The sequence below is a fragment of the Algoriphagus sp. A40 genome (genome assembly GCF_002002735.1).
In the GTDB taxonomy this organism is placed as follows: Bacteria; Bacteroidota; Bacteroidia; order Cytophagales; family Cyclobacteriaceae; genus Algoriphagus.
The window spans coordinates 115343-156493 of the sequence record NZ_MUNY01000034.1; the positions used below are offsets into that span (position 1 = coordinate 115343).

38 protein-coding genes and 1 riboswitch (1 of these 39 running past the window's edge) are annotated in these 41151 nt (G+C 43.8%); of the genes, 15 read left to right on the forward strand and 23 right to left on the reverse strand.

The genetic code is table 11. From position 1 onward, the window contains the following. The 3 genes in view from menD to B0E43_RS24700 are tightly spaced (each overlapping or abutting the next) and all read right to left on the reverse strand, a layout consistent with a single transcriptional unit that may run on beyond the window. Positions 1-560 carry the start of a 2-succinyl-5-enolpyruvyl-6-hydroxy-3-cyclohexene-1-carboxylic-acid synthase gene (gene menD / locus B0E43_RS24690; protein ID WP_077346471.1) on the reverse strand. It extends 1129 nt beyond the left edge of the window, so the window shows 560 of its 1689 coding nt (coding positions 1-560); it begins with the start codon at positions 558-560; its stop codon lies beyond the left edge, outside the window. Then, positions 557-1774: a chorismate-binding protein gene (locus B0E43_RS24695; protein ID WP_077346473.1), complete on the reverse strand. Its 1218-nt coding sequence runs from the start codon at positions 1772-1774 to the stop codon at positions 557-559. The genes menD and B0E43_RS24695 overlap by 4 nt, the downstream gene beginning before the upstream one ends. Further along, a complete protein-coding gene (locus B0E43_RS24700) occupies positions 1771-2193 on the reverse strand; it encodes a hotdog fold thioesterase (protein ID WP_077346475.1) in 423 nt (140 codons plus the stop codon). Before B0E43_RS24700 ends, B0E43_RS24695 begins: the two co-directional genes overlap by 4 nt. A gap of 53 nt (positions 2194-2246) precedes the next feature. On the opposite strand from B0E43_RS24700, the gene B0E43_RS24705 reads away from it, so the two are divergent. Beyond that, a complete protein-coding gene (locus B0E43_RS24705; protein WP_077346477.1) occupies positions 2247-2876 on the forward strand; it encodes a histidine phosphatase family protein in 630 nt (209 codons plus the stop codon). Here B0E43_RS24705 and B0E43_RS24710 read toward each other — a convergent pair. The 3 genes from B0E43_RS24710 to B0E43_RS24720 form a co-directional block, all read right to left on the reverse strand. Continuing rightward, positions 2836-3276, reverse strand: coding sequence for a hypothetical protein (locus tag B0E43_RS24710; RefSeq protein WP_077346479.1), 441 nt, complete (start codon positions 3274-3276; stop codon positions 2836-2838). The two genes, B0E43_RS24705 and B0E43_RS24710, sit on opposite strands and share 41 nt — an antisense overlap. A 104-nt stretch (positions 3277-3380) precedes the next feature. Then, positions 3381-4151: a zinc ribbon domain-containing protein gene (locus B0E43_RS24715; RefSeq protein WP_077346481.1), complete on the reverse strand. Its 771-nt coding sequence runs from the start codon at positions 4149-4151 to the stop codon at positions 3381-3383. A 3-nt stretch (positions 4152-4154) separates the two neighbouring features. Next, positions 4155-5255 (reverse strand): Nif3-like dinuclear metal center hexameric protein, encoded by a 1101-nt coding sequence (locus tag B0E43_RS24720; protein ID WP_077346483.1) that lies wholly within the window; start codon positions 5253-5255, stop codon positions 4155-4157. A 41-nt stretch (positions 5256-5296) separates the two neighbouring features. Here B0E43_RS24720 and lpxK point away from each other — a divergent pair, with 41 nt between their 5' ends. From lpxK to katG, 11 genes are all read left to right on the forward strand, one after another. Then, entirely contained in the window at positions 5297-6343 is a 1047-nt protein-coding gene (lpxK, locus tag B0E43_RS24725; protein WP_077346485.1) for a tetraacyldisaccharide 4'-kinase, read from the forward strand. Beyond that, positions 6340-8298: a putative porin gene (locus B0E43_RS24730; protein ID WP_168171879.1), complete on the forward strand. Its 1959-nt coding sequence runs from the start codon at positions 6340-6342 to the stop codon at positions 8296-8298. Before lpxK ends, B0E43_RS24730 begins: the two co-directional genes overlap by 4 nt. Before the next feature lie 133 nt (positions 8299-8431). Continuing rightward, positions 8432-9043 (forward strand): tRNA-(ms[2]io[6]A)-hydroxylase, encoded by a 612-nt coding sequence (locus tag B0E43_RS24735; RefSeq protein WP_174567122.1) that lies wholly within the window; start codon positions 8432-8434, stop codon positions 9041-9043. A gap of 145 nt (positions 9044-9188) precedes the next feature. Further along, on the forward strand, positions 9189-10433 hold the full coding sequence (locus B0E43_RS24740; protein WP_077346489.1) for an ABC transporter permease: 1245 nt from the start codon (positions 9189-9191) through the stop codon (positions 10431-10433). Between the two features lie 292 nt (positions 10434-10725). Beyond that, the gene (locus B0E43_RS24745; RefSeq protein WP_077346491.1) at positions 10726-12417 is read left to right on the forward strand and encodes a GMC oxidoreductase; all 1692 of its coding nucleotides are present in this window, start codon (positions 10726-10728) and stop codon (positions 12415-12417) included. 138 nt (positions 12418-12555) lie between these two features. Next, positions 12556-12665: riboswitch (TPP riboswitch) on the forward strand. Between the two features lie 31 nt (positions 12666-12696). Next, positions 12697-13323, forward strand: a complete 627-nt coding sequence (gene pnuC / locus B0E43_RS24750) for a nicotinamide riboside transporter PnuC (protein WP_077346493.1) — start codon at positions 12697-12699, stop codon at positions 13321-13323. Beyond that, entirely contained in the window at positions 13301-14374 is a 1074-nt protein-coding gene (locus B0E43_RS24755) for an acyl-CoA dehydrogenase (protein WP_077346495.1), read from the forward strand. The genes pnuC and B0E43_RS24755 overlap by 23 nt, the downstream gene beginning before the upstream one ends. Positions 14375-14450: 76 nt before the next feature. Then, a complete protein-coding gene (locus B0E43_RS24760) occupies positions 14451-15515 on the forward strand; it encodes a PA0069 family radical SAM protein (RefSeq protein WP_077346497.1) in 1065 nt (354 codons plus the stop codon). A gap of 145 nt (positions 15516-15660) precedes the next feature. After that, on the forward strand, positions 15661-16971 hold the full coding sequence (locus B0E43_RS24765; protein WP_077346558.1) for a prolyl oligopeptidase family serine peptidase: 1311 nt from the start codon (positions 15661-15663) through the stop codon (positions 16969-16971). Between the two features lie 177 nt (positions 16972-17148). Beyond that, positions 17149-18162: an acyl-CoA thioester hydrolase/BAAT C-terminal domain-containing protein gene (locus B0E43_RS24770; RefSeq protein ID WP_077346498.1), complete on the forward strand. Its 1014-nt coding sequence runs from the start codon at positions 17149-17151 to the stop codon at positions 18160-18162. 194 nt (positions 18163-18356) lie between these two features. After that, positions 18357-20624 (forward strand): catalase/peroxidase HPI, encoded by a 2268-nt coding sequence (katG, locus tag B0E43_RS24775; RefSeq protein WP_077346500.1) that lies wholly within the window; start codon positions 18357-18359, stop codon positions 20622-20624. Positions 20625-21412: 788 nt separating this feature from the next. Here katG and B0E43_RS24780 read toward each other — a convergent pair. From B0E43_RS24780 to B0E43_RS24800, 5 genes are all read right to left on the reverse strand, one after another. After that, positions 21413-21826 carry an OsmC family protein gene (locus B0E43_RS24780; protein WP_077346504.1) on the reverse strand — a complete coding sequence of 138 codons (414 nt, stop codon included), beginning with the start codon at positions 21824-21826 and terminating at the stop codon, positions 21413-21415. A 4-nt stretch (positions 21827-21830) separates the two neighbouring features. Beyond that, entirely contained in the window at positions 21831-22712 is an 882-nt protein-coding gene (locus tag B0E43_RS24785) for a pirin family protein (RefSeq protein WP_077346505.1), read from the reverse strand. A 188-nt stretch (positions 22713-22900) separates the two neighbouring features. After that, positions 22901-23851, reverse strand: coding sequence for an NmrA/HSCARG family protein (locus B0E43_RS24790; protein WP_077346507.1), 951 nt, complete (start codon positions 23849-23851; stop codon positions 22901-22903). Positions 23852-24071: 220 nt separating this feature from the next. Further along, positions 24072-24506, reverse strand: a complete 435-nt coding sequence (locus B0E43_RS24795; protein ID WP_077346508.1) for a hypothetical protein — start codon at positions 24504-24506, stop codon at positions 24072-24074. A 175-nt stretch (positions 24507-24681) separates the two neighbouring features. Continuing rightward, positions 24682-25059, reverse strand: coding sequence for a nuclear transport factor 2 family protein (locus B0E43_RS24800; protein ID WP_077346509.1), 378 nt, complete (start codon positions 25057-25059; stop codon positions 24682-24684). Between B0E43_RS24800 and B0E43_RS24805 the strand changes: the two genes are divergently transcribed. Then, a complete protein-coding gene (locus B0E43_RS24805; RefSeq protein WP_139352638.1) occupies positions 25046-25333 on the forward strand; it encodes a hypothetical protein in 288 nt (95 codons plus the stop codon). The two genes, B0E43_RS24800 and B0E43_RS24805, sit on opposite strands and share 14 nt — an antisense overlap. A gap of 12 nt (positions 25334-25345) precedes the next feature. Here the strand turns inward: B0E43_RS24805 and B0E43_RS24810 are convergent, their stop codons facing one another. The 4 genes from B0E43_RS24810 to B0E43_RS24825 all read right to left on the reverse strand — a co-directional run bounded on the left by B0E43_RS24810 (position 25346) and on the right by B0E43_RS24825 (position 28173). Further along, the gene (locus tag B0E43_RS24810; protein WP_077346512.1) at positions 25346-25894 is read right to left on the reverse strand and encodes a VanZ family protein; all 549 of its coding nucleotides are present in this window, start codon (positions 25892-25894) and stop codon (positions 25346-25348) included. A gap of 119 nt (positions 25895-26013) precedes the next feature. Further along, positions 26014-27438, reverse strand: coding sequence for a DUF3748 domain-containing protein (locus B0E43_RS24815; RefSeq protein WP_139352639.1), 1425 nt, complete (start codon positions 27436-27438; stop codon positions 26014-26016). A gap of 196 nt (positions 27439-27634) precedes the next feature. Then, positions 27635-27949, reverse strand: a complete 315-nt coding sequence (locus B0E43_RS24820; protein WP_077346516.1) for a type II toxin-antitoxin system RelE/ParE family toxin — start codon at positions 27947-27949, stop codon at positions 27635-27637. Next, on the reverse strand, positions 27931-28173 hold the full coding sequence (locus tag B0E43_RS24825) for a hypothetical protein (RefSeq protein ID WP_077346518.1): 243 nt from the start codon (positions 28171-28173) through the stop codon (positions 27931-27933). The genes B0E43_RS24820 and B0E43_RS24825 overlap by 19 nt, the downstream gene beginning before the upstream one ends. A gap of 326 nt (positions 28174-28499) precedes the next feature. Between B0E43_RS24825 and B0E43_RS24830 the strand changes: the two genes are divergently transcribed. Continuing rightward, positions 28500-29174, forward strand: a complete 675-nt coding sequence (locus B0E43_RS24830) for a DUF4468 domain-containing protein (RefSeq protein ID WP_077346522.1) — start codon at positions 28500-28502, stop codon at positions 29172-29174. Positions 29175-29317: 143 nt separating this feature from the next. Here the strand turns inward: B0E43_RS24830 and B0E43_RS24835 are convergent, their stop codons facing one another. The 8 genes from B0E43_RS24835 to mtaB all read right to left on the reverse strand — a co-directional run bounded on the left by B0E43_RS24835 (position 29318) and on the right by mtaB (position 38481). Then, positions 29318-29749: a DUF1801 domain-containing protein gene (locus B0E43_RS24835; RefSeq protein ID WP_077346524.1), complete on the reverse strand. Its 432-nt coding sequence runs from the start codon at positions 29747-29749 to the stop codon at positions 29318-29320. A gap of 125 nt (positions 29750-29874) precedes the next feature. Next, positions 29875-30591 (reverse strand): DUF899 domain-containing protein, encoded by a 717-nt coding sequence (locus B0E43_RS24840; protein ID WP_077346525.1) that lies wholly within the window; start codon positions 30589-30591, stop codon positions 29875-29877. Positions 30592-31006: 415 nt separating this feature from the next. Continuing rightward, positions 31007-31402: a DUF1801 domain-containing protein gene (locus B0E43_RS24845; RefSeq protein WP_077346529.1), complete on the reverse strand. Its 396-nt coding sequence runs from the start codon at positions 31400-31402 to the stop codon at positions 31007-31009. Positions 31403-31708: 306 nt separating this feature from the next. Then, positions 31709-32464, reverse strand: coding sequence for a hypothetical protein (locus tag B0E43_RS24850; RefSeq protein ID WP_077346530.1), 756 nt, complete (start codon positions 32462-32464; stop codon positions 31709-31711). Between the two features lie 108 nt (positions 32465-32572). Then, positions 32573-33793: an STAS-like domain-containing protein gene (locus tag B0E43_RS24855; protein ID WP_077346531.1), complete on the reverse strand. Its 1221-nt coding sequence runs from the start codon at positions 33791-33793 to the stop codon at positions 32573-32575. Positions 33794-33832: 39 nt separating this feature from the next. Continuing rightward, positions 33833-35845, reverse strand: coding sequence for an alpha-amylase family glycosyl hydrolase (locus tag B0E43_RS24860; protein ID WP_077346532.1), 2013 nt, complete (start codon positions 35843-35845; stop codon positions 33833-33835). Between the two features lie 561 nt (positions 35846-36406). Continuing rightward, positions 36407-36856 (reverse strand): IS200/IS605 family transposase, encoded by a 450-nt coding sequence (tnpA, locus tag B0E43_RS24865; RefSeq protein WP_077346533.1) that lies wholly within the window; start codon positions 36854-36856, stop codon positions 36407-36409. Positions 36857-37161: 305 nt separating this feature from the next. Then, positions 37162-38481 (reverse strand): tRNA (N(6)-L-threonylcarbamoyladenosine(37)-C(2))-methylthiotransferase MtaB, encoded by a 1320-nt coding sequence (gene mtaB / locus B0E43_RS24870; RefSeq protein ID WP_077346535.1) that lies wholly within the window; start codon positions 38479-38481, stop codon positions 37162-37164. Between the two features lie 233 nt (positions 38482-38714). Here mtaB and B0E43_RS24875 point away from each other — a divergent pair, with 233 nt between their 5' ends. Further along, complete coding sequence (locus B0E43_RS24875) at positions 38715-40877, forward strand: glutamine synthetase III (RefSeq protein WP_077346537.1); 2163 nt, start codon at positions 38715-38717, stop codon at positions 40875-40877. The last annotated feature ends 274 nt before the right edge of the window (positions 40878-41151 follow it).

Sequence of the window (41151 nt, forward strand, 5' to 3'; positions counted from 1 at the left end):
GGGTGTTCAGGAAACTCAAATTTTTCTCCCTCTGAAGGATAAAAAGGCTCCCGAAGGGGAATATTGATATGCACAGGCCCGGCTGGAAACTGCCGGGAAAGATTGATGGCTTCATTGACAATCCGGCTTGCATGCCAGATCTGATCTTCATTTGAAAATGAATCGGGGAATCGGAAGCTTTTTTTGACATGCTTTCCAAAAACTTCCTCCTGAAAAATAGTTTGTCCATCCCATTGGTCAATCCACTCAGGTGGTCGGTCGGCGGTCAAGATCAAAAGCGGGATTTGCTGAAAATAGGCCTCAGCAACGGCTGGATAATAATTCAGAGCTGCCGACCCCGAGGTACAAACCAATACGACCGGCTGTCCCAGTTGCTGGGCCATGCCCAAGGCGATGAAAGCCGCAGAGCGCTCGTCAGAGATCGTCCGGGAGTGAATATCCGGATGTCGGGCAAAAGCCAAAGTAAGCGGAGCACATCGCGAACCGGGTGAAAGAATCGCGTTATCAATTCCCTTTTTGGCACAAATGGCTACTAAATCGAGGATGGGCTGGATAATCAAGCGCTTGGTGTTTGAATGAATTTACCGATGATCTGACATTTGAGTTCGGTTTCTTCCCATTCTTTTTCAGGATCGGAATCTTCTGTCACCCCGGCACCGGCGTAGAGAATCGCCTTTTCCCCCCGGATGGATGCAGTTCGGAGATTGACAAAAATCGAGGTTTCTCCCTGAATATTCACTGGTCCGATAAAGCCTGCAAAAAACGAACGGTCAAAGCCTTCATTTTCCTGCAAAAACTCATGCGCTTCTTTTCTGGGCATCCCACAAACTGCAGAAGTCGGATGAAGCAAATCCAGCATCACCGAACCGAGTTGGGGAAAACCAGTTGCTTTCATATCCACCCGGAAATCAGAGCGGAGGTGAAGAAGATTTCCCGCCATCACTGTTTTGGGACCATGTTCCTCGTACTCTCTGAGTCGGATTTTCTTGAAGCAATCCACGATATAGCGACAGACCAAGGCTTGCTCTTCGATTTCCTTTTGTGTCCAGGCGGCGGATTTGAGTGGGTTTTCACCGGAAGCCGGTTGTGTGCCGGCCAAAGCCATGGTGTAGAAATGATCCCCTTTGGTTTCGATCAAAACCTCCGGACTTGCTCCGATCCAACTACCAACCTGGGGAATATGGAAAAAATTAACAAATGAATTTGGGTAAGCTTCCAGCATTTTCAGGAAGGATTTTCCCAGGTCAAATTCTTTTGAAATGGCAATGACTTTGGTTCTTGCCGGTACTACCTTTTCTACAACCCCGGCTTCAATAGCCTCAATTCCCAGTTGAACCAATCGGGTGAAATGGTCTTTTTGGTCTGCTCCTTTTTGATCCTGAAAATCAGATTTGGATTTTTCTCTAATCAGGCTTTTTACTTTAGCATTGATAACTTCTTTGGAAGGATCCACGGTGGATTTGATCCATTCCGGGAAGTCTTCAGCTTCAAGTTCCTGATCCAACTGAAAACTGAAATACTGACTTGATATGATGAAAAAGGCCTTTTTGTCTTCCTGATCTGCAAAAGGATGTACAATAAAGCCAGCAGGAAGTTCTTCAAAGCTTAAATTGACCCTTTCAGGATTTTCCCGGTCATCAAGCAAAAATTCAAGTTTCTGGGATTTGGGTTTTCTCCATACAGCAAATGAACCACCGGATTCCAATCCTTTCAGAAAAAGAAAATCCAAAATTTCAGACTGAGCCGTAAGTGCTAAAGTATCCGTATTGTTCATTTTTTATCCAAAATAGCCATGGTTATCCGGCTAATGCAACACAACTGACCTGCTTCGTTGTAGATTTTAATTTCCCAAATTTGGGTTGTTTTTCCGACATGAATCGGCTTTGCAACTCCTTTTACTTTGCCCTCTCTTACCGCTTTGATGTGGTTGGCGTTGATTTCCAAGCCTACGCAAGCCTGCTTTGTTTGATCGATAGTCAGGGACGAGGCCAAACTTCCCAGGGTTTCCGCCAGGGTGACATTCGCTCCTCCGTGTAACAAGCCCATGGGTTGCTTGGTTCGATGATCTACTGGCATGGTGGCTTCCAAATAATCCTCCCCAATACCTGTAAACTCAATTCCCAGATGTTTGATCATGGTTTCCGAACTGGTAGAATTCAGGTGTTCCAGAGAGGGAAGAGAAAGAAAAACCATTAAAATGTGGGTTAAATGAAGTTTATTTGGGCTCCGGACAAAAATAAAGAAACTTGAACCGAAAAAAAATTTACCTGGTCAGACACGGGCAGACTGACTTTAATCTACAGGGAGTAGTACAGGGTAGTGGAATCGATGCGCCGATCAATGCAACAGGAAGAGCTCAGGCCAATGGATTTTTTGAAGCTTACAAGGATATCACCTTTGATCAGGCCTATCATACCGCTTTGATCCGGACTAAGCAGTCCATCCAACAGTTTATTGATTTGGGGATTCCGACTCAAGCCTTGCCTGAGCTAAATGAGATTTCCTGGGGGGATTATGAAGGAACTCCTATGACTCCCGAGGAGGGTCAATATTATCAACACATGCTTCATCAGTGGCAGCAGGGAAATTTGGACTATGCAATCGCTGGAGGCGAAAGTCCGAATATAGTCGCAGAAAGGATGAGAAAGGGAATCCACAAAATCCTTAGCGGTCCGGGTGAAACAATTTTGGTTTGCATGCATGGAAGGGCAATGCGGATTTTCCTTAGCTTGATTTTGAATTATGACATGCGGTATATGGACCAGTTTGAGCACAATAACCTGTGCCTTTACCTGCTCGAGCAATTACCGGATGATACTTTTGTGGTGAGGAAATTTAATGACCGGGAGCACTTAAAGACCTTAAGTCTGATTTAGCAGCTTTGGCAGCCTTTTTCTTGGCAAGAAGGCTTTCCTCATACATGGCAAGGTATTTCTCGTGGAGGTTTTTGTTTTCGGTCAGATCAAAAAGACGGAAGGCAATTTGTTGAAGCTGGACTTTTTGTCCGTTCTCCAGGTCAACCAAAAACTCACCCAAAAAACACTCATCGAAATCACAGGAAGGGATCTCTATGATTAGGGCCAATTCCGAGTTTCCGGAATAATGCAAAGTGGAAAATGCAGAAGAAAATTGTGATTCAATATCCCGAATATTGGTTTTGAGATCCTTTAATTCTTTGCTTTTGAAAAGCACCAAAAAAGTTTTGGATTCGGGATTTTTTGCAAAAACCGAAGTGCAGCAAATCAGGGCTAAAAGGAGAGTTGCGAACTTTTTCATTGCGAGCAATATACCATATAAAAACCCGACAAAGCAATACATTTTGACATAAAAAAAATCCCCGAAGTATCAACTCCGGGGATTTCTCTTGTGTAAATATTGGATTAAGCTTTCGCTGTTCTTCTTTTAGCTTTTGCGCCTTCTTCCTCTATTTCATCTTCAACACCGGCAAGGATTCTTCCGCAGTGTTCACAGACGATCAATTTTTTCTTTTCCCGGATATCAGCCTGTCTTTGAGGTGGTACAGTGTTGAAACAACCTCCGCAAGCGCCTCTTTTAACCATTACCACAGCAAGGCCATTTTTGGCATTTGCTCTGATTTTAGTGTATGACTTCACCAATCTGTCCTCCACTTTTTTCATTGCTTTATCTCGCTCAGCGCGAAGCTTGGATTCATCTGATTCACTTTCAGAAACGATGGTATCCAGTTCTTCCTTTTTCAGGTCGAGATCCTTCTGACGATCTTTCATCAAATTGTTCAGCTCATCCAAATCGGTCTTCTTCTGCTCGATTTTTACTCCTGATTCAGCAATTTTCTTCTTAGAGACCTGGATTTCGAGATCCTGAAGTTCCAGTTCCTTGGTGATGGCATCGTACTCACGGTTGTTCCGTACGTTCATCTGTTGTTCCTGGTACTTTTTGATCAGCTTCTCAGACTCCTTGATGTTTTCCTTAAACCGCTTGATATCGTCTTCGAAAGAGTCGATATCATTCTGGAATTTTTCGAGTCGTGTTTCGTAGCCTGCTATCTCATCTTCAAGGTCCTGAACTTCCTCAGGAAGTGCGCCTCTTACTTTTACGATGGCATCTAGTCTTGAATCTATAAGTTGAAGGTTGTAGATAGCTTCTAGCTTTTGTGCTACTGTACTTTCCATGTACTATCGGTAGGATGTGGGATTAGTAACTACTTTTGTCAAATAGAGTGCAATATTAGGGAAATTTTGTGACAAAAGCTCCCCCAATAATTCTTTTGTGAAAATTTCACTCTCATAATGCCCGATGTCGCACAGGATTAACTGGCCCTCAGCATCAAAAAACTCATGATACTTGACGTCAGCCGTCACAAACACATCCGCTCCCGATCGCTTGGCTTCTGAAAGAAGAAAAATTCCTGCACCACCGCAGACCGCTACTTTGCTGATTTTTTTTCCGGTTAAAGTTGTGTGCTTAAGTACTTTAAGATTCATTTTTTCCTTTAAATAATCCAAAAAATCCAAGCCTTCCATCAGCTGTTCTAACACACCTATCATCCCGGCTCCGACTTCCTGATTTTCATTTTCCAAAACAGAAAGGTAATAGGCGACTTCCTCATAGGGGTGTGCTTTTTTCATGGCAGAAATGATCCGGTTGCTCTGAAAGGCAGGAAGAATCACCTCCACCCGTACTTCCTTTTCATATTGTGGAATTCCTCTTTGTCCGATATGAGGATTGGCCTTTTCACTTGGGGTATAGGTGCCCATGCCTTCCACCTGAAAAGAACAATCCCTGTATTCCCCGATTTGACCTGCTCCAGCTGCAAATACCGCATCCAGCACACTGTTTTTGTTCTCATCCGGCACAAAGAATACCAGTTTGTTCAGAATTTGTTTTTTGGGTTGGAGGATTTTAGTGTTGGTCAGCCCCAGGCGGTCACAGATTCTCTTGTTAACTCCTGTTGCCACATGATCCAGGTTGGTGTGAATGGCATAGATCGCTATGTCGTTTTTAATGGCTTTGATGACTGTGCGCTCCACATAGTTTTTTCCGGTAAGACTTTTCAGTCCCTTGAAAACAATCGGATGATGGGCCACGATCAGGTTGGCGCCAAGGCTGATGGCTTCTTCTACCACATCCTCCGTGCAGTCCAGTGTACAGAGGATTCCTTTTGTGGCAGCATTTCGGTCACCACAGATTAGCGTTGCATTGTCATAGCTTTCCTGGTAAGCCGGCGGAGCCAATGCTTCTAGGTAAGAAATCACATCCTGAATCCTGTATCCCATAATTTTTCTTTTTCTTTGGTCAAAAATAGCAATTCCTGCCAATGCCGTGGTATGCCTTTCTGCTTGCTCCCTTTGCACTGATTTTTCGGATAATCACCGGCATTCGTAATTTCCTTTACGATCAACAAATCCTGAAAAGCTTCAAATCCCCAATCCCAACATTGGTGGTGGGGAACCTGAGTGTTGGTGGAACCGGAAAGACGCCAATGGTGGAATTTCTCATCCGGAATCTCAATGGAGATTTTGAGCTGGTTTCTTTGAGCAGGGGCTATGGGAGAAAAACCAAAGGCTTTCTTCAGGCAAAAAGCAGTAGCAAAGCAGAGGAAATCGGAGACGAACCGCTCCAGATTTTTCGAAAATTTGAAGAGAAAGTGCCTGTTTTTGTTAGCGAAGACAGGGTGAATGCTTTGGAGAAAATCTCCAAGATTTCTACCAAAACTGAGTTGGTAATTTTGGATGATGCCTTTCAGCACAGGAAATTGAAAGGAGATTTTTATTGCTTGTTGACGCCTTTCGATTCTCCATTTTCAGGAGATTTTCTTTTGCCGATGGGAAGACTGAGGGAAAGCCGACATGGTGCCAATCGTGCCGACTTGGTAGTGGTGACAAAATGCCCTGAAGCTATTTCGCGAACACAAAAGGAGAAAATGGAAGGTAGTTTACGTTGCTATTTAAAAAATGGAATTCCGGTGCTTTTCTCCAAAATAGGATATGGCGACCCGTATCCTGTTGAACCTACCAAAGCTTTTTCAGGTTCGGTTATTCTGGTTTCGGGATTGGCTGACGACCGTCAATTTGTTACTTACTGCAAAAGTAACTTCAGGGTACTGGACGTGTTGTCATTTCCGGATCATTACAGTTATCAAAAATCAGATCTGGAGAAGATAGCCAGGCTTTCAGAAAAACACCTTGGCCAAAAGCCCGTTTTACTTTCTACAGAAAAAGACGCCGTCAAACTTAAATCTCTGGCTAATCAGGGATTTTTGGGGGAAATTCCGATTTTTGTGCTGCCCATCGAGGCCAAATTCGAATCAGAAGACAAGCAAATGCTGCTCAGCTACATCAGGGAAAAATTCAGAAAGAAGTGAACAGAAGAGGTTTAGTCTTTGGAATTTTATTCGTCTTGCTGGCATTTCAGCCACTTTTTGGTCAGCGCCCACTTCCCCAGAGGCAAACTAATGTGGGAGCAGGACAAACAGCAAGGCCAGGTAGAGAATTGGTTGACCCTGAAGAGGAGGAGGAAGCCGATGGACGAAGACCACTCTTGGATGATAGTACCCGGCAGGTGTATGGCCCAAAGACCTCACTTTTTTACTTCGAAAAAGATCTAAAGCGAAACCGGCTCCTGTTGTACGAGCAGGATACAGCCCTGACCAATTTCCACAACTACGATCCTGTGGCAAAAGGCGGCTGGAAATATCAGGACCTGGGAAATATAGGAAGTGCGGCAAAGCCAGTTTTCTTCGAAATTCCGGAAATGATCGGCCTTCGATCCGGATTCCATGCCTATGATCTGTATTACCAAGATCCGGCAAAGCGGAGGTATTTTGATACCAAATCCCCTTTTACGGAGATGTCGGCGTTTTTTGGGGGCGGCAACCGCAATATGCTGGACATCGCTTTTGCCCGAAATGTCACGCCCAAATGGAACCTGGGTTTCGAGTTGCATACCGAGCGAATCCGGAAGACCCTCAATCCTGTGGATCGGGACGATCACATGGTCGAACAAAATGCCTATACGGTTCACACCAATTACCGCTCAGAAAATGGGAAGTATTGGGTGTTGGGAGCTTTCTCCAGAATGCGCCATGTGGTTTATGAGATTGGCGGAATTATCCCTCCTGACGTAGATCCCACCTCACTTTATTTCACCTATGAAGATGCCAAAGTTTGGCTTCATAATTCAAGAGCCAGGGATTTGCGGCAAGACTATCACATCTACCACGAGTACAAGCTGGGAAATGGGTTGCAGATCTACCACACCTTTGACAACAAAAATCAGAACGTAGTTTTCGAATCAGACTTGACGACTTCCGATGCGCTGTTTTTCAATGAGGATAGACTCAATGAGCAACAGGATACCACCCGTAACGAAAGTGATTTTGAAGAGTGGAAAAACGAGTTGGGAATCAAAGGATCTTACAAGGGCTTTTACTACAATGCCTTTACCAGAATCCGAAACGGAAGAATGGAAAGTCCTTTTTTCCCGGATAAAAAGGAAGCTTTCAATGAGGTATTCATCGGCGGGGAACTCATCGGCAAAATCTCCGAAAAGTGGGCACTAAGCGCAGATGGAGAATACCTGATTCCGGGTGCATTCCGAATTCACGGGCTTTTCGTTTCTCCCTGGCTGGAGCTGGAATACACCAAAGCCGTCTATAAACCCACTTCCCAACAGCAGATTTACTTTGGAAATCATTATCAGTGGAGCAACGACTTTGACAACATCGGTGTCGATCAGATCAAAGGACGGATCAAACTGGACTTCAACAAGATCAGCCTGAGACCCAACCTGACGATCAACAGAGTGAATAATTATGTGTTCTTCAACGAAGACAGGATGGCGACTCAAGCGTCAGGTGAGGCTTATATGCTGATGCCGGGACTGATTGCCAACATTCAGATTGGGAAGAAATTCCGATGGGATTCCGAAGTAATATTTACCGAGATCTCCGGCGAAGGGGCGGATAACTTCAGAGTTCCACAATTCTATGCGAACACCCGGTTCTACTTTGACAGCCCGATGTTCAATGACAATGTCGTTGTGCAGTTAGGAATCGACGTGAGGTACAAGTCCGTCTACTATGCGGAGGCGTATAATCCTTCATTTCAGCAGTTTTACCTACAAAATTCCTTTGAGGTCTATGCCTATCCGGTTGCAGATCTGTTTCTTGATTTTAGGATCAACCGCACCCGAGTGCTGTTCAAATACAATCACCTCAATTCAGGTTTGATGCAACAGGAAGGCTACTTCGTAACACCTGATTATACCGGTTACCGCTCTTTTCTTGATTTGGGGATTACCTGGTATTTGTTTGATTGATAGGAAATAGATTTAAGACGCAAGAAGTAAGACGCAAGAAGCAAGAATGCATTAGCGAAAAGGCCAAATCACAGTAAAGACGCCAAAAGTTATTGGGATGTCGTAAATCAAAATTCGTAAATCGTAATTCCAAATGACTTGGGAAGAAAGCACCAGACAGAAAATGCTTCATCTGAAGCTTCCGACCGATCCGAGGTGGGTTGGGATTGCAGAAATGCAGATCGAGGATATCCTCGTGGATCATGCGTATTGTGAGCAAAAAGCTGCCTCTTCCTGCATCAGTTTGATCCTTCGTTTTAATGATCTGGAAGAACTGGTGGATACATTGACTCCGATCGTGGCTGAGGAATGGGGGCATTTTGAGCGGGTTTTGGCCCAACTTCGCAAGCGGGGGATGAAGTTTGGCTTTCCCCGAAAAGACGAATACGTAATCAGGCTTACAGAATTTGTCAAAAAAGGCGGAAACCGAATGCAGCAACTCACTGAACAATTGCTCTTGAATGCGCTGATAGAAGCCCGGAGTTGCGAGCGTTTTAAGCTTTTGTCAAAAAACATTGCGGATGAAGAACTTCAGAAGTTCTATTACGAACTGATGATCTCTGAGGCGGGGCATTATGTGACATTCATCGAACTTGCCCGCAAATACCAGGATATCGAAAAGGTAAATTCCCGCTGGCAGGAGTGGCTGGATTTTGAGGCGGAGTTGATGAAGAGCCTCGGAGTCAGAGGAGATCGGATGCATTAGGAGTATTCAGCCTTGGGGCCTGAATTTCTTCTAATTTCCTTCCAGTTAAATTTTCCCAATCAAATGGGCTTTTCTTACGTATTTGCTTATAATTAACAGTATTTCTAAGTTATTTTTCAAATAGCTGTTCCAAAACGAACAATCCATGAATTTGATCGAAAATGTCCGCGAGGCGCTCAACTCTGTAAAGGTCCATTTACTTCGCACCGTACTTACCGGAGCTATCATCGCGATCGGGATTTCCTCCTTGGTTGGGATGTTGACTGCGATTGACGGGATCAAAGCCCAGATTGCAGAGAGTTTTGCCGGACTTGGAGCCAATTCCTTTGAAATCCGCAATATAGGATTCAATGGAGGCAGGGTTGTCCAAGAGGGAAAAAAAGAAAAAACGTATCCGAATATCACTTTTAGGGAAGCCAGAAAATTCAAAGAAGATTATGCAGCCATCGGAATTTCCACTGTATTCACTTCTGTTACCGGAATTGCTGAGGTAAAGCGGGGTTCCAAAAAGACGAATCCAAATACCAGAGTCCGAGGAGCGGATGAGAATTACCTTACAATCAAGGCTGTCAAATTAGCCAAGGGCCGAAACTTCAGTAACATGGAAGTGAGGTATGGCAACTCGGTGGCAATCATTGGAAAGGAAATCGAGGAAATACTTTTCAATCCGGGTGAAGATCCAATCAATCAAAAAATCTCTTTTTTGGGAAAACCCTATACAATAGTGGGGGTGCTGGATAAGCAAGGCGGTGTAGGTCAGGATCAGGGTGCTGATCGGCAGATCATGATACCGATTGAAAATGCCGCCCGACTTGATAAAAACGGAAATTTCTATTACCGTATCACAGGTGTTGCTTCTGACCCTGGAAAAATTGACTATGAAATGGGTCAGGCGATTGGAATGATGAGAAAGATCCGTCAAGACAGGGTGGCCCAGGAAGACTCCTTTGAACTGACAAAAAGTGAGTCAGTAGCAGAAAGTTTGGAAGAAGTAGCAGGATACCTTAGAATCGGAGGGTTTGGAATCGGATTTATTACCCTTTTGGGCGCATCCATTGGTTTGATGAACATCATGTTGGTTTCAGTAACTGAAAGAACCCGGGAAATCGGAATTAGAAAAGCTCTCGGTGCGACGCCACTTCGAATCCGTCAACAGTTTTTGATCGAAGCGATCGTGATCTGTATGATCGGAGGGATTTTCGGAATGCTCTTGGGTATAGGAATTGGAAATGTTATTGCCAACTTTATCGGACCGGGAGGGTTTCTGGTGCCTTGGCTTTGGATGATCATTTCCTTCGTTATCTGTATAATAGTTGGTTTGATTGCCGGATATATTCCCGCATACAAGGCCAGCAGGCTTGATCCGATTGAGTCGCTGAGATACGAGTAAGTCCTTTTCGACTTACCCAAACGAAGGGCAATAAATTCTGAACTTCAATTCTTTCACCAATTGTATTCAAATTGGGAAAAGGGTTGAAGTTCTTTTTTTTCATAGTGTAAAAGAAAATGGATATCTGCTTTCTTGGCACTAACCAAAGGAAATTAGGATTGGAGTTCGAAATCACCAGCTGTGGACTGTTGACCGTGGTCTGTTGACGAGATTATCTGCTTCACAATCATCAATTCTTGACCTTCTGGCAATATTTTTCCAAAATCCCGCCTCAAACTTTTATTTTGCCCCTATGAATTCTCATCAATACGATGCTATAGTTGTTGGTTCTGGAATATCCGGAGGTTGGGCCGCAAAGGAACTTTGCGAAAAAGGACTGAAAACCCTGGTTTTGGAGCGAGGTCGGCAAGTGGAGCACCTCAAGGACTATCCGACCATGACCGCAAATGTCTGGGATATGCCCCATCGCAATAAGATTCCTTTGTCGGACGAAAAAGAAAATCCTGTGGTCAATCGCTGTTATGCCTATGCGGAGGACACCCAACACTTTTTCGTAAAAGACAAGGAACATCCTTATATCCAGGAAAAGCCATTTGACTGGGTCCGTGGCTATCAAGTGGGGGGGAAATCCCTGATCTGGGCACGCCAAACCCAGCGATGGAGTAAATATGATTTTGAAGGGCCGGGACGTGATGGCTTTGCAGTAGACTGGCCGATCCGGTATGAGGATATCGCGCCGTGGTACAGCCATGTAGAGCGTTTTGTGGGGATCAGCGGGAATTACGATGGACTGGAAACCTTGCCTGATGGGGAGTTTTTGCCAGCCTGGGAGATGAATTGTGTTGAAAAGGAAATTCAAAAAAGAATTCTGGAAGCCTACGGAGACAGAAAGTTTGTCATAGGCCGTTGTGCCCACTTGACTGAACCTAGCGAAGTTCATCTTGCGCAGGGGAGAGGGAAGTGTATGGCTAGAAACCAATGCTATCGAGGCTGTCCGTTTGGTGGTTATTTCAGTTCCAATTCCTCGACATTGCCCCATGCTGCCAGGACAGGAAATCTCACGATTAGGCCGGATTCCGTGGTTCATTCACTGATTTGGGACGAGGCAAAGGGAAAAGTCACAGGGGTTAGAGTGATTGACCGGGTGACCAAAGAGGCTACCGAATACTTTGCTCCAGTTATTTTTCTGAATGCCGCAGCACTCAACACCAACCTGATTTTGCTTAATTCAACTTCAACCCGGTTTCCGGAGGGTTTGGGAAATGATTCCGGGATTTTGGGCAAATACATCGCTTTTCACAATTACAGGGGCTCGATGAGTGGAAGTTTTGAAGGATTTGAGGACATCTATTATTATGGCCGCCGCCCGACTGCAGTCATGCTTCCCAATTTCAGGAATGTCAAAAAGCAGGAAATGGACTTCCAGCGGGGATACATGAGTTTCTATTCAGCCGCTAGGTCAGGTTGGGGAGGGGCCAGAGATCTGCCTTTTGGAGCCGATTTCAAGGAAGCCAATTCTATTCCTGGACCCTGGTCGGTATATATGATGATGCAGGGCGAGACCATCCCAAAAGAAACCAATCACGTTTCCCTGAGTTCTGACCAAAAAGATGAATGGGGGATTCCTTTGCTTCAAATCGATGTCGATTATGATGAAAACGATGAGAAAATCCTTCAGGACTTTCTGCAACAAGGCGAGGAAATGCTGACCAAGGCAGGTTGCACTAATATCCGGAAATCTGACAGCAAGCAGGCTCCGGGTTTGGATATTCACGAAATGGGCGGAGTACGGATGGGGAGGGATCCGAAAACGTCCCTGCTCAACGGATTCAACCAGATGCATTTGGCTCCGAATGTTTTTGTCACTGACGGAGCTTGCATGACCTCGACCGGCACCCAGAATCCTTCGATAACTTACATGGCATTGACAGCCCGGGCGGTGGATAATGCAGTGAAAGAATTGAAAAAGGGGAACATTAAATAAGGGTTGGGCTTTCCCCAAAAGAGACGGCTGAAAAAACATGCATTTCAAATTCCTGTAGGATAGTAATGTTGGAGTTTCTTCAGTTGAATTGGGTCGTAAAGAAAGTCTGATTACAGATTTTGTTTTATCTTCAATCCATCAATCAAGGGGTGCCCTAATATCACGGGCTGAGATCATACCCATCGGCAAGCAATTGTCGAGCACCTGATCCGGGTAATGCCGGCGTAGGGAATTTCTGCTTGTTCTCCCTTCATTGAATAATGTCTAACAGTTATTCAAATGGAATTTAATTTCGATGCTGGATTGCTACTTGAGCAAATCCAAAACACTTCCTTACTGGAATGGACGGCTGTGGCTTTCGGAGCTACTGAAGTTCTCCTGGCCAAGAAAAACAACATTTGGCTTTATCCCACAGGGATAATCGGGATTCTTTGCGGATCGATTTTGCTCCTGAACTCCAAGCTGTATGCCGAGACTTTGCTCCATGCATACTACCTCGTGATGAGTATCTATGGCTGGGCAAACTGGAAAAACCGATCTCAGTCCGGAGCTTCCCGGATCACCAAAAGTGATAGTAAGGATCAGGCTATCACTTTTGGGATAGCGATTTTGGGTTGGGGATTTCTCTATTTTATGCTGACCCGTTTTACCGATTCCGATGTGCCGGTTATCGATGCATTTGTGTCCTCCACAGCTTGGGCGGGGATGTGGCTTTTGGCCAAAAGAAAGGTGGAAAACTGGATTTGGCTCAATATTTCCAACATGGTGGCGATTCCCCTGCTGTATTCCAAGCAACTCTATATGTTTTCATTTTTAACCCTTTTCCTGTTTGTGGTTGCGATTTTTGGCTACTTGGACTGGAAAAAAGAACTCAAAAACCAAGATGAAGCACTCCAAACTGTTTGATTCTTTTCATGCCGCGGAGTCGGAGCAATTGGGCCGGCTTTCTGAAGAATGGATTCAAGTGATTCAGGATGAAAAGTGGTTCAAGTTGTTCGTTTCCCAGGATTTGGGTGGTTTGGGTTTGACTTTGCCTGAGGCACTTCGGTTGGAGGAAAAACTTGCTCGACTCGACGGAAGTTTGGGTTGGACTGTTACCCTTTGTGCCGGAGCAGGCTGGTTTGTAGGATTTTTGGATGAAGAGCTTCGCAAAGAGGTGTTTTCCAACCCGAAAGTCTGCCTGGCAGGGAGTGGTTTTGTAGGCGGAAAAGCCGATTTAAAAGATGGCCATTATGTGATCTCCGGGAGTTGGACCTATGCCTCAGGTGCTTTGCATGCCACTCATTTCACAGCAAATTGTGAAATTCTGGAAAATGGGGAGCCACTTTTGGATAAAAAAGGAAATCCTGTTGTCCGGGCTTTTATCCTGAAAAAGGAAGAGGTTGAGATCCTCGATGGTTGGAACTACATGGGAATGATCGCGACTGGAAGTCATGCTTTTAAGACAGATAATCTGGCAGTTCCAACCAGCCGCTCTTTCGAGATTTTGCCGGAAAAGGCAAGGCTAAACGAACCTGTTTATCAGTATCCATTTTTACAGTTTGCCGAGGCGACATTAGCAGTGAATATTCTGGGAATTTCCAGGCATTTGATTCACTTAATTGAGGAATCGTTTTGGAAAAGACATGACTATCGGAAGTACGACAAAAGGCATTTGAGGTATTTTGAGAAGGTTTTTGAAAAACAAAACAGGAAACTGGAAAAGCTGAGAAAAGAGTTATATAGCCAGGTTCAAGAATCCTGGAATGAACTGGATGGAAATGGGAAAATTTCAAAATCAACCTTAAAACAAGTCAGTCGGATCAGCCGAAAACTCACCCAAAACTGTCGTGAAATCAACGGGCGGTTGTATCCTTTTGCCGGACTGGAAGCAGCAAAAACGCATACCGAACTCAATCGGGTCTGGCGAGATTTCAATACCGTCAGCCAGCATGCTTTGTTGATTTTTCCTTTTTAAGAAAAAAGACATTTTCCGTCATTTTGAATTGTTTGTCATAAAACTTCCCTAAAATAAGGATGAAGGTTTTGACAAAATGATTGACAGAGAAGAGGATTATTTCAAGGGACGAGGAGCACAGATCCAGTCGGGTAACCGGTTTTTGGAGACGAGAGTTGTGACAGATTTCATTGAAGGTCTGGACGAACCTTTGTTGCTATCGCCAAAAACTGAAGTTCGGATCGAGCATTCCAAAACCATTGTCAATCCGATCAAAAGTCCTGACTTGGGGTTGAGCTTTTCCCTCAATCCCTACCAGGGCTGTGAGCATGGATGCATCTATTGCTATGCCCGTAACTCCCACGAATACTATGGGTATACCGCAGGATTGGACTTTGAAACCAAACTCATGGTCAAGCCGGATGCTCCCAAACTGCTTGAAAAGCACCTGCTTAATCCACACTGGAAAGTGGCACCGATCTCGCTTTCCGGAAATACGGATTGCTATCAGCCTCTGGAAAAGGAGATGGGAATAACCCGGGATTTGCTGAAAGTTTTTGCAAAATACCGCCATCCGGTAGGTTTGATTACAAAAAACAGTCTAATCCTTCGAGATCTGGATTTGCTTCAGGATTTGGCTCAGGATCAACTGGTGCAGGTTTTTGTTTCCATTACCACCCTGAATGAAAACCTGAGAAGGAAAATGGAACCCCGAACTGCCAGTGCTGAAAAGCGGCTGAAAACTATTGAGACTTTGGCGAAAGCCGGGATCCCGGTTGGGGTCATGAATGCTCCGATTATTCCAGGGTTGAATGATCAGGAAATTCCGGCAATTCTCAAAGCCGCTGCTGCTCATGGAGCTTTGACAGCAGGAATGACGGTGGTCCGCTTGAATGGAAAACTGGAAGAAATATTCACAGATTGGCTGGAGAAAAACTTCCCGGATCGTTTTCAGAAAGTCATGAATCAGATCGCCGAACTCCATGGAGGAAAGGTTAATGACAACCAGTTTGGTAGAAGAATGAAAGGGGAGGGAGTCCTGGCCGACAGTATTCAACAACTTTTCCGGCATTCGAGAAAAATCCATTTTGCAGGAAGGACATTGCCTGCTTTCAATCTGGACAAATTCCGCCGCGGGGGCAACCTGAACCTGGAGTTTTAGGATTTTGATATCCTTGAAAACCCCGGAATACAGAGGAATTTCCGAAAAGGGTTTCAGGCCATTCAAATAAAAACCATCAGCTTATTTTGGGGATTGACTATCTTTTAACTTGTTGAAATTGAAAAGCTACCCAAAATCCAAACCTATGAAAGTGTTTAAAGTATTCCTGTTTTTACCTCTGCTTTTTGCTTCTGTTTTTCTGAGTGCAAGGGAGGTTCCTGATAGTCTCAAAAGTGATAATTCAACTCTTTTTGCCGGGGAGTACAAGCTGGTGATCGAGGGATTTGACTGGGGACCCGCCGTCAACAAAGTGATTTTGAATTTTGGAGAAACTGTGACCACAGCCAATTTTTCGGAATTTGAAGTGACTGCTTCCCGAAAATCTGACAAAGGTGAAATACCTGTAGCAAACACCAACGGTGGGAGAGATGTAGTCTTTGCTTATGTTTCGGATGCCAAAGGTGCTCGGGTCGAAAGCGGTGATCATGTAACGCTGGTATTGGAGGTCAGTCCGATCCAAGCTATCGGTTCCCCCATTCAGTATTTTCCAAGAATGGGAAATGTGTGGATTGACTACAAACTACAAATCACGAACTCCAAAACCGGGAAGGTTTGGGACTCGGAATCCGGCCGCCTGATGCCTTTGGTCGACAAGTTCGACCTGACTGGAAAATTCAAATTCAGCGAAAGCCTGACTATGTCTTATGCGTCCTATGCTCCAAAGACAATTACCTCCAAAGCTCCGCTGATCATTTGGTTGCATGGCGGAGGAGAGGGTGGCACTGATCCGACCATTCCCTTGCTCGGCAACAGAGCTGCGAATTACGCTTCAGACGAAATCCAGGCTTTATTTGGTGAGGGAGCTTATGTTTTGGTTCCTCAGGCTCCAACCTTTTGGATGCAAGGTCCAGATGGCATGACTCGGGGTCAGACCAATGATATTTACAATGAAGGATTAATGGCTTTGATCAGGAAATATGTAGAGTCCAATCCTAAAATCGATGCTTCCCGCATTTATGTGGGTGGTTGTTCGAATGGTGGATATATGTCTTTGAAGTTGATTTTGGAGCATCCCGATTATTTTGCCGCAGGATATATTAGTGCCTTGGCCTATAGCAATGAGTTTGTCAGTGATGCCCAGATCCAAAAGATTAAGCATGTCCCGATGTGGTTTGTACACTCCAAGGATGATACTACCACAAAACCTGATGAGACAGTGGTTCCACTTTACCAAAGGTTAAAGCAGGCTGGAGCCAAAAATGTTGTGTTTTCCTACTATGACCATGTCACAGACATCACCGGATTTTATGGAGGTGAGGATTACCGTTATCCCGGTCACTGGTCTTGGATTTATTCTCATGCCAATAAAAGTCGAACTGACTTTGACGGATCACAGGTTCTGGTTGGTGGTAGGCCAGTAAGTATTATGGAGTGGCTTGCTTTACAGAAAAAGTGAGTTAACTCCTCTTTTTACCTCAGTTCTCAACAAATGTCCTGTTCCCAAATTATGGGCAGGACATTTTTTTAAAAGGTAAAGTTTCTCAACATTCTCCAATATGTTTTCTTCCATTCCGTTTTCAAAAACAAGAATTTACTTTGAAAAAAGCTAGTGTTTAACGATAACTTGACTGGAATGAATAACCTTATTTTTAAGCGGATATTGGTCGCTTTTTTAGTTTTTGTTGTTTTTGGATTTCTTGTCATATATCAGGAATTCAGACCTGTCGATTCAAGCGAACTATCCATCGAACAAATCAGAAACGGCCCTTTTGTGGCTGATTTTATTTATCCATCAGACCAAGGAGACTTGCCCGTTATCCTATTTTTAGGCGGATCAGGGGGAGGATTAAGGCAGGATTCTGAATTGAAATTGTTGGCTTTAGAGGGATTTGCCGTAATGTCTTTAGCTTATTTCAAAGAGCCTGGACTTCCGGATAAACTGGAGAACATTCCTCTTGAATATTTCAAAACTGCCATGGATTGGCTTACTGACAAGCCTCAAATAGATCCAGAGAAAATTGTGTTGATGGGGGTTTCAAGAGGGGCAGAATTAGCGTTGCTTCTTGGAAGTATTTATCCCCAAGTCAAAGGCGTAATTGCTTATACTCCAAGTTGTTTTGTTCTTCCAAATGCAACAGAAATCACTAATGACACTTTGGTTCCATCCTGGACTTTGAATGGAAAACCAGTAGCATTTGCTACAATTAAAAGGTTTGAGGATAATTCCAATCAGCCAATAAATTACAAAACATATGTTGATCCTCTCCTTGTAGAAGGTTATCTTCAAGAGGAAAGTGTGATCAAAGTCGAGAAGATTAACGGCCCCATTTTGCTTATTTCTGGAGCCAAAGATTTGGTATGGCCAGCAAGTGAAATGGCAACGAAAATTGAATCAAGGCTTTTAGAAAAAGGCTTTAAGCACGAATTCAAAAATTCAATTTTTGGGAATGGTGGGCACGATGTTTTTATGATCAAAAATTGCATTCCGTTGATTTCAAGTGTAGCCTTCAAGAAAATTCATTTAAAAATCAGGGAGGAAGCCTATGAATTCAATTTGGGAGGAACCACTTTCGGAATCATTTGGTCTAAAATCCAGTCAAGGAAACAGACCCTGGAATTTCTTGAAATGATAAAAAATCAAGAGTAACCAACATTCTGGGTAAAATAGGTTTTTGCTTTGTCCGTTAAAGGTGGCTCTAACCTGATTTCCTGAATTCCACCAAAAAAATCGGCTTTTTAATGACAAGAGTCATAGTTTTTATCAATCGAAAAATAATTTAAATAAACAGAGTAATCGTTAAATTTGATATTCTACTACTAAAAATCAAACTAATTCATACTATGAGCAGTAACAACGGAAATGACTCGATCCTTGATGAGGTCAATGACGACAGCAACAATCCACATGGCAAAGGTGGGGATATCAGCAAATGTCCTTTCCACAATGGCCAGCTTTCTCAAGCCGCTGGAGCAGGACCAAGGAATCGTGACTGGTGGCCAAACCAGTTGAAATTGAATATTTTGCGTCAGCACTCTTCGCTCTCCAATCCGATGGGAGAGGAGTTCAATTATGCTGAAGAGTTTAAAACGCTCAACCTGGCTGAAGTAAAAAATGACATTGCAGACACCCTTCAGACTTCTCAGGAATGGTGGCCGGCGGATTACGGTCATTATGGCCCATTTATGATCAGGATGGCCTGGCATAGTGCAGGTACTTACCGAGTCCATGACGGACGAGGTGGTGCAGGTTTTGGCACGCAGCGTTTCGCACCTCTCAACAGCTGGCCTGACAATGCCAACTTGGATAAAGCACGCCTGCTCCTTTGGCCAATCAAACAGAAATATGGCAGGAAGCTTTCATGGGCGGATTTGATGATCCTGACTGGGAACGTCGCCCTTGAAACGATGGGTTTTGAAACCTTCGGTTTTGCGGGTGGACGTGCTGATGTCTGGGAGCCGGCTGAGGATGTTTATTGGGGATCTGAAGCCGAATGGATGGGTGATGATAAAAGATTCAGCGGCAATCGTGAATTGGAGCAGCCGCTTGGAGCGTCTCACATGGGCTTGATCTATGTGAATCCTGAGGGACCGAAAGGCCAGCCTGATCCAAAAGCTGCGGCACATGATATCCGTGAGACTTTTGGCCGAATGGCTATGAACGACTACGAAACAGTAGCCTTGATTGCAGGTGGACACACCTTCGGCAAAACGCACGGAGCAGCAGATCCTAAGGCATTTGTAGGGCCTGAGCCTGAAGGCGCAACAATCGAGGAGATGGGATTGGGCTGGAAAAACACCTATGGTTCCGGCAAAGGCGCAGATACGATCACTTCTGGACTTGAAGGTGCCTGGACTTCAACTCCAGCCAAATGGGGCCATGATTTCTTTAAGTTTTTGTTTGCCCATGATTGGGAATTGACTAAAAGCCCGGCTGGTGCTCACCAATGGGAAGCCAAAAATGCCGAGGCCATCGTCCCTGATGCGCACATTCCTGGCAAATTCCACAAGCCTTTCATGTTGACAACTGATTTGGCACTTCGAATTGATCCTGCTTATGAGAAGGTTTCCAGACATTTCTTGGAAAACCCTGATGAATTTGCTGATGCTTTTGCAAAAGCTTGGTTCAAACTGACGCACCGTGACATGGGACCAAAGTCCCGTTACCTGGGTCCAGAGGTTCCGGCTGAAGATCTAATCTGGCAGGATCCTATTCCTGCGGTAAATCACGAATTGGCAGACGCCAATGACATTGCAGGTTTGAAAGCCAATATTTTGGCTTCCGGACTTACTATTTCTGAATTGGTTTCTACAGCATGGGCTTCTGCATCTACTTTCCGAGGGTCTGACAAGCGCGGCGGAGCAAACGGTTCACGCATTCGTCTGGAGCCTATGAAAAACTGGGCAGCAAACAATCCAGCTCAGCTTTCCAAAGTTTTGGGAACGCTGGAGAGCATCCAAGGTGAATTCAATTCTACCGCCGGCGGAGGCAAGAAAGTCTCTTTGGCTGATCTGATCGTCTTGGGTGGTGTAGCAGCTATCGAAAAAGCCGCTCAAGCCGCTGGATTCCATGTTTCTGTGCCATTTACTCCAGGAAGAATGGATGCATCTCAGGAAGATACAGAAGTTGATTCTTTTGCCTTCTTGGAGCCAAAAGCAGACGGTTTCCGCAATTATTTCAATGCTAAAAACATGGCTACCGCTGAAGAAATGCTGGTAGATAAAGCACAGCTTTTGAATCTGACAGCACCTGAAATGACTGTCTTGGTAGGTGGTATGCGAGTCTTGAATGCCAACTTTGATAAGTCCAGACATGGGGTGTTTACCTCCAATCCTGAGACTTTGACCAACGATTACTTCAAAAATCTGTTGGATATGCGCACCACTTGGAAAGCGACTACCGATACTCAAAATCTCTTCGTAGGAAGTGATAGAGTTTCCGGCGAACCAAAGTGGACTGCTTCCCGCGTTGACCTGATCTTCGGATCAAATTCAGAACTGAGAGCAATCGCTGAAGTGTATGGTTGCGAAGATGGCAAGGCGAAGTTTGTCACAGATTTCGTAGCTGCTTGGAATAAGGTGATGAATCTGGATCGTTTCGATCTGGCTTAATATCCTAGGTTTTGATAGTTTGATAGAGCGGTTCCAAAAGGGACCGCTTTTTTTTAGCCACCAAGGCACTAAGACAGAATTTTTTTACCCCAGAGTTTCACAGAGGGGAAAAGCTGACGCTTTTCTTGGGCTAACCTTTGAGGTTTTGGAAACCTCGAAGGTTTTTTATTTTTGCCGAAAAGCATTTTTTACCACAGAGTTTCACAGAGAACTATCTAAAAAGAATTCTCAGCCGAAGTTTGAACTTCAGTTGTTGAAGCCCTAACAATCCTTTTTTGAGTTCACAGAGGGGAAAAGCTGAAGCTTTTCTTGGGGTAACCTTTGAGGTTTTTAGAACCTCGAAGGTTTTTTTACAGCGAAGGACCCAAAGGAATCTGTGACTTTTTCTGTGAATATCAGTGGGAAAAATCAACCGCAAAGCACCCGAAGGGACGCAAAGGTTTTTTACCACAACAAGCATTTTTTGAGTTCACATAGGGGAAAAGCTGACGCTTTTCTTGGGGTAACCTTTGAGGTTTTGGGGACCTCGAAGGTTTTTACTTTTTACCGCAAAGTACTCGAAGGGTCGCAAAGGATTTTTACCGCAGAGTTTCGCAGAGAAATGTCTAAAAACGGGTATTGGGCTTGTTAGAACTTTGGAAGATCTTCCACTTTCAAGCCTCTTTTGAGATCACAGAGAGGAATAGCTGAAGCTTTTCTTAGGGCAATGGTTGAGGTTTTTGGGATCTCGAAGGTTGTTGCTTTCTGGTTTGGTGTTTAAAATTGGAATGTTTAAAATCAAAAACTTCCTAACCTTCGGACTTTTGGAGCGACAGCTTTGTGTCGATCGCGATCGGATTACTGAGCATTTTATGTACCGGGCAGGCATTAGCGATTGCCAAAAGCCGATCGGTTTGCTTTTCGTCCAGATTGCCTAGAAGCGTAATTTTCCGTTCGATTTCGGTTCGGTTTTCCTCCCGTATAAACCGCAACTCCAGGTCTATTTTCACCTCATCGAGCGGCCAGCCTTTTCGGTCGGCATACATTCGGAGTGTCGCGCTGGTGCAGGCAGCCAGTGCTGAGGCCAGCAATTCTGAGGGTGAAAAGCCCAGGTTTTTTCCGCCCACGGCAATCGGTTCGTCAGCGATCAGCACATTTCCGGAAGGCGAATGGAGCTCGGTTTTGAACTGTTCTTTTTTAATACTTGAGGTTATTTTGGCCATGGGTCTATTTTTTGAGTGTTGGGTAAGGTACAAATTCAACCTCGTCTCCCGGGATTTTGTCAAATAGCTGGGCATCCCATTTTTCCTTTGCTTCTTGTATCAATTCCTTGCTGGAGGAGACAAAATTCCAGTCGATAAACCGTTCTTCCGGAAATGGGTCGCCGCCGAAAATGTAAATCGTACTTCCCTCCTCAATAGTAAATTCGCAAAGGGTACTGTCTTTGGCGACTAAAATCTGTTTGGGTCCGAAGCTATTTCCATCACTTTCGATTCTACCCTCCAAAATGTACAAACCACTTTCTCCAAAGAGATGCTCGCCAATGTTTACCACTTTTCTTTCACTGCTTTTGATCTCCAGCATATATAAGTTGCTGTAAACCGGCACAGGGGAGCGATGTCCAAAAGCTTTACCTGCCACCAGTTTGAATTCTATACCGTCCTCAGTCCAAGCAGGGAGATTTTCTGCCTCGACATGAAAAAACTCAGGATCCATTTGTTCCAGATGCTTGGGAAGCGCCACCCAAATCTGAAGTCCATGCATGGTTTTATCTTCGTGACGCAAACGGTCGGGTGTCCTCTCGGAATGAACGATTCCCTTTCCTGCAGTCATCCAATTGACTGCTCCGGGATGGATTTCCACGGCATTTCCCAATGTGTCCCGATGCATGATGCTTCCTTCAAACAAGAATGTAAGCGTCGACAGCCCGATATGGGGATGAGGTCGGATATCCATTTGTTCCCGCTCATTCAGCTTGACTGGACCCATATGGTCAATGTAAATAAAAGGTCCAATCACCCGCTTTTGGCGGAAAGGCAGTAGACGGCCTACCAGAAATTTACCGATGTCGGCTGCACGTTCTTCTATGATGAGTTGGATATTTGACATAAGGATTGGCTTAATTCATTGTGGTTTTCTAAAATAATCAAATCGCATTTAGCTCAAGTAATCAAGGGCAATTAATAAACTTTGGGCTTCGGTATTTAGAAATAATACAATGGACTTTTTGGTGTAAAAGAAAGCCCGAACTCATGGAGTCGGGCTATCTATTAAATGCAGTTTTTTAAATCCAGAATTTAATCAATGGGTAGCTTTTTGGCATTGACTGCTAGCCATTGTTCAAAGGACATCAATTCCGGATTCAATTCTTTGGCAGCAGCGATATCTCTGGCTTCAGTAAACTCTTGTTCAAACACATCATAGAACTGAAACATGTTTCCCAAATCCTCCGCGCCTGGAAATCCAAAACTGCGAAAAACCTCAGCAGGGATGGCATTGTATCGTACTTCTTCACCCAATTCTTTGGTCAAGGCTTTGGCCATGTTTTCGCAGGTAATGTGCTCGCCCGCAATGCCCACTGTTTTTCCGATCATTTCCGGACCTTTTTTGAAAATTCCATAGGCGCATTTGCCGATATCTTCTGCACAAATTCCGCTGAGTCGGTTACCTCCCATTGGGAAAGTGATAGCAAGCGCTCCATCTTCGCCCCGTTTGGGTCCCATCCCAAAATAGATCAGGTTTTCCCAATAGAATGAGGTAAGCAAAAATGTAGTAGGAACCCCAGTCTCAATAAAATACCGGTTGGATTCGCCCTTGGCATCAAAATGCGGCACTTTGTATTTCCCCATCAAAGTAGGCATGCTGTCGTCATGAAGCGGAACGGACAATCGAGTGTCTTCCAAAGTGGACCAAATCACGTGTTTCACTCCGGCAGCTTTTGCTGCTTCGGCCATGCATTTGGCCTCGGTACCTTCCTGCTCCGGAGAAAAATGAGCCCAGAAAAAAGTGACGCAAAATGCCCCATATGCGCCTTTCATGGCAGCCAATACTTTTTCAGGATGTGCCAGATCTGCTTCGACCACTTCGGCACCTAATGCGGCGAGGATTTTTGCATTATCGGAAGAGGCATCTCGGGTGACAGCCCGAACCGAAAACTCGCTGTTGGGATCGCTGAGGATTGCCCGTGCTAATCCGCCACCCTGTGCCCCTGTGGCCCCAAATACAGTAATAATCTTTTTTTGTGACATGATTGAAAATTGGGTTTATGATGTGAAGAAAAAACTCAAAAAAGAACTGGAAGTTCAGAGAATTTTAGCTGAATCTGCTTTGTCCTTAGGAATTTAGATGGAATATGAGGCTTAACAAAGGCCTGATAACAAGAGCTTAACTATTTTGGATTTTTGCAAAATCAGGTTCAATCCTGCTTGGTTTCCGGCTATCATAAAATTTTAAGAGAAATTGAGCTGTTCAGGGTACACTTTTCCAGACCGAATCCCCATTTTCGAAATTAAACCTTTGATAGAATTTGGGTTCAGTCAGAATCCGGGTTTCAGTTAATTTGCTCAGGACAAATTCACGTTCTTTTTTGCAATACTCCGAGGAAACAATGAAAACCTGAATAGATTCGCGTTTTCCCTTGATGCAGGTCCAGGAACCGTCAGGGTTCAACCTGTACCAAAGTTCTACCAGAAACTCGATTTGTTTTTCACTGTTTGTGACGCATTCGCCTTTCCAGACTGGGTCGTAAACTTCCTCCCAGCACCGCTCATTAAAGGTCACTTTGTATAGTTTTTCCGCAGGATCAAAGACCATACTTACTCCCGCACTAAAAGTCAAACGGTCGAATTCTTCTTTGGTCAGGGTTTCTTCAGGTAAACTGACACTGTCTTTTATGGAGCTCATGGTGAAAAGTGATTTTAATGTTAAAAACTGAATTTCAGAATGTTACTCTCTGAAAATGACTATATAAAGTTAAAAGAAGTGGGTATTATCTTGGTTAAAGATTTGAAAAATCCCGAAGGTTTGGGAATTTCCGATTCCCACAAAAAAGTGGGATAGATTGGATCGAGCCACGTTTTTATTTCAATTGAATTACATAGGATCTTATTGATTTGACTTTTTTTGCTCCGGGACTGGTGAAGGAATAAAAGTCCGAAAAGCCATAAATTTTCCCGTCTTCCATTACCATTTCCCCACTTACAGCAGCCTCTTTCCCGTGGGTGATGAGTTGGTGAATGGTCAGTTCAGTGGCTTTGATATCGCTCATTTCCCTCAAGGCCGCGGCAAAATTCTCTTTTCCTTGGATTGGTTTGTCCCCAACCAACGTCCAGATCACATCCTCAGTCAGAAACTCCATTGCCTCAGGGATGGCATAGGAGGCAAAAAAAGCGGTAAGGTCTGCGAGGTGTTTCTTTTTTGTGGAGTTTCCACAATCGGGTGGGATGCTGAGTTTCATGGGAATTGGAGGACTTGGCGAAAGTGGATTTCTTTGGACTTGGAGACTATTCTTTGTTTCTTCTAATTTAAAAAGAACAGGGAATGGGTGTCATTGGATAAACAAAGAGTTAAAGAAGAAAATGCCAGAGTTAAAGAAGAAAATGCCAGAGCTGATTGTAACGGATTGCCATAATCAATTAGTGCCCGATTTACCAAAAAGACCATGGCTTTGTAAACTTCAAATTCGAAAGAATTTTCAGGTTAAATTTCTCTCAAATGTTTTCATGAATTAATCAATGAGCTGGTTATCCCTGGTTGAGCAGCTGCATCCTAAAAATCCACAGGTTGTTGATTTTCAGAAAAATAAGAAAGGAGAAAATCATAATTGTGCCTATTAGACATATAATGTTGATGAATTTTTGAGCTTTTATCCTGCCCTGAAATGCTCTTTCAAGCCCTGCATACATCAGCAGTCCCAGCATTCCGCCTGCCGTATTGTTGATCAGATCCGTGACATCAAATGCCCCGACTTTTAAGATATATTGGGATAATTCAAACAAGAAACTGAGCGAGAAAAATTGGACCACTTTTTTACCGATACCCCATTTTTCCCCCAATATCCCCATATAGAGCCCGAGCGGAATGAATATAAAAACATTCAACAGAATCTCATTCAGATCCATTTTGCTCTGGTAAAGGAGCGCCTCCCGGAAGGGAATAAGGTTGATGCTTCGCTCTATCCGATCATGGTAGGCACTGATATTGAATTTCAGCACAATGATCCAATAGATAGCTATCAGGTAAACGGCAAAAAGTGCAAGGGTTAATTGGGTTGGTTTTAGCAGGGGTTTCATGGGAAGCGGCTAAAATTTTCAGGTAGCTGATTCGGCTGCAAGGGCAATGCCGAAAGATGGAAATGGGGAAGCCAAGTTGGTGTTTCATTTCCAAAAGCAGAATTCGTATCCCACGGTTTTTATCGAATATCCAATCGGAAAATCTGAAAATAACTTCCCCCTTCACTTTTTACTGTCCTGTTATAAACGATGAATTTTCCCGAATGAGACCAATTGATATTCCTCAGATCACTCCATTCGGCCTTTGGTTCATCCCCGATTTTTTGGGTTTTTCCAGAACTCACTTCAGTCAGATACAGTTGGTCTTTGGCTCCATAAGCCAAATATTTCTCATCGGGACTTAAGCTAAAAGAGGTGTCAGAGGAGAAAGAATTGGAAGTGATTTGGCGAAGTTTTCCTGTTTTTGAAGAAATCTCCATAAGCTGCACTATGCCATTTTCATCCTTCATATAAGCATAAATGTATGCTCCATCCACGCTGGATCTCAACCATTGCCTAGGACCCTGCAGACCTGGATATTTTCTGTCTTCTGTATGGCTCAGCCTTCGCTGCCGGATGACTGCTGGCACTTCCGGAAGTGTGCTTGGACTTCCTTCCAAACCAGTTGCATTGAGCAATAGGTTTGGGTCATTAGGAAGATCTGAAATAAAAATCTCTTTGATCAACTTACCATCCTTTGTCTTGAGATCACCAAAAAAAGCCAGAGCATGCTGCACTTTTTCAGCTTTTTCATTGGTATATCCATCGGATCCGAGCCAGGTTTCTTCATAAGCTTTTTGAATCTCATCACTTCCCGGCTGTGGGTTGGGTGTGACTCGGGCTGCCAAAATGGAAAATTTGCTTCCGGAAAATTCCTCAGGTCCGGTAATGTCCTTGATTTGGACAACCTTGCCAGGCATCATAAAGCCGATGGTCCTCAATTCCCGAATAGCAGTATTTTCAAAACCGACTTTTTCCACCACTTCATCATTGTAGGTGTAGCTGATCCACTCTCCGTCTCCGCTGTAACTGTGTGCATGAGTACCACCCCGAAGTGCACCGGGTGTGAAAGGTACTCTCACATCACGCGCTTCCTGAGCAAACAGGACCGGATGGTCCTTTTGAGTCAAGTCTAAAGCCATACCTGACCTTCGGAAAATATGGTAAGGAAAGGCTTGGTCCGCATTCATCAAGCCATGGATAAAGGTGACTTCCTCACGATTTGGGTGAAAAATTGCCGCACCAGTTCCCGGCCCAAAAGGGGTCTGATTCGCCAATTCATACACTTTAGTTTGCTCCCCGCTGGTCAAATCCAGCAATCCAATGATTCCAACTTCTCCCAGACTGGTTCCTGCATTTCTCCCATCGTACACCACCCATTGATCAGTGGGAGAAATTGCTTGGCGTTGGTTGATGAAATGGCCGTTGGGATCAAAAGTCATCTGCTTTTCTTCAAAACCCAAGGTTGGAATGGTTTGGGAAAAGCCGTTCAAATAAGAGGCATAGAGCATTGAAACTGCCAGGATCAAGGGCAAAGGCAAATCCCGATGGAAGCTGTTAATCATGTTGATTTTTTGGTTCACTCAGTCAAAAGCGTATTCTGTAGGAATAGGGGACTTTCGGGTTTTTAGGCTAGTGTCGGATTGGAAATTAGAAGAAAGGAGGGTGGAATTGAAACCATTGGTTATCGCAAATTGCGCTCAGCTTAAATTGGATCCAAAGACAAATAGAGAATAGATTTCGATGAGTTGGAACTTTATTTTAGGGGCTTTTTTGCAAAATTTTTAAAAGTTTTCCGGGATCTTGTCTGTTGTCCCAAAATGCAGTAATGATGATTTGTGTGTCTAAGATTTTATAAAAAATGCTGAAGTTTTCCAAAGGTGCCACTCGGGTGTCTTTAAACTCGGTAGCTTCAAAAATTTCAGGTGTTTTGGCTATTTGGTGTGTTATCGAGGCAACAAGTCGGACAAGTTTTTTCGAATAGGTGGTTGACCGATTTCTTTTGAACCAATATTCCAATACACCTGCAAATTGGATATCGGCAGTTTTTGTCCAGACTACAGCTCGCTGAGCCATTCTAGATTTCGCTTATCCATGGCTTCCTGTGAAATCAATTCTCCGGTCTTGATATCTTCCTCGCTAATTTCAAGCATTGTTTTCTGAGCGTCGGAAAGCTTTACTGGGGTTGCATTGGATCTACCGGTTGAAATCAGTGTGTCCAAGGCTTCCAGAAACTCCCTATTCGAAATAGTCAGGATTTTTTCGATTAATCCACTTTTGATTTGATCAAGAGTTGCCATGAATTTTCAGTTTGCTAGTTTAAATATCCAAAATTTTTGGATTCTTCATCGAAAACTGAAATCAAAAACCGAAGGACTAGGAGGGAGTCTGGAAGAAAGCGAATTGCAAATTCGAAAAGATAGAGGGGTGGAATTGCAAATTCCACACAGCATCCATCGAACTTCAGAGTACAATCGAAGTAGACTACGCCTAGCGGGGGCCTGCTTTCATGGAGGGCAAATTGTACCCAGCGTCAAAGAACTTCAAGCCAAAATGAAGTAGACTACGCCTTGATGGGGGTGATAGGTAGATTTTACCTAAATTGTCCTTACTAACCAGTCTAACTATGAAAAAGACAGTTTTTTTGATTGCTTTTTGTCTTGGCTTTGCGCTGATGGGCTATGGGCAGGATGACAATATGTATCCGCAGAGCGGGGCTTCTGCCCGGGATATTCCCGAACCGCTCTTACTTCCTGATTTTCCGATGAAGGATGGATCAGTGATGTATCAGGAGGTGTTTGACTTTTCTGATGCGGATCAGACTGAGCTTTTCGGTATCGCGTTGCGCTATGTCAGCGAGTACTATAAGAGTGCCAAGACCGTCATCGATGTCACGGATCCGGTCACGGGGCTGGTGGTGGTGAAGGGGAATTTCACCGTGATGTCGGATGTGTATTACCGGTTTTTTGGAACCCAAAAGACAGTGGTAGTGAAGCGTACGGGGCATACACTGAAGATAGAAAGCCGTCCCGGACGTATCCGTGTGACAATAGACAACCTGCAGGTAATAAATGAAGCCTTACCTGAAGCGGGGATTATTTACAACGAAAGCCCCATCCTTGATCTTATCCGAGACTATGAACGCTATGAGCAAATCTACTCCAGGCAAAAGCCGAAAAAAGCCGAAAAACTCGCTCAAGTCAATCGAAGCATTCTCTTGGATGAGCTTGACCTGAATGCCTATCGATTTTTGCAGGGCTTGAAGCCTTATTTTGAAAAGGAACTGAAAGAGGATTGGTGAAAAGTCCGACTCCAAATTGAACAGAATAGAAAGGGATTGATGGGTTGATACCTTATTGAGAAATTATATCGGATTGCAAATCCGTAAGGATATTAGGGTGGAATTGCAAATTCCACCAAGTCCAAGGATGACGCAAAACCGTTTTAGCGAGTCGTTGTTTTTTCAACTCCGTCTTGGATCGCTTCGGCAAGGATTTCAAGGTTGATATCCTTCAAAGTTCTGAACTTAATGCAATAGCCCGTTACATTTGCCTTACCGATGGTTTTTCCATAGGTATTTGGCAAATAGTTTTTGTCTTGAATACCCATGATATAAACTGAAATCCCGGTTGTGTTTCCACTGATACCCAATTGATAAAAATCTTTGGTTTTTCCGTCAGCATAGTGGATCGTTTGAAAACCATAGCCAATGTTGGGATTAGCGACCACTTTCCCCTTCTCGTCCTTACCATCAAAGAACCATAATCTGGATTTGGGCAAAAGTTGAAGAATACGATTGTGCAGTGTTTCAAGATCCACCCTCTTGGATTCAGGTTGACTGTTGATATACGCTTTGATTTGGTATGGGATGTTCATGGTTTCCTTTCTTAAATATCAAGCCGCCTTAGGGATAGCAGCTGGGGACTTTGGGAAATCGAATTGCAAATTCGAAGGGATAGCATGTTTTGAGAATGGCCCAATGCCCTTTGGTTTTTTCTCTGTCACTGATAGGTCTGATTTTGCGGCCAGCCTTTTGGAGAACTTTCCCAAGATTCCTGCCTGCCATAGGGAGTCAAATCCAGGTAGTTGTAGTGGGTGCCCAACAGGTCCGTTCCTCTGGCAAAGGCCGAGTAGGTATGGTAAACCGAATCCCCGTCCCGCAGGAAAATGCTTTTGCCGGGAAGGTCACCTTCGTAATCTTTAAGGAATTTTATATCGATCCCCTGATAATTGTATTCCATGTTTCTTTTCGGATCCAGAGTGGCCTGGAAATCATAATTGAAATCATTGTTTTGCGAAGAATAAAATGGAAAATCCCAGCTGTTTTTTTCTTTTTCCCGGAGAATTCTTTCCTGTGGAGCCCGGCTGATGGCCACTAAGGTCACGTTCTTTTGGTGCAGCTTTTCCAAAAGTACCCGGTTGTAGTTTTGATTGGCTTCCAAAGAACATCCCGGACAAAACTTAGAAGGCTCGTCAAAATACATGAAATGGTGAACTATAAGTTGCCACCGGCCTTCAAACAAATCCAGCAGCGAGACCCCTCCATCGGGGCCTTCAAAGCGATATTTTTTTTCAACTTTCACCATGGGCATCCTTCTCCGTGCCGCCCTCACGGCGTCCAGCTGCCTGGTCGCTTCTTTTTCTTTTTCCAGAAGTGATTTTCTCTCCTCAAGCCATTGCTTTCTGCTTACGATAGTTGGAATCGCCCGATTGTCCATAGTGCTATAGTTTTGATCTTGTGGTTTTCTGATGTTTTTAAGCAGTTGAAGTTTGCGGGACAGGGGTCCCTTTCTGTCCTGAAGTTATTTCGGAATTGTAAGAATCAGGCAGTGAAAAAACGACAATGTGGGGGTGGATTCCGACAGTTTGGGTTTGCTGGACCTTGGAAAAGATTCGGGGAAATAGATGGAAAAGTCAGACTGTCTAGGGGGCTTCCTAAGTCGGAGGGGGGTACTTCCGAAGTACCCCTCCCCACTTCGGAACTGAACTGACTGAGTTCCGAACTGAACTGGTTTAGTAAAAAGGTGAACTGAGTAGGTTCGGAACAGAGCCGAGTAGGTTCTGAAGTGGGGTTAGCGGATGTTTGGATTGGGAAAAGGATCGAATTGCAAATTCACCCAGCGTCAGTGATTTTTATTTCGTTGCCTCTATCCACTCATTTACTAGGGTAGTCAATTCGGTTTTTCCATTTTCAATGTCTTTCAAACTTTTAAATGTTACAACGGCCCTGTCATTCTCTTTCCAAACTAACATTTTGCTTTTGTTTGATATCAATCTGTCTTTGGGTATTTCCTGCTTTTTTGCCCCTCTATGAAAAATTAACTGAACTTGTTTTGGCGGATTAATTCTCATGGTAATTCTGTCTTCGTTGCCAAAACAATAATTTGGTCCATTCCATTTTATATTTTCAGTCAGGCCATCATTCGCCGACAAAATACAATTCCTCAATAGCTCAATTTCTTTTCTAAACGGGTGGTTTTGCTCGTTTAAAAAGTCAGAAACCTCAGGATTTAGATTGGTTGTTTTCATCGTTTTTCATTAGTTAATTGTATTTCCCGTGTTTCTTTAAATTTAGCTAAGTCCAAGTCAATTACAACCCAAGTTCGGAGCTGGGTAAATATAAGCTACACCTTGACAAGCGGATTTGTGATGAGAAATTGATCGAATTGTAACTTCGAAGGGATAGGAGGGTAGGATAAGCCGTGAAGAAACAATCCGGTGGATTGTTTTAGGCTTAGGCCGGCATGCAGGGGAGGAAAATTCCACGCAGCGTCAAATTGAACTTCAAGACTTAATAGAAGTGGACTACGCCTAGCGGGGAATAATTGAAAAATGCTAGTTTATCTTTATTAGATCAGATATTAAATTTATTACAATTCCCATAAGGAATATCCCGAAAATTATGTAAGCTATTGTTTTCTTTTTTTGATATTCTTTAATTTGTTTTCCTGTGGCAATGAAAAGAACCGGAAAAAGGTAGTTTCTAAATAAATTTAGTGAATAACTAAATAAGAAAATTGGAATACACCAAGCAACACCAATTATCCAACTCGATTGACTGGTATTAGTATAAATATATTCAACTTTTAGGAAACCAATGAGACCAGAAAATTTCAAAAGATAATCTAAGGAAAAAATAAAAGTTAAGATTGCAGCTAATAATAAAGGTAGTCCAAATGTTAGATCTAAAAAAGTCAAGTAATTATAGTAGGGTCTAAACTCTTTAAGTTCTTGCCTTAAATCATCTTCAAACTTAAATCCCCAATCCTGATTGTTATATCGAAGATTGTACTTGAGTGTTTTAGGTTTAAAAATCCCTCTCTCATTCTGAAATTTTATATCAACTGATTGATCTGTTTCTGAGCAGGATAATTCAAATTCAATAATTTTCCTTTTCTCAAAATTTGAATATGAAGTAAACTCTCCGAGACTCGAGAAACTTATGTTGGTACCATCTTTAGTCTTTCCATTTATTTTAACTTCACCAAAGTGTTGCGATAAGAAAGAAAAAAAATTAATTAATTCTGATTCTAGGATTAAAATTGCTCCATAAATCTCTCCATGCTTACTATGTTTTTTTATATAACTCATATAAGGTGTTGATTTTATGTATTAATAGTTTGGATTTTAACTTTTCTCTTTTAGTTTGGCTTAAGTTTCTAACTTATAGAGGTGACAGTTTAATATTGCTAAAGATGACTATTCAATGGATTCCGCCATTCTTTGTCCAACTGATCTTTGAACAATACTTTGAACAAGGCTATTCATGTTTCGCATTCTGATCAGATTGTTAAATCCAAAAAAGCCAAACTCAACTACCAATTTACCCAATAATTCATCGGCGAAAGAGGATGAGATAAGTTCAACACCTTTAAAATCAATCACTATTACTTGATTTGATTGCTGATGAATGTTTAATAGCTGATTTCTTATTCGCTCCCCAGCTTGTCTCGTTCCAAATCCAGAAGACTTTTGGAGTAAATTAAATTCAATTTCACCTTTGTCATTTTCAAGTTCTTCAATTTTCAAATTAACAAGTTCATATGATTTTCCGCTGAATTTCAAAGCGTCTGCGATTGAGACATTTTTTTCATAATCAAGCTGAAAGTCAACAATTGCACATCCTTGTTCCCTAGACAAGGTAGGTATCCGGTCAAAAATCTCAGCTTTATTTCCTTTAAGAAAGTAGGAAGCAGAATTAGAGGTAAGAGTCAAACTTCCCTCATTATTTTCAATAATTCTCCTAAGGCCATACATGCCATTTCCCTGACCAATTTTTTTATCTCTTGTTACTCCCTCTTGAAGGCTTAATGTCAACGCATCAGCAGGAGTTCTAGGATTAAATGATGAATTTTTGAGCGAATTGTAAATGCCACGACCCGCATCAAAAACAGTAAAAGCTACATGTTTACTCGACTTGTGAATTTGTCCCATTACAAAACCGCAATTAGAATTTGAATGTTGAATAACATTATCCATTACCTCATTTAAACACCATTCAAGGCCTTCAAGAACTCCTTTTTCAAATTTATCACTGCTATTTAGCTCATCTAACATTGAGTTTACCAACCAGAAAACATGGCTGGAATCTGTGAACTTAAATACCTTGTTTAGTGAGTTCATTGAATATAGCTCTCTTTCAGATTTTACAATTATTGGGTCAAGTAAGTGAACTGCCTTAACAATTGGACTTTCACCAATTTCTTTGATTGGAACTCCGTTATTATTGTAAAAGTCGATTAGTCCTGAAATTGGAACCACGGCGTTTGGAAAAGCAGCTTTAGTGTTTGAAAAATCGACTTTAAATTCTTCAAAACCTGCCTTTTTCCCAAAATGTATCGCTTTAAGAAAATCACTCACATCCTTTGGATGTGTCAAATCATTGAATTGAATTGTGTCTAATTCTCTATATAATGTCATTTCTAACTTTTAAATAATTCCCTACTTATTTTCTAAAAATTAATACTTCCTCTCCATCACCATCACCACCCGATTTGGGATATACAGATTGGCGACCTGATCCGAGTCGGTACCATAGACGATGGCCTTGTCCAGCCGATCAAAGCCGCCGTATTCTTTTTCATCCGAATGCAATTTAATACAATAGTTGCCCTGAGCGGGCATGCGGATCGGGAATCCGAAGAAGGACTCGGTCGGGTGAAAGGAAAAGATGAAAACCAGATTTCCCCGCTCGTATGCGATGATTTTCTTATCCGGATCCAGGTAGAGCTGGACTGCGGGAGGGGTGGAGAGTAGTTGGTGATCCTTGGCGAGCTGGATCATGGCTTTGTCCCAAAGATCGAGCTGCTGATAGCGTAGGAGGGGATCATCGACCAGAGACCATTGACGACGGGCATGTTGGTAGCTCCAGTCGTTGCCCAGTCGCGGAAAGTCCACCCACTCGGGATGCCCGAATTCGTTACCGATAAAGTTGAGGTAGCCCTCGCCGCCCAAGCTCAGCGTGATCATGCGGATCATTTTGTGCAGGGCGATGCCCCGATCGACTACCAGATTTTGCTCCAGCACAGTCATAGAGAAGTACATCTCCTTGTCCATCAGCCAGAAGGCGATGCTTTTGTCGCCAACCAGTGCCTGGTCATGGCTCTCGGCATAGGCGATGGACTTTTCCTTCTTGGGCCGGTTGCTCAACTCATGCCAGAGCTCAAACATGTCCCACTGCTCGTCCAGCTTGTGCTTGAGGGTTTTGATCCAAAAGTCAGGCACACCCATGGCCAGCCGGAAGTCGAAACCGATCCCGCCGTCTTCGACTTTTCGGCAAAGGCCCGGCATGCCGCTGACTTCTTCTGCTATTGACATTGCCACTGGTTTTAACCCGTGGATAAGAGTATTTGCAAGCTGGAAGTAGAGTACTGCATCCTCATCTACTCCCGCATCGAAGTATTTCTCCGCCGAATCGAAGGTCACATGCCCGTGGTGATGGTAGAGCATGGACGTGGCTCCGTCAAACCGGAAGCCGTCGAAATGAAACTTCTCCAGCCAATAGCGGATGTTGGAGAGCAAAAACTGCTGCACCTCCCATTTGCCGTAGTCGAAAAGCTTGGAATCCCAGCCCTCGTGATAGCCCCGGTCTCCGGGATGGAAGTATTGATGATCGCTTCCGTCAAATTCGTTGAGGCCTTCATTTACATTTTTGACCGCATGGGAATGTACGATGTCCATGATCACGGCGATGCCCATGTTGTGGGCCGTGTTGACCAAGGACTTGAGCTCCTCCGGCGTCCCAAAGCGGGAGGTCGGCGCAAAGTAATTGGAGACGTGATAGCCGAATGAGCCGTAGTAGGGATGCTCCATCACCGCCATGAGTTGGATGGCATTGTAGCCAGCGGCTTGGATGCGGGGCAGGATCAGTTCTTCAAATTCCCGGTAGGTACCCACCTTTTCCTCCTCCAAGGCCATGCCCACATGCGCTTCATAGATCAGCGGCATGGCGGCCGCTTCCTGGAGAGAAAAGGCATGATCCGACCAAGAAAAGGCTTCGGGCGCAAACCAAAGCTGTCCTGCAAAGTCGTGCGTCGCTTCGTCTTGGACCACCCTTCGGATATAAGCAGGAATCCGATCCAGATCGGTGTCATTGGCACCTAAGACTCGGACTTTGATCTTGCTTTGGTGTACAAAGGTGTTTTTGTATTCCTCAAAAGGCAGGAAAATCTCCCAATCTCCCCGGTGGTTTTGGCGCATGGGGTGGGAATGGCGATCCCACCAGTTGAAGTCTCCCATGAGGTACAGCTGCTTTGCAGCAGGAGCCCACTCCCGGTAAGTCCAGCCATTTCTCAGCTTGTCGAATTGGATGCCGTAGTATTCGTGCATTCTGGCGTATTCGAGAATGCTACCCGAAAAATCGTTGATTGCCCTCAAAGCTGAATGAAACTTATCCAGGCGCTTTTGGATCACCGGAGCGAAGGACTCCAACCAAGGTTCGTCGGTGACAAGGGCTAAAGGTTTTTGGCTCACAAAAAGTGGGTTTTGGATTTGATGAAATTAGGAAAAAATGTCAGGATTGGAAGTTGAACTCATAAAGTTTCACCCCTTCGGGGCTCCGATGGTATTTTATTTCACTACCACGGGCTACCGCCCGCGGTCATGAATGGTTAGGCTCCTTCGGAGCCAAGTCTCCGAATCAGCATTTTTTCTAAGTAGTGGCTTAGCTTGAAGAAAGATCCGAAGGATCGTCACTTTTCATGACCTCCGGTGACTGAAAGGAGCCGGGGGTAAGGGAAGAAAGAAGATTACCGGAGCCCCGAAGGGGTGAAGACTTCACTGATCTAAGAACGAATTTCACCCCTTCGGGGCTCCGATGGTAATGTATTTCACTACCACGGGCTAACGCCCGCTGTCATGAATGGTTAGGCTCCTTCGGAGCTGGAAGCACCAACCTATTGTCACTGATAAAGCACAAGGCCAGTATTATGATAATATAGATCCGAAGGATCATCACTTTTCATGACCTCCGGTGCCTGAAAGGAGCCGGAGGTGAGAGAAAAACCTACAGATCAGAGCCCCGAAGGGGTGATATTACTTTAAAAAGTATTTCTCATCTATTGCTATCCCTTGCTCCAAGAGTAGATTTCTATACTCTTCCTCAAAAGAGAAAGACTTATGATGTTCTTTCTGCTTTTTGATATAGCCAATTATCATATCCTTTTCTTTATAGGAAACTGTAAATACGCCGAACCCCTCTGCCCATCCTTTAAATTTTTGAAAATATCCAGATTGCTTCATCCAGCTGCTGGAAAACGATTTTACATCCCGCACAAAATCAGAAACAGGAATTGTGGGGTGAATATCGGCCAACATGTGAATGTGGTCTTCAATTCCATTTATCTGGTAAAGCTTTGAATTTTTGTTTTTTACAATTCCCCAGATATAGTTGTATAGCTCTTTACTATGGATATCATCAATTGTTTTTTCGGCTCCTCTTGTATGAAATACGATATGGTAGAACAGTTGCCGGTAAGAACTCATAAAAAATAGATTTTGAGTGAGTTGAATTTAGAAAAAATGGATGTAAATAAAAATGAGTTTCACCCCTTCGGGGCTCCGATGGTATTGCATTTCACTACCACGGGCTGTCGCCCGCGGTTATGAAAAGTATGGCTCCTTCGGAGCCAAGTCTCCGAAGGAGCATTTTTTCTAAGTAGTGGCTTAGCTTGAAGAAAGATCCGAAGGATCGTCACTTTCCATGACCTCCGTGACTGAAAGGAGCCGGAGGTAAGAGAAAAACCTACAGATAAGAGCCCCGAAGGGGTGAAACCAATTATAAAATCTGCCTAATGCTTCTCATACACCATCTCCGGCTCCCGAACTTCCACATTTCCTGCAGAGTTGATGGAGTCAAGTGTGACTTCCTTCAGTTCGTGAATCAGCATCGGATCGTATTTGGCGGCGACACGGATGTAGTTTTGGGTGAATCCGTGCATTTTACCGTCCTCAATGTCTTCTTCAAACAGGACTGTGAATGTCCTCCCCAGATTTTCATCGTAGAATTTTCTTCTCTTTTTCTCAGAAAGAATCCGAAGCATTTTGGAGCGTTCATTCCTCTTTTTCAAAGGAACAATACCATCCATTTCCACAGCTCGGGTATTGGCTCGCTCCGAATAAGTGAACACATGGAGATAAGAGATGTCCAATTCGTTCAAAAAATTATAAGTTTCCAGGAATAGCTCCTCGGTCTCACCGGGAAACCCAACAATCACATCCACACCGATACATGCATCGGGCATCAGTGTTTTGATCTTGGTGACCCGGTCCACATAGAGTTCGCGTAGGTACCGGCGGCCCATCTTCCTTAGAATAGTGTTGGAGCCAGACTGAAGCGGAATATGAAAGTGCGGAACAAAACGCTTGGATCTGGACACAAATTCGATGATTTCATTGGTCAGCAGGTTGGGCTCGATGGAGGAGATGCGGAACCTGTCGATGCCTTCCACTTCATCCAAAGCATAAACCAAATCCGCAAACCGCTCTTCCCGCTTACCGTCCACAATGCCGAAGTCACCGATATTCACTCCGGTCAGGACGATTTCTTTGACATTTGATGCGGCGATTTCCCGGGCTGAAGCCAGGACTGATTCGATGGTATTGCTGCGGCTTTTCCCTCGGGCTAGCGGAATGGTGCAGAAAGCACAACCATAATTACAGCCGTCCTGAACTTTGAGAAAAGTCCGGGTGCGATCATTGATAGAATAAGCGTTGTTGAAAGATCTGGCTTCGGTGATTTCAGAGGCCAGTACCTTTGTCTCCTGGACTTTTGCAAAGTCATCGAGGAGTTCGATCAGACGGAATTTCTCGGCAGCACCCAAAACAGCATCGACACCTTCGATTTCGGAGATTTCGCGGGGTTTCAATTGCGCATAGCAGCCAATAATCGCTACATAAGAGTCAGGGGAGATCTTTTTAGCCTCTTTGACGATTTTCTTACACTTCTTGTCGGCATTCTCGGTGACCGAGCAGGTGTTGATGATGAAAATGTCGGGATTTTCCTGAAAATCGACTTTCAGATAGCCCTTTTCTTCAAATTGTCTACCGATTGTGGAAGTTTCCGAGAAGTTTAGCTTACAACCCAGTGTATAAAAGGCTACTTTTTTCACAATTGCGCTCCAGATATTGAGATCACAAAGGTAATTAATCGCTGGCTTTTTTCAATTTTCCAATTTTCACCTCCAAAAGGCACTTTTTTTGGCCAAATGGATTCCAAATCATCATGTTTTATTGAAAAAAGTGGAAATTTTTTAAAAAAAGACTCCAAAAACAGGGTGAAGTCTTTTTCACATACATATTTTTCTATTTTTGTGGGTGTAATATTAAACCTCTTATTGTAGAAATGGCAACACTTAGACAACAAGCCCTGGGAATGGTTCAGGCGAGACCGCGGGTAACTGTAACTCCTCCGTCTCCTAAAATTTCGGAATATTTTGGTACCAACGTCTTTGGCAACGGTCGAATGAAAGAGGCTTTGGCGCCTTCAGTATTTAAAAAAGTAATGGAAGCAATTGACAAAGGGACAAAAATTGATCCGTCAACTGCTGAAGAAGTAGCTACTGCTGTCAAAACCTGGGCACTTTCTAAAGGTGTTACTCACTTTACGCACTGGTTCCAGCCTTTGACAGGCTCGACTGCCGAGAAGCACGACTCATTCTTTGATATGTATGCGGGAATTGAAAAATTCAAAGCTTCAGCTTTGGTTCAGCAGGAGCCCGATGCTTCCTCTTTTCCAAATGGTGGTATCCGTTCGACATTTGAAGCAAGAGGTTATACCGCTTGGGATCCTTCTTCTCCAATTTTTATTTTCGAAAAAACCCTTTGTATCCCGACCATCTTCGTGTCCTATACCGGTGAGGCCTTGGATTACAAGACTCCTCTGTTGAAGTCGATGGAGGCTATCAATGATGCAGCAGTTGAAGTTTGCCAGCTATTTGACCGTAACGTAAGAAAGGTGAGCCCTTCATTGGGTATCGAGCAGGAATACTTTGTAGTGGACAAAGCCTTATTTGCAGCCCGTCCTGACTTGGTGATGGCCGGCAGATCCGTGTTTGGTCACAGCCCAGCCAGAGGTCAGCAATTGGAAGATCACTACTTTGGTTCTATTCCTACCCGAGTGAAGGATTTTATGGTGGATTTCGAAATTGAAGCTCATAAGCTTGGAATTCCATTGTCAACCCGTCACAATGAAGTGGCACCGGGCCAATTTGAAGTTGCTCCTATCTATGAAGAAATCAACAAGGCAGTTGACCACAACCAGCTTTTGATGGATTTGATGGACAAAGTGGCCGAGAAACATTCTTTGAAAGTGTTGTTCCACGAGAAGCCATTTGCAGGTGTCAATGGTTCAGGCAAGCACAACAACTGGTCTTTGATTACCGATACAGGAGTCAACTTGTTTCAGCCAAGCAACTCTGCGAGGGAAAACCTCCAGTTTTTGACTTTCCTGGTTGCAACCGTAAAGGCCGTTTATGATCACTCAGACTTGTTGAGAGCGAGCATCGCTTCTGCAAGCAACGATTTCAGATTGGGTGCCAATGAAGCTCCTCCTGCGATCATGTCTGTTTTCTTGGGTGGTACGCTTAGTGACGTTTTGGATGAGCTGGAGAAAAACGGCAACATCAAGATCGAAAAAGGTGACAACATGTATATGAAATTGGGAATCTCCAAGATCCCTGAAATCATCCTGGACAACACCGACAGAAACAGAACTTCTCCGTTTGCATTCACCGGAAACAAATTTGAATTCCGTGCTGTAGGTTCTTCTGCAAACTGTGGTCTCCCAATGACTACACTGAACGTGATCGTTGCTGAGGTTTTGAAAGGCATGATCAAGGACATCGAGAAAGAAATGAACGCCGGCAAGGAGAAAAAGATTGCCATCGTCAATGTCTTGAGAAAATACATCAAGGATTCGAAGAAAGTAAGATTCGAAGGCGACGGTTACTCTGCCGAGTGGGCCAAGGAAGCTGAGAAAAGAGGACTTTCTAACCTGAAATCAACTCCTGAAGCGCTTGATATTTACGAAAAGAAAGCCACCAAGGAACTTTATGAGCGTCACAATGTCCTCAACCACATTGAAGTTCATGCCCGTCATGAAATCATGCTGGAAGACTACATCAAAAAGGTGCAGATCGAAAGCCGTGTGATGGGTGACCTTGCCTTGAACCACATCATTCCTACTGCGATCCTTTACCAAAACAAACTGATCGAAAACGCTAACGGTCTTAAAGGTTTGAGCTTGGATAATTCAGCTGCTGTTGAGACGATCAAAGAAGTGTCCAAGCACTTGGAATCTTTGAAATCTAATGTGACTGCAATGGTAGAGACTCGTAAGAAACTCAACAAAGAGGATGACATCGTGAAGCGTGCAAAAGCTTACCAAAAAGAGGTAAAAGAAGCCTATTTCGACAAAATCCGGTATGCAGTTGACAAACTAGAGCTGTTGGTGGATGACGAAAGCTGGCCTCTTGTAAAGTACAGAGAGCTGTTGTTTATCCGTTAATATTCGATCATTTGATTAAGTCAAAGCCATCCCCAAAAAGGATGGCTTTTTTTGTTTTTCCCCAATACGAAGGGAATTAATTCGGAATTTTTTACTGGTTTCTGATTGAAAATGGGATCAAACAGGAGGCCATTTGGACGGTTGGATATGTGGAATTGATTTTTCGATTATGTTCGACTAGACGCTACTGTTTTTTTGTTTTTTTTTAGCCAGTTTCTCAAAATATAATTGAATGTTTTGGCAAAAAATGAAAATAATATATCTGTTTAAACAC

Excerpts from the sequence above, each read along its gene's own strand:
- tnpA (WP_077346533.1), bottom strand. The coding sequence starts at position 36,856 with ATGAGTTCTTACCGGCAACTGTTCTACCATATCGTATTTCATACAAGA.
- B0E43_RS24820 (WP_077346516.1), bottom strand. The coding sequence starts at position 27,949 with ATGGCTCAGCGAGCTGTAGTCTGGACAAAAACTGCCGATATCCAATTT.
- B0E43_RS24845 (WP_077346529.1), bottom strand. The coding sequence starts at position 31,402 with ATGAAAACAACCAATCTAAATCCTGAGGTTTCTGACTTTTTAAACGAG.
- B0E43_RS24810 (WP_077346512.1), bottom strand. The coding sequence starts at position 25,894 with ATGAAACCCCTGCTAAAACCAACCCAATTAACCCTTGCACTTTTTGCC.
- B0E43_RS24710 (WP_077346479.1), bottom strand. The coding sequence starts at position 3,276 with ATGAAAAAGTTCGCAACTCTCCTTTTAGCCCTGATTTGCTGCACTTCG.
- B0E43_RS24795 (WP_077346508.1), bottom strand. The coding sequence starts at position 24,506 with ATGAGCTCCATAAAAGACAGTGTCAGTTTACCTGAAGAAACCCTGACC.
- B0E43_RS24800 (WP_077346509.1), bottom strand. The coding sequence starts at position 25,059 with ATGAAACTCAGCATCCCACCCGATTGTGGAAACTCCACAAAAAAGAAA.
- B0E43_RS24840 (WP_077346525.1), bottom strand. The coding sequence starts at position 30,591 with ATGGACAATCGGGCGATTCCAACTATCGTAAGCAGAAAGCAATGGCTT.
- B0E43_RS24755 (WP_077346495.1), top strand. The coding sequence starts at position 13,301 with ATGAAGCACTCCAAACTGTTTGATTCTTTTCATGCCGCGGAGTCGGAG.
- B0E43_RS24780 (WP_077346504.1), bottom strand. The coding sequence starts at position 21,826 with ATGGCCAAAATAACCTCAAGTATTAAAAAAGAACAGTTCAAAACCGAG.
- B0E43_RS24790 (WP_077346507.1), bottom strand. The coding sequence starts at position 23,851 with ATGTCACAAAAAAAGATTATTACTGTATTTGGGGCCACAGGGGCACAG.
- B0E43_RS24825 (WP_077346518.1), bottom strand. The coding sequence starts at position 28,173 with ATGGCAACTCTTGATCAAATCAAAAGTGGATTAATCGAAAAAATCCTG.
- B0E43_RS24740 (WP_077346489.1), top strand. The coding sequence starts at position 9,189 with ATGAATTTGATCGAAAATGTCCGCGAGGCGCTCAACTCTGTAAAGGTC.
- pnuC (WP_077346493.1), top strand. The coding sequence starts at position 12,697 with ATGGAATTTAATTTCGATGCTGGATTGCTACTTGAGCAAATCCAAAAC.
- B0E43_RS24765 (WP_077346558.1), top strand. The coding sequence starts at position 15,661 with ATGAAAGTGTTTAAAGTATTCCTGTTTTTACCTCTGCTTTTTGCTTCT.
- katG (WP_077346500.1), top strand. The coding sequence starts at position 18,357 with ATGAGCAGTAACAACGGAAATGACTCGATCCTTGATGAGGTCAATGAC.
- lpxK (WP_077346485.1), top strand. The coding sequence starts at position 5,297 with ATGCCGTGGTATGCCTTTCTGCTTGCTCCCTTTGCACTGATTTTTCGG.
- B0E43_RS24720 (WP_077346483.1), bottom strand. The coding sequence starts at position 5,255 with ATGGGATACAGGATTCAGGATGTGATTTCTTACCTAGAAGCATTGGCT.
- B0E43_RS24835 (WP_077346524.1), bottom strand. The coding sequence starts at position 29,749 with ATGAACATCCCATACCAAATCAAAGCGTATATCAACAGTCAACCTGAA.
- B0E43_RS24785 (WP_077346505.1), bottom strand. The coding sequence starts at position 22,712 with ATGTCAAATATCCAACTCATCATAGAAGAACGTGCAGCCGACATCGGT.
- B0E43_RS24735 (WP_174567122.1), top strand. The coding sequence starts at position 8,432 with ATGACTTGGGAAGAAAGCACCAGACAGAAAATGCTTCATCTGAAGCTT.
- B0E43_RS24805 (WP_139352638.1), top strand. The coding sequence starts at position 25,046 with ATGCTGAGTTTCATGGGAATTGGAGGACTTGGCGAAAGTGGATTTCTT.
- B0E43_RS24760 (WP_077346497.1), top strand. The coding sequence starts at position 14,451 with ATGATTGACAGAGAAGAGGATTATTTCAAGGGACGAGGAGCACAGATC.
- B0E43_RS24770 (WP_077346498.1), top strand. The coding sequence starts at position 17,149 with ATGAATAACCTTATTTTTAAGCGGATATTGGTCGCTTTTTTAGTTTTT.
- B0E43_RS24875 (WP_077346537.1), top strand. The coding sequence starts at position 38,715 with ATGGCAACACTTAGACAACAAGCCCTGGGAATGGTTCAGGCGAGACCG.
- B0E43_RS24815 (WP_139352639.1), bottom strand. The coding sequence starts at position 27,438 with ATGATTAACAGCTTCCATCGGGATTTGCCTTTGCCCTTGATCCTGGCA.
- B0E43_RS24715 (WP_077346481.1), bottom strand. The coding sequence starts at position 4,151 with ATGGAAAGTACAGTAGCACAAAAGCTAGAAGCTATCTACAACCTTCAA.
- B0E43_RS24850 (WP_077346530.1), bottom strand. The coding sequence starts at position 32,464 with ATGAGTTATATAAAAAAACATAGTAAGCATGGAGAGATTTATGGAGCA.
- B0E43_RS24830 (WP_077346522.1), top strand. The coding sequence starts at position 28,500 with ATGAAAAAGACAGTTTTTTTGATTGCTTTTTGTCTTGGCTTTGCGCTG.
- B0E43_RS24695 (WP_077346473.1), bottom strand. The coding sequence starts at position 1,774 with ATGAACAATACGGATACTTTAGCACTTACGGCTCAGTCTGAAATTTTG.
- B0E43_RS24745 (WP_077346491.1), top strand. The coding sequence starts at position 10,726 with ATGAATTCTCATCAATACGATGCTATAGTTGTTGGTTCTGGAATATCC.
- B0E43_RS24700 (WP_077346475.1), bottom strand. The coding sequence starts at position 2,193 with ATGGTTTTTCTTTCTCTTCCCTCTCTGGAACACCTGAATTCTACCAGT.
- B0E43_RS24855 (WP_077346531.1), bottom strand. The coding sequence starts at position 33,793 with ATGACATTATATAGAGAATTAGACACAATTCAATTCAATGATTTGACA.